General features: G+C 65.9%; 54 protein-coding genes, 3 pseudogenes and 1 riboswitch (2 of these 58 running past the window's edge). Of the genes and pseudogenes, 37 read left to right on the top strand and 20 right to left on the bottom strand.

Annotation, left to right across the window (positions count from 1 at the left end):
• Window positions 1-430, bottom strand: partial view of a peptidylprolyl isomerase gene (locus tag ACFWCF_RS04865; RefSeq protein ID WP_378557878.1) — the 5' end (the start) only. Its footprint begins 443 nt before the window's first position; the window shows 430 of its 873 coding nt (coding positions 1-430); it begins with the start codon at window positions 428-430; its stop codon lies beyond the left edge, outside the window.
• A gap of 149 nt (window positions 431-579) precedes the next feature.
• On the opposite strand from ACFWCF_RS04865, the gene ACFWCF_RS04870 reads away from it, so the two are divergent.
• The 3 genes from ACFWCF_RS04870 to ACFWCF_RS04880 are packed head-to-tail and all read left to right on the top strand — an operon-like array spanning window position 580 to window position 3,229.
• Window positions 580-1,263 carry an MBL fold metallo-hydrolase gene (locus ACFWCF_RS04870; RefSeq protein ID WP_378558635.1) on the top strand — a complete coding sequence of 228 codons (684 nt, stop codon included), beginning with the start codon at window positions 580-582 and terminating at the stop codon, window positions 1,261-1,263.
• A 51-nt stretch (window positions 1,264-1,314) separates the two neighbouring features.
• Complete coding sequence (hisS, locus tag ACFWCF_RS04875; RefSeq protein ID WP_378557881.1) at window positions 1,315-2,589, top strand: histidine--tRNA ligase; 1,275 nt, start codon at window positions 1,315-1,317, stop codon at window positions 2,587-2,589.
• Window positions 2,576-3,229 (top strand): hypothetical protein, encoded by a 654-nt coding sequence (locus ACFWCF_RS04880; protein ID WP_378557884.1) that lies wholly within the window; start codon window positions 2,576-2,578, stop codon window positions 3,227-3,229. The genes hisS and ACFWCF_RS04880 overlap by 14 nt, the downstream gene beginning before the upstream one ends.
• An 81-nt stretch (window positions 3,230-3,310) precedes the next feature.
• On the opposite strand, the gene ACFWCF_RS04885 is transcribed toward ACFWCF_RS04880, so the two are convergent.
• On the bottom strand, window positions 3,311-4,549 hold the full coding sequence (locus ACFWCF_RS04885) for a hypothetical protein (protein ID WP_378557887.1): 1,239 nt from the start codon (window positions 4,547-4,549) through the stop codon (window positions 3,311-3,313).
• Entirely contained in the window at window positions 4,546-4,881 is a 336-nt protein-coding gene (locus tag ACFWCF_RS04890) for a type VII secretion target (protein WP_378557890.1), read from the bottom strand. The genes ACFWCF_RS04885 and ACFWCF_RS04890 overlap by 4 nt, the downstream gene beginning before the upstream one ends.
• A gap of 152 nt (window positions 4,882-5,033) precedes the next feature.
• Between ACFWCF_RS04890 and ACFWCF_RS04895 the strand changes: the two genes are divergently transcribed.
• Together ACFWCF_RS04895 and ACFWCF_RS04900 are read left to right on the top strand one after the other, a co-directional pair.
• Window positions 5,034-6,053 (top strand): Rv2578c family radical SAM protein, encoded by a 1,020-nt coding sequence (locus ACFWCF_RS04895; RefSeq protein WP_378557893.1) that lies wholly within the window; start codon window positions 5,034-5,036, stop codon window positions 6,051-6,053.
• A gap of 121 nt (window positions 6,054-6,174) precedes the next feature.
• Window positions 6,175-8,766 carry a multicopper oxidase domain-containing protein gene (locus tag ACFWCF_RS04900; RefSeq protein WP_378557896.1) on the top strand — a complete coding sequence of 864 codons (2,592 nt, stop codon included), beginning with the start codon at window positions 6,175-6,177 and terminating at the stop codon, window positions 8,764-8,766.
• Between the two features lie 2 nt (window positions 8,767-8,768).
• Here the strand turns inward: ACFWCF_RS04900 and mqo are convergent, their stop codons facing one another.
• The gene (mqo, locus tag ACFWCF_RS04905) at window positions 8,769-10,172 is read right to left on the bottom strand and encodes a malate dehydrogenase (quinone) (protein ID WP_378557899.1); all 1,404 of its coding nucleotides are present in this window, start codon (window positions 10,170-10,172) and stop codon (window positions 8,769-8,771) included.
• Window positions 10,173-10,263: 91 nt separating this feature from the next.
• Here mqo and ACFWCF_RS04910 point away from each other — a divergent pair, with 91 nt between their 5' ends.
• Complete coding sequence (locus tag ACFWCF_RS04910; protein WP_378557902.1) at window positions 10,264-11,199, top strand: LysR substrate-binding domain-containing protein; 936 nt, start codon at window positions 10,264-10,266, stop codon at window positions 11,197-11,199.
• A 13-nt stretch (window positions 11,200-11,212) separates the two neighbouring features.
• Here ACFWCF_RS04910 and ACFWCF_RS04915 read toward each other — a convergent pair whose 3' ends face one another.
• Complete coding sequence (locus tag ACFWCF_RS04915) at window positions 11,213-11,653, bottom strand: acyl-CoA thioesterase (protein ID WP_378557905.1); 441 nt, start codon at window positions 11,651-11,653, stop codon at window positions 11,213-11,215.
• A gap of 83 nt (window positions 11,654-11,736) precedes the next feature.
• A complete protein-coding gene (locus ACFWCF_RS04920) occupies window positions 11,737-12,156 on the bottom strand; it encodes a glutaredoxin domain-containing protein (protein WP_378557908.1) in 420 nt (139 codons plus the stop codon).
• Between the two features lie 127 nt (window positions 12,157-12,283).
• Between ACFWCF_RS04920 and ACFWCF_RS04925 the strand changes: the two genes are divergently transcribed.
• A complete protein-coding gene (locus tag ACFWCF_RS04925) occupies window positions 12,284-12,934 on the top strand; it encodes a phosphatase PAP2 family protein (RefSeq protein ID WP_378557911.1) in 651 nt (216 codons plus the stop codon).
• Here the strand turns inward: ACFWCF_RS04925 and ACFWCF_RS04930 are convergent.
• The 3 genes from ACFWCF_RS04930 to ACFWCF_RS04940 all read right to left on the bottom strand — a co-directional run bounded on the left by ACFWCF_RS04930 (window position 12,894) and on the right by ACFWCF_RS04940 (window position 14,246).
• Complete coding sequence (locus ACFWCF_RS04930) at window positions 12,894-13,367, bottom strand: carboxymuconolactone decarboxylase family protein (RefSeq protein ID WP_378493071.1); 474 nt, start codon at window positions 13,365-13,367, stop codon at window positions 12,894-12,896. The genes ACFWCF_RS04925 and ACFWCF_RS04930 overlap by 41 nt on opposite strands.
• Window positions 13,364-13,693, bottom strand: a complete 330-nt coding sequence (locus tag ACFWCF_RS04935; protein WP_378557914.1) for a GNAT family N-acetyltransferase — start codon at window positions 13,691-13,693, stop codon at window positions 13,364-13,366. The genes ACFWCF_RS04930 and ACFWCF_RS04935 overlap by 4 nt, the downstream gene beginning before the upstream one ends.
• Window positions 13,694-13,775: 82 nt before the next feature.
• Window positions 13,776-14,246, bottom strand: a complete 471-nt coding sequence (locus tag ACFWCF_RS04940; protein WP_378557917.1) for a MarR family winged helix-turn-helix transcriptional regulator — start codon at window positions 14,244-14,246, stop codon at window positions 13,776-13,778.
• A 79-nt stretch (window positions 14,247-14,325) separates the two neighbouring features.
• Here ACFWCF_RS04940 and ACFWCF_RS04945 point away from each other — a divergent pair, with 79 nt between their 5' ends.
• The 6 genes from ACFWCF_RS04945 (at window position 14,326) to ACFWCF_RS04970 (ending at window position 21,185) form a co-directional block, all read left to right on the top strand.
• Entirely contained in the window at window positions 14,326-14,862 is a 537-nt protein-coding gene (locus ACFWCF_RS04945) for a VOC family protein (RefSeq protein ID WP_378557920.1), read from the top strand.
• Between the two features lie 49 nt (window positions 14,863-14,911).
• Entirely contained in the window at window positions 14,912-15,919 is a 1,008-nt protein-coding gene (locus tag ACFWCF_RS04950) for a pirin family protein (RefSeq protein ID WP_378557923.1), read from the top strand.
• An 18-nt stretch (window positions 15,920-15,937) separates the two neighbouring features.
• Window positions 15,938-16,723, top strand: a complete 786-nt coding sequence (locus ACFWCF_RS04955) for a pirin family protein (RefSeq protein ID WP_378557926.1) — start codon at window positions 15,938-15,940, stop codon at window positions 16,721-16,723.
• 72 nt (window positions 16,724-16,795) lie between these two features.
• A complete protein-coding gene (locus ACFWCF_RS04960) occupies window positions 16,796-17,419 on the top strand; it encodes an IS607 family transposase (RefSeq protein ID WP_378557929.1) in 624 nt (207 codons plus the stop codon).
• Entirely contained in the window at window positions 17,416-19,278 is a 1,863-nt protein-coding gene (locus tag ACFWCF_RS04965) for a zinc ribbon domain-containing protein (protein WP_378557932.1), read from the top strand. The genes ACFWCF_RS04960 and ACFWCF_RS04965 overlap by 4 nt, the downstream gene beginning before the upstream one ends.
• Before the next feature lie 38 nt (window positions 19,279-19,316).
• Window positions 19,317-21,185, top strand: coding sequence for an SEC-C metal-binding domain-containing protein (locus ACFWCF_RS04970; RefSeq protein WP_378557935.1), 1,869 nt, complete (start codon window positions 19,317-19,319; stop codon window positions 21,183-21,185).
• Between the two features lie 13 nt (window positions 21,186-21,198).
• Here ACFWCF_RS04970 and ACFWCF_RS04975 read toward each other — a convergent pair whose 3' ends face one another.
• A complete protein-coding gene (locus ACFWCF_RS04975) occupies window positions 21,199-22,212 on the bottom strand; it encodes a hemolysin family protein (protein ID WP_378557938.1) in 1,014 nt (337 codons plus the stop codon).
• Complete coding sequence (locus ACFWCF_RS04980; RefSeq protein ID WP_378557941.1) at window positions 22,205-23,590, bottom strand: hemolysin family protein; 1,386 nt, start codon at window positions 23,588-23,590, stop codon at window positions 22,205-22,207. Before ACFWCF_RS04980 ends, ACFWCF_RS04975 begins: the two co-directional genes overlap by 8 nt.
• Before the next feature lie 841 nt (window positions 23,591-24,431).
• Here ACFWCF_RS04980 and ACFWCF_RS04985 point away from each other — a divergent pair.
• On the top strand, window positions 24,432-24,890 hold the full coding sequence (locus ACFWCF_RS04985; protein WP_378493163.1) for a PPOX class F420-dependent oxidoreductase: 459 nt from the start codon (window positions 24,432-24,434) through the stop codon (window positions 24,888-24,890).
• Between the two features lie 57 nt (window positions 24,891-24,947).
• On the top strand, window positions 24,948-26,132 hold the full coding sequence (locus ACFWCF_RS04990) for a winged helix DNA-binding domain-containing protein (protein ID WP_378557944.1): 1,185 nt from the start codon (window positions 24,948-24,950) through the stop codon (window positions 26,130-26,132).
• A gap of 1 nt (window position 26,133) precedes the next feature.
• On the opposite strand, the gene ACFWCF_RS04995 is transcribed toward ACFWCF_RS04990, so the two are convergent.
• Both ACFWCF_RS04995 and ACFWCF_RS05000 read right to left on the bottom strand, forming a co-directional pair.
• On the bottom strand, window positions 26,134-26,739 hold the full coding sequence (locus ACFWCF_RS04995; protein WP_378557947.1) for a uridine kinase: 606 nt from the start codon (window positions 26,737-26,739) through the stop codon (window positions 26,134-26,136).
• A 169-nt stretch (window positions 26,740-26,908) separates the two neighbouring features.
• Window positions 26,909-27,760, bottom strand: a complete 852-nt coding sequence (locus tag ACFWCF_RS05000) for a formate/nitrite transporter family protein (protein WP_378557950.1) — start codon at window positions 27,758-27,760, stop codon at window positions 26,909-26,911.
• Window positions 27,761-27,905: 145 nt separating this feature from the next.
• Window positions 27,906-28,018, top strand: a riboswitch (SAM riboswitch).
• A gap of 27 nt (window positions 28,019-28,045) precedes the next feature.
• Between ACFWCF_RS05000 and ACFWCF_RS05005 the strand changes: the two genes are divergently transcribed.
• A complete protein-coding gene (locus ACFWCF_RS05005; RefSeq protein WP_378557953.1) occupies window positions 28,046-28,456 on the top strand; it encodes a hypothetical protein in 411 nt (136 codons plus the stop codon).
• A gap of 11 nt (window positions 28,457-28,467) precedes the next feature.
• On the opposite strand, the gene ACFWCF_RS05010 is transcribed toward ACFWCF_RS05005, so the two are convergent.
• Window positions 28,468-29,505 (bottom strand): alpha/beta fold hydrolase, encoded by a 1,038-nt coding sequence (locus tag ACFWCF_RS05010; RefSeq protein ID WP_378557956.1) that lies wholly within the window; start codon window positions 29,503-29,505, stop codon window positions 28,468-28,470.
• Window positions 29,506-29,570: 65 nt separating this feature from the next.
• Here ACFWCF_RS05010 and ACFWCF_RS05015 point away from each other — a divergent pair, with 65 nt between their 5' ends.
• The 3 genes from ACFWCF_RS05015 (at window position 29,571) to ACFWCF_RS05025 (ending at window position 31,549) form a co-directional block, all read left to right on the top strand.
• Window positions 29,571-30,152: a TetR/AcrR family transcriptional regulator gene (locus tag ACFWCF_RS05015; RefSeq protein WP_378557959.1), complete on the top strand. Its 582-nt coding sequence runs from the start codon at window positions 29,571-29,573 to the stop codon at window positions 30,150-30,152.
• Window positions 30,153-30,218: 66 nt separating this feature from the next.
• Complete coding sequence (locus ACFWCF_RS05020; protein ID WP_378557962.1) at window positions 30,219-30,575, top strand: VOC family protein; 357 nt, start codon at window positions 30,219-30,221, stop codon at window positions 30,573-30,575.
• A gap of 44 nt (window positions 30,576-30,619) precedes the next feature.
• On the top strand, window positions 30,620-31,549 hold the full coding sequence (locus ACFWCF_RS05025; RefSeq protein WP_378557965.1) for a hypothetical protein: 930 nt from the start codon (window positions 30,620-30,622) through the stop codon (window positions 31,547-31,549).
• A gap of 22 nt (window positions 31,550-31,571) precedes the next feature.
• Here the strand turns inward: ACFWCF_RS05025 and idi are convergent, their stop codons facing one another.
• Complete coding sequence (idi, locus tag ACFWCF_RS05030; RefSeq protein ID WP_378557967.1) at window positions 31,572-32,129, bottom strand: isopentenyl-diphosphate Delta-isomerase; 558 nt, start codon at window positions 32,127-32,129, stop codon at window positions 31,572-31,574.
• A 335-nt stretch (window positions 32,130-32,464) separates the two neighbouring features.
• Here idi and ACFWCF_RS05035 point away from each other — a divergent pair, with 335 nt between their 5' ends.
• Both ACFWCF_RS05035 and ACFWCF_RS05040 read left to right on the top strand, forming a co-directional pair.
• Window positions 32,465-32,908: a GNAT family N-acetyltransferase gene (locus ACFWCF_RS05035; protein ID WP_378557970.1), complete on the top strand. Its 444-nt coding sequence runs from the start codon at window positions 32,465-32,467 to the stop codon at window positions 32,906-32,908.
• 282 nt (window positions 32,909-33,190) lie between these two features.
• Window positions 33,191-33,532: a hypothetical protein gene (locus ACFWCF_RS05040; protein WP_378557973.1), complete on the top strand. Its 342-nt coding sequence runs from the start codon at window positions 33,191-33,193 to the stop codon at window positions 33,530-33,532.
• 46 nt (window positions 33,533-33,578) lie between these two features.
• Here ACFWCF_RS05040 and ACFWCF_RS05045 read toward each other — a convergent pair whose 3' ends face one another.
• Window positions 33,579-34,760, bottom strand: a complete 1,182-nt coding sequence (locus tag ACFWCF_RS05045; RefSeq protein WP_378557976.1) for a trans-sulfuration enzyme family protein — start codon at window positions 34,758-34,760, stop codon at window positions 33,579-33,581.
• Between the two features lie 269 nt (window positions 34,761-35,029).
• Between ACFWCF_RS05045 and ACFWCF_RS05050 the strand changes: the two genes are divergently transcribed.
• Complete coding sequence (locus ACFWCF_RS05050) at window positions 35,030-37,828, top strand: aconitate hydratase (RefSeq protein ID WP_378557979.1); 2,799 nt, start codon at window positions 35,030-35,032, stop codon at window positions 37,826-37,828.
• A 25-nt stretch (window positions 37,829-37,853) separates the two neighbouring features.
• Here the strand turns inward: ACFWCF_RS05050 and ACFWCF_RS05055 are convergent, their stop codons facing one another.
• Entirely contained in the window at window positions 37,854-39,266 is a 1,413-nt protein-coding gene (locus ACFWCF_RS05055; RefSeq protein ID WP_378557982.1) for an MFS transporter, read from the bottom strand.
• A gap of 371 nt (window positions 39,267-39,637) precedes the next feature.
• On the opposite strand from ACFWCF_RS05055, the gene ACFWCF_RS05060 reads away from it, so the two are divergent.
• Window positions 39,638-40,738, top strand: coding sequence for an MsnO8 family LLM class oxidoreductase (locus ACFWCF_RS05060; protein ID WP_378557986.1), 1,101 nt, complete (start codon window positions 39,638-39,640; stop codon window positions 40,736-40,738).
• Between the two features lie 70 nt (window positions 40,739-40,808).
• On the opposite strand, the pseudogene ACFWCF_RS05065 reads toward ACFWCF_RS05060, so the two are convergent.
• Both ACFWCF_RS05065 and ACFWCF_RS05070 read right to left on the bottom strand, forming a co-directional pair.
• Window positions 40,809-41,059 (bottom strand): annotated as a pseudogene (locus ACFWCF_RS05065) (alpha/beta-hydrolase family protein); the annotation flags it as partial.
• Window positions 41,060-41,160: 101 nt separating this feature from the next.
• Window positions 41,161-41,271, bottom strand: a pseudogene (locus ACFWCF_RS05070) (hypothetical protein); the annotation flags it as partial.
• A 159-nt stretch (window positions 41,272-41,430) separates the two neighbouring features.
• Here ACFWCF_RS05070 and ACFWCF_RS05075 point away from each other — a divergent pair.
• From ACFWCF_RS05075 to ACFWCF_RS05090, 4 genes are all read left to right on the top strand, one after another.
• Window positions 41,431-42,294, top strand: a complete 864-nt coding sequence (locus ACFWCF_RS05075) for a TIGR03620 family F420-dependent LLM class oxidoreductase (protein ID WP_378558638.1) — start codon at window positions 41,431-41,433, stop codon at window positions 42,292-42,294.
• A gap of 408 nt (window positions 42,295-42,702) precedes the next feature.
• Entirely contained in the window at window positions 42,703-43,002 is a 300-nt protein-coding gene (locus ACFWCF_RS05080; protein WP_378557989.1) for a protease inhibitor I42 family protein, read from the top strand.
• Between the two features lie 10 nt (window positions 43,003-43,012).
• Window positions 43,013-43,483 carry a nucleoside deaminase gene (locus ACFWCF_RS05085; RefSeq protein ID WP_378557992.1) on the top strand — a complete coding sequence of 157 codons (471 nt, stop codon included), beginning with the start codon at window positions 43,013-43,015 and terminating at the stop codon, window positions 43,481-43,483.
• 36 nt (window positions 43,484-43,519) lie between these two features.
• The gene (locus tag ACFWCF_RS05090; RefSeq protein ID WP_378557995.1) at window positions 43,520-44,287 is read left to right on the top strand and encodes a hypothetical protein; all 768 of its coding nucleotides are present in this window, start codon (window positions 43,520-43,522) and stop codon (window positions 44,285-44,287) included.
• 45 nt (window positions 44,288-44,332) lie between these two features.
• Here ACFWCF_RS05090 and ACFWCF_RS05095 read toward each other — a convergent pair whose 3' ends face one another.
• Window positions 44,333-45,244 carry a neutral zinc metallopeptidase gene (locus tag ACFWCF_RS05095; protein WP_378557998.1) on the bottom strand — a complete coding sequence of 304 codons (912 nt, stop codon included), beginning with the start codon at window positions 45,242-45,244 and terminating at the stop codon, window positions 44,333-44,335.
• 139 nt (window positions 45,245-45,383) lie between these two features.
• Here ACFWCF_RS05095 and aspS point away from each other — a divergent pair, with 139 nt between their 5' ends.
• The 10 genes and pseudogenes from aspS to ACFWCF_RS05145 form a co-directional block, all read left to right on the top strand.
• Window positions 45,384-47,174, top strand: a complete 1,791-nt coding sequence (gene aspS, locus ACFWCF_RS05100; protein ID WP_378492976.1) for an aspartate--tRNA ligase — start codon at window positions 45,384-45,386, stop codon at window positions 47,172-47,174.
• Between the two features lie 354 nt (window positions 47,175-47,528).
• Window positions 47,529-48,695 (top strand): kinase, encoded by a 1,167-nt coding sequence (locus tag ACFWCF_RS05105; protein WP_378558001.1) that lies wholly within the window; start codon window positions 47,529-47,531, stop codon window positions 48,693-48,695.
• Between the two features lie 73 nt (window positions 48,696-48,768).
• Window positions 48,769-50,181 (top strand): replication-associated recombination protein A, encoded by a 1,413-nt coding sequence (locus tag ACFWCF_RS05110; protein ID WP_378491708.1) that lies wholly within the window; start codon window positions 48,769-48,771, stop codon window positions 50,179-50,181.
• 191 nt (window positions 50,182-50,372) lie between these two features.
• On the top strand, window positions 50,373-53,039 hold the full coding sequence (alaS, locus tag ACFWCF_RS05115) for an alanine--tRNA ligase (protein ID WP_378558004.1): 2,667 nt from the start codon (window positions 50,373-50,375) through the stop codon (window positions 53,037-53,039).
• Window positions 53,039-53,560: a Holliday junction resolvase RuvX gene (ruvX, locus tag ACFWCF_RS05120; RefSeq protein WP_378558641.1), complete on the top strand. Its 522-nt coding sequence runs from the start codon at window positions 53,039-53,041 to the stop codon at window positions 53,558-53,560. Before alaS ends, ruvX begins: the two co-directional genes overlap by 1 nt.
• Window positions 53,557-55,251 (top strand): endolytic transglycosylase MltG, encoded by a 1,695-nt coding sequence (locus ACFWCF_RS05125; protein WP_378558007.1) that lies wholly within the window; start codon window positions 53,557-53,559, stop codon window positions 55,249-55,251. Before ruvX ends, ACFWCF_RS05125 begins: the two co-directional genes overlap by 4 nt.
• Complete coding sequence (locus ACFWCF_RS05130) at window positions 55,241-56,092, top strand: shikimate dehydrogenase (RefSeq protein ID WP_378558010.1); 852 nt, start codon at window positions 55,241-55,243, stop codon at window positions 56,090-56,092. Before ACFWCF_RS05125 ends, ACFWCF_RS05130 begins: the two co-directional genes overlap by 11 nt.
• Before the next feature lie 115 nt (window positions 56,093-56,207).
• Window positions 56,208-56,561 (top strand): YciI family protein, encoded by a 354-nt coding sequence (locus tag ACFWCF_RS05135; protein WP_378558013.1) that lies wholly within the window; start codon window positions 56,208-56,210, stop codon window positions 56,559-56,561.
• 93 nt (window positions 56,562-56,654) lie between these two features.
• Window positions 56,655-56,738: pseudogene (locus ACFWCF_RS05140) on the top strand (hypothetical protein); the annotation flags it as partial.
• Window positions 56,739-56,863: 125 nt separating this feature from the next.
• Window positions 56,864-57,033, top strand: the 5' portion of a protein-coding gene (locus tag ACFWCF_RS05145; protein ID WP_378558016.1) for a hypothetical protein. Its footprint extends 142 nt past the window's final position; the window shows 170 of its 312 coding nt (coding positions 1-170); the start codon lies at window positions 56,864-56,866; its stop codon lies off the right edge, out of view.

Consider the following 57,033-nt stretch of genomic DNA (forward strand, 5'->3'; position numbering starts at 1 on the left):
GCGAATCGTCGTTGTGCAGGATCAGCCCGATGTTGCCCTGCGACGTCTCGACGCTGACGCTGATGTCGGTGTTGGCGTCACCGGACGTGAGGATTCCGTCGGTGCGCGGGGGCTCCACCGGCTTCGACGGTTCGCGGCCGTCGGCCGGGTACTCGCAGCTCACCGACTCGGGGAGGGGCTCGGCGCGGGCCGCGGGCACCGCCGGGTACTCGGGCTCCGCGATGTCGGTGCCTGCGGCGTCGGTCGCTGTGTCCTCGGAGTCCCCGTTCATCGACCACAGGGCGGCGGCCGCGCCGACCACCACGACGACCCCGAGTGCCGATAGTCCGATAGTCAGACGACGCCGTTGACGCTCGCGTTCTGCTCGGCGTTCGAGCTGACGCTCGAGTTTGCGTTTCGCGGCCTGGCGCCGCTGTGCATTGCTCGGCACTGCAGTTGTCCTCCCGTGAACCGATCGTTGTGCTGGTGCCCGCGTTCAGGCCGAGTCGAGTTTGCCACCCCAACCTGAGAACGGGCCGCCTGGGCACAGCGCATAGTGTGTACGAGACCACGAATGCCCACACCGTAGGAGCGATGCTCGTGCTCGTTACCGGATTTCCCGCAGGAATGTTCCAGACGAATTGCTACATCCTTGCGCAGGACAACGCGAAAGAGTGCGTCGTCGTCGACCCAGGCCAGGACGCCGCGGAGCCCCTGGTCGAGTTCCTCACCGGCTCCGACATGACGCCGCGGGCCGTGTTGCTCACGCACGGTCACCTCGACCACGTCTGGTCCGCTCAGGCCGTTGCCGATCGGTTCTCGATTCCCACCTACATCCATCCGGACGATCGCCACATGCTCAGCGATCCCGGTGTCGGATTGGGATCGAGCCTCGCTCCGATGCTCGAAGGAACCACGTTCACCGAGCCGCACGAGGTGATCGAGCTCGCGGACGGCGACAAGATCTCGCATGCGGGCATCGAGTTCGTCGTCGATCACACCCCCGGCCACACCCAGGGCTCCGTTGTGCTGCGCACTCGCACCACGAACCCGGACGGCACCGAATTCGAGGTCGCACTGACCGGCGACACGCTGTTCCAGGGATCGATCGGTCGTTCCGACCTTCCCGGTGGTAACCACGAACAGCTGCTCGCGTCGATCGCCGAGAAGTTGCTCGTGCTCGACGACACCACCGCGATCCTGCCCGGGCACGGCGGCTCCAGCACCATCGGGCAGGAGCGGGCCTCGAACCCGTTCCTGGTCGGTCTCACCGGTTCCCGCTGACAGCGGCTCTGCCCGGCACCACGAACCTTCCGACGAGAGAAAGCAGCGACAGTGAGTAAGGCCTCCACGTTCTCGGCTCCCAAGGGCGTGCCCGATTACGTTCCCCCTCGATCCGCCGAGTTCGTGGCGGTCCGCGACGGTTTGACCCGAGCCGCGCGCATGGCGGGATACGGGCACATCGAGCTGCCGATCTTCGAGGACACCGGACTGTTCGCGCGTGGCGTCGGTGAGTCGACCGACGTCGTGTCCAAGGAGATGTACACCTTCGCCGATCGCGGTGACCGATCGGTGACGTTGCGACCGGAGGGCACCGCCGGTGTCATGCGTGCGGTGATCGAGCACGGCCTCGACCGCGGGCAGCTGCCGGTCAAGGTGTCGTACTCGGGTCCGTTCTTCCGCTACGAGCGCCCCCAGGCGGGGCGCTATCGGCAGTTGCAGCAGGTCGGCGTCGAAGCCATCGGCATCGACGATCCGGCTCTCGACGCAGAGGTCATCGCCATCGCGGATGCGGGCTTCCGTGGCCTGGGGCTCGAGGGTTTTCGTCTCGAGCTCACCTCGCTGGGCGACGACACCTGCCGGCCACAGTATCGGGAACGGTTGCAGGAGTTCTTGTTCGGACTTCCCCTCGACGAGGAGACGCGTCGTCGTGCGGAGATCAATCCGCTGCGCGTGCTCGACGACAAGCGTCCCGAGGTTCGGGAGATGACCGTCGACGCGCCCTTGATGCTCGACCATCTGTCCGACACTGCGCAGGCGCACTTCGACGAGGTCCGCGCACACCTCGACGCGCTCGGTGTGCCTTACGTGGTCAACCCCCGCATGGTGCGCGGTCTCGATTACTACACGAAGACCACGTTCGAGTTCGTGCACGACGGACTCGGCGCTCAGTCCGGCATCGGCGGTGGCGGCCGGTACGACGGACTCATGGAACAGCTGGGCGGACAACCGTTGTCCGGAATCGGATTCGGGCTCGGTGTCGATCGCACAATTCTCGCGCTCGCCGCGGAGGGCAGGACGGCGGCCACTCCTGCCCGGTGCGAGGTGTACGGAATTCCGATGGGCGACGCGGCGAAGGCGGCATTGGTGCCGATCGCGCATCGCGTGCGGGCCGCGGGGATCCGTGTCGACCTCGCCTACGGTGGTCGCGGGCTCAAGGGAGCGATGAAGGCAGCCGACAAGTCGGGAGCCGTCCTCGCTCTGGTCCTCGGCGACCGGGAACTCGAAGCGGGGGAGATCGTCGTCAAGGATCTCCGCAACGGCGAACAGGAAACGGTGCCGCTCGCCGACGTCGTTGCACGCGTGGGTGAGGCCGTTGACCGCGCCTGACGGCAGGAAAGGGTCGCGGCCGGACCCGGTGGCACTCGATCTGATTCCGGCGCAGCTGCTGGCGCCGCGCGCCCGGAAGCTCGCGACACTGGCGGTTCTCGCGGGTGCGCTCGTCGGCACGGTCGTGTGGCTCGTCGCACCGTGGTGGGTCGCGATCCTCGTTGCGGCCGTTGTCGCACTACCGCCTGCACTCGGCGTGTTCGCTGCGACGAAGCGTCATATCCGGCTCGACGGAACAGTGATCACGGCAAGTGGATTGTTCCGATCTCGCAGTGTCGAACTCGAGCACCTGGCAGGGGTCGAACTTCTCGTGCGTACGGCCCGAGTGTCGCAGGTCATCGCCCGGGTCAACGATGGAAGCCACGGGCTGATCATGATCCCGCTCGCGTTGTACAGCGGTGAAGGCGGCCGCGAGCTGGACATCCTCGCGCTACGGAAGCTGGCAGACGCCTTCGCCTCGAGTGAACTTGCTTCCGCGGCCGCGATCTCCTCGGTGCTGGTCGAACAACTGCGCGCGGAAGCGCGCGGTGCCGGCTTGGGTGAACGCCCCTTGTATCGCGCGGTCGAATTGGCGCGTACCGCGGGGCGGGTGCCGCAGACGACATTGACCGATCATGAGGTGGCATCGCTCGTCGAGTAAGACCGTCCGGATCCTCTCGAGATCCGGACGGTCCTACTCCGAGTGGTGGTAGCGACCGGTCTGGTCGCCGACGAAAGCCGATCACCACTCGTCGTCGACGGCTCCGATCACCGCGGGAGTCACGAACGGAAGCTCGCCGACCACTTCGGTGCTCGTCCCGGAGGTGACGAGGATGCCCTGACTGCGGCGGTGTTCGGTGTCGTCGCCACGGTTCGCTGCGGCCATCGGTGCGCCACCGAGGACAGGCCCTCGGGCGGCATGTGCTCCCGCGGTACCGGCCGCGCTCGCACCGCTGGAGGTCGGAGCCATGGGGAAGGGCGCGCCTGCCGGCGACATTGCTGTCGCACCGGCATTCGCCGGGCCGTAGCTGCCGACCGCGCTGCCGAATCCGGCCCCCATGCCCCCGGCGCCCATGCCTGCGCCGCCGACACCCGACGTGACCGAGGTCGCCGTAGTAGCGGCCGCGCCGGTGGGAGCGGTGGAGGTCGGGACGGTCGAGGCGGGCTCGCCGGTCGCGCCGGTCGCGCCGGAGAAGACCTCACCGATTTTCGGTACTGCGCCCGCAGCTGCGCTCGCAATCCCGCTCGGATCGAGAGGCATCGAGGTCAACGCCGGTGGCGGTACCGGGATCGGGGGAGTCAACGCATTCATCGCCACGGTATGGCCGGTGAGTTCTCCGCGAGTGCGTGCAACGACCGCGAGTGCAGAACTGACGTGCTCGACCGCGGAGGCGATCAGCGCCGCCTGACCGGGCGGAGTCATCGCCACCGGCGCGGTCGCCACAGCGGACGCGATGAAAGACTGTGCGATGCCGGTCAGCTCGATGTTCCCGCGCTCCACGGTGGCGGTGGCTGCGCGGGTCACCTGACCGATGAGGTCGCCGCGCTCACTCAACTCGTACGACGCGAGCTGCGCTCTGGTCGAGTGATCGGCCGCCGTATCGGCAGCCGTGCCCTCCCACGAATCAGGCAGGGCGGCAAGGGCAGATCGGCCGATCGAGGCAGCCCCGTCGAGCAGGCGTGATCCCTGTTGCAGGATGGTCGAAGGGTCGAGTGCCTCGCAGATGCCGGTGCCGAACATGTTTCCGAGTTCGACGATCGGTCGGAGCAGTTCGTCGATCTCCGGAAGTGTGGGAACCGGAATCGACTGCAGCAGTTCAGCAATCGAATCCGGTCCGGGTGCTACCGGCGCCGCGAATGCGGGTAGCTCCGGTGTCGGTGGAAGAGGCATGTCGAGTACGGGTGCCACCGGCGACGCGCGCAGGGCGTCGAGCACGGTCGGGGAGGCCTCAGGTGCCTGGATCGGCGCGACGGTGTTCATGCCTTCCCGCCGGAACGGGCGAGCGCGATGGACGTCGCGGCGTCGGTTCCGTCATATGCGGCAGCAGCCTCATGGGCGGCAACGCCATTGGACGCGTACGCGAGTGTCAGTTGCCCGACCGCGCGTGTGTGCTCGCTCTGCGCGGCCACGAAGGCTGCCAGAAAATCGGCTCCGATCAATCCCATGGCCGGACTCAGCGACGCCACATTCGCCCCAAGATCCATCGATCCTGCTTGGGCGACATGTTCTGCTGCTTGAATATTGGTACTTCCGTACAGTCGGACGCCATCGGGAACCACCCGGATTCCGGCACCGGGAAACAAACCGCTCATCGAACCCCCCTCGATATCAACGTGAGGAGCACTTTAGCTCGAGGCGTCGGGTGGTGCGACCGGGCCTTGGCCGCCGAACGGGTTGCTAGGTCGGTCGAACACTGATTCGACGTCCCGGTTGACAGATAATCGTACAAATGTTCGACTGTGGTATGCGGTGGGCGACGCAGGCGGTGGATGCAGACGACGGTGCATTACCCGGGCTCGCGCGCTCCGGCCTCGTACGTCGTGTGCAGACACCCGAATTCGACGGCATCACCTTCCACGAAGTGTTGTGCAAGAGTGCGCTGAACAAGATTCCCGAGGCATCACGCCTGCCGTTCGGATACACGGTCAACACCTTCCGCGGCTGTAGCCATGCGTGCCGCTACTGCTTTGCGCGCCCGACCCACGAGTACCTCGACCTCGATGCAGGCCACGACTTCGATACCCAGCTGGTGGTCAAGACCAACGTCGCAGCCGTTCTGCGTCGAGAGCTCGCCCGCAAGTCCTGGGAGCGCGAACACGTGGCGCTCGGCACCAACACCGATCCGTACCAGCGCGCCGAAGGCCGGTACCGATTGATGCCGGGCGTCATCGGTGCGCTCGCGGAATCAGGCACACCGTTCTCAATTCTGACGAAGGGAACGCTGCTGCGGCGCGACCTGCCGTTGCTCACCCTCGCGTCTCGCCAGGTCGACGTCCGTGTCTCCGTATCGCTGGCGATCGGCGATCACGAGCTGCAACAGCAGATCGAGCCCGGCACGCCGTCCCCGAAGGCCCGACTCGACCTCATCCGCGCTATCACTGATGCGGGGTTGTCGTGTCACGTGATGGTCGCTCCTGCGATCCCCTATCTCACCGATTCGCTACAGCACCTCGATGGACTCTTCGCCGATCTTGCGGATGCGGGTGCGTCCGGTGTCACCGTGATCCCGATGCACTTGCGTGGATCCACGCGAGGATGGTTCCTGTCGTGGTTGAGTTCGGAACATCCCGCCCTGCTGCCGCGGTACCGGCGGCTCTACGGCCGGGGTGCATACGTATCGGAGGAATACACCCGCTGGCTCGGTGCCCGCGTCGATCCGCTCGTGGAACAGTACGGCTTCGGAGGCCGACGACCGGCGCATCGAAGCGTTGAGGTGCCTGCCTTCCCGGAGTCCGAATCGGTCGTTCCTCCCACGCTCTTCTGAAGCGCGAAGACTCTTGGCATAGGGGATTTGGTCGGGTGTCTCCGAGGGACGAGGTCACTCGCCCGGTAGGTTCTACGACACTGGGTAGTATTCGCCGGCGAGGCGGTCCTACCATCGAGTCGTGACCACCACACAGCCGGTGAAGCGACCCAAGAGTTGGCATCAGCGAGCCGGTATGCCCGTGCGGGTGTGGCTCGTTCTGCTGATTCTCGCCGGGCTCACACACCCGGTTCTTCCAGAGTCGCGCTGGCTGCTCGTGCATCTGTTCACTCTCGGCGCCGTCACCAACTCGATCGTGGTGTGGTCGCAGGCTCTTGCCGAACGATTTCTGGGATATCACCTCCCCGAAACCGAACGGGCGCCTCAGCTCGTCAAGATCTACCTGCTCAACGCGGGAATCGTCGTCACGATCATCGGTGTCGTCGGCGGGTGGTTCCCCGTCACCCTCGTCGGGGCGGTGCTCGTCGGAGCGATGGTGGCCTGGCATGCGATCTCGCTGTTGCTGCTTCTCCGGCGGGCGCAGCGGTCGAGAGTCCAGGCGGGGGACGGCCCGGCCGAGCACGCGCAGAGCGTGTGGTTCCTCGTTGTCTCGTCGGCGATGTTGCCGTTCGGCGCCGGATTCGGCGCAGTGTTGGCCTATGGGGCAACCGCAGACACAGAAGCCGGAGTCCTTCTCGCGCACCAGGCCATGAACCTCCTCGGGTTCCTGGGCTTGGCCGCTGCAGGAGTGCTCACCGTGATGTACCCGAATCTGATCGGGACGGAGAAGACCGGGGCGCGGCGGCGTCCTCTTGCTCTGGTCATCCTGCTCGTCGGTATTGCGGTGTTCACGGTCGGCGCGTTGACCGGGCATCCGCTCGTGGCGGCGGCCGGCTGCACGGTCTACCTTGTCGGGTGGATCGTCGTGGCCGGTCCGCTGCTGCGCGGTGCCCTCACACATCCGCCCGCCGGATACGCTGCCGCATCTGTCACAGCAGCGATGCTGTGGCTGCTCGGGTCGCTTGCGAGCCTGGCGATCGTGCTCGCGACCGGCCCGATGGACCCCGACGGGGCGACGCTGATGACCGTGCCCTTCCTGGCCGGATTCGCGGCGCAACTGCTGTTCGGCGTCATGAGTCATCTGTTGCCCACTCTGATGGGCGGGGGACCCGCCGTCGTGGGTGGTGGCGTAGACAAGATGAACCGGTGGTGGGTATGGCGGATCGTGGTTATCAACGTCGGTTTGCTGCTGTTCCTGCTGCCTCTCGCGAGCTGGATGCGGGTCGGGGTCACCGCGCTGGTCATGCTTGCCTTCGTGATGTTCCTGCCGATCATGATCATCAGCGCCAAGGCGTCGGTGGCGGGTCGCCGGGCCGTGATGTCGGGACAGGCCGTACCCGACCGTGTCCCCGCCACCCATCAGCGTGGTCTTCAGGCGACGTCCGCGTTGGCCTGCCTGGCACTCGTCGCCGCCGTCACCTCGGGCATCGGTAGCGGGGGTATCGGCGGTCAGGATGCGTCGGCCGGTGTCACCCCGACCGGGAACACCACCGAAGTCCACGTCGAGGCGCTCGGGATGCGCTTCACCCCCGAGACCGTCACCGTGCAGGCGGGCGACCGGGTGGTCCTCACCGTCACCAACTCCGACGATCAGGTGCATGACCTGGTTCTGGCCACCGGGCACGACACCGGCCGGCTTGCACCGGGGGAGTCGGCGAACATCGACGTGGGCGTGGTCGGCACCGATATCGAAGGATGGTGTTCGATCGTCGGTCACCGGCAGCAGGGCATGGTGTTCCACATCGTCGCGGAGGGCGGCGACGGTGCGCTGGCGAGCCACGACCACGGCTCGGCTACTGAAGCGCCGATGGTCGACCTCGATGCGGAGCCCGCCGAGGATTTCGTGGCCCGCGACCCGATGCTCACGCCCGCACCCGAGGGAACGACGCATCGTTTTGCCTTCGAGATCACCGAAGTGCCGGGTGAGTACGCCGTGGGTGCACCGCAGACGATGTGGACCTACAACGGGCAACCGATGGGCCCAACCCTGCGCGGTCGAGTCGGCGACGTTTTCGAGATCACGATGATCAATCACGGCAGCATGGGGCACTCCATCGACTTCCACGCAGGCATGGTCGGACCCGACGAACCGATGCGCACGATCAACCCGGGTGAGAAGCTGATCTATCGCTTCCGTGCCGAACACAGCGGGATTTGGCTGTACCACTGCGCGACCGCGCCGATGGCAGTGCACATTGCTGCGGGGATGTTCGGCGCGGTCGTCATCGACCCGCCGAGTCTCGGACCCGTCGACGCCGAATATCTCCTGGTGCAGTCGGACGCGTATCTCGGCGACGGCGCGGTCGACGCCGACAAAGTTGCCGCCGGCACGCCGGATCTGGTGATGTTCAACGGGTTCGCCAACCAGTACCTCCATCGCCCATTGCGCGCGGAGGTCGGTGACCGCCTGCGGATCTGGGTCCTCGATGCAGGCCCCAACGAGAGCGCCGGGCTCCACGTCGTCGGAAGTCAATTCGACACCGTCTACAAGGAGGGTGCGTACATGCTGCGCGCCGGCGACCCCGACAGTGGAGGCGCGCAGGTCCTCGATCTGGCGGTCGCGCAGGGCGGGTTCGTCGAACTGCAGTTCCTCGAGCCCGGCACCTACACGTTCCTCAACCATCGGATGTTCGACGCCGACCGCGGCGCCAGGGGCAAAATCGTCGTCGAATGACGTCAGACAGCGTCGTGCGACAGATCCGACATCAGATCGTGGAGCGCGGATGCCCACGAGTCCTGCCTGTCCGGGAAACACCGTTCGAGTAGTTCGACCATGATGGCAGGTGCGATCGATGCCCCCGGCGACGCGCCGAGCAGCCCCGCGATCGTTCCGCCCGCGCTCGTCACCAGTTCGGTTCCGAACATGAGCACACCGCGGCCGTGTTCATCCGGCTTGATCAGCTGTGCCCGCTGCCCGGCCTGGACGAGAGACCAATCGGTGGGATCCGCTCCCGGATAGAACCGGCGGAGCTGCGCGAACTTTCGCTTCTTCGATGAGGTGAGCTGCCCGGCGAGGTACCGCAGGAGCGTCAGGTTTCGCAGGCCTGCGGTGACCATCACGGCGGCGTTGCGCAGGCGAATCGTGCGGAACAGGTCGGACATCCGGCCGTGTCGGAGTAGACGGGTGCTGAATGTTGCGTACGGCCCGAACATCAACGACGGTGTCCCGTTCACCATGCGCCGGTCGAGGTGCGGCACGGACATCGGCGGCGCCCCGACGTCGGCCTGGCCATAGACCTTCGCGTCGTGCCGCGCGACGACCACCGGGTTGTCGGTGCGGAGGAACTGCGCTCCGACGGGGAACACGGCGTATCCCCGCACCTCGTCGACGTGTGCTTTCTGGAGCAGCGTCAGTGCGTAGCCGCCCGCGCCCACGAAGACGAACCGCGAGCGCAGATGGAAGCGTTTCCCGCTGCTCCGGTCGCGGCCGGTGATCACCCACAGTCCGTCTTCGCGGTGGTTCAGACCTGTGACCTCGTGGTGCAGGCGCACGTCGGTGCCGCGGGCTGCGATGTCGTCGACGAGCCATGTGGTCAGCGCACCGAAATCGATGTCGGTGCCGGAGTGGTGGCGTGAGGCGGCAATCGCACCGGTGTGTGTGCGGCCCTCGACCAATAGTGGGGCCCACTCGCGGATGATCTCGGAATCCTCGGTGTACTCCATCTCCGAGAACACCGGTGATGACCGCAGGGTAGTGACCCGAGTGCGCAGGTACTCGACGTCCCGCTCCCCGAAGACGACGTTCATGTGCGGTGCGGGAGTGAGGAACTCCGGCATGGGGTCGGTGGCGGCCAGGGACGCCCAGAATTGTCGGGAGAGGCGGAACCGTCGCGCGATGTCCTGCGCTGTCGTTCCATCGGTGGCATCGGGCATGTAGTTGAGTTCCGCGTATCCGGAATGTCCGGTACCCGCGTTGTTCCATGCGCCGGAACTCTCCCCGGCGATCTGGTCGAGGCGTTCGAGGAGGACGATCGAGGCGTCGGGTTCGAGGCGGGACATCATGGCACCGAGGGTGGCGGACATGATGCCGCCGCCGATCAGGACGACATCGTGGATGGTGTCGGATGTGTTGTCGCTCATGGGGAAACACTCCTTCTGTTGCTGGTGCCCCGAGCCTCCTCCGCTGGTACCGATTCGTCCAATGACAGATTCGATCCTTTATCATTCGAATATGGATCAGTTTGTCTCCGCCGAGGTGGCCGAGATGGTGCCCCTGCTCGCCGCGTTCGACGCTGCCGCGGTGGAGGGACATATCACTCACGCGGCAGCCGCGCTCAGGGTGCCGCAGTCATCATTGAGCAGGAGACTGAAGATGCTCGAGCAGATCCTCGGGGTGGCGCTGTTCCAGCCGGCCGGGCGGGGTGTCGCATTGACCGCGGCGGGTCGGGATCTGCACGAGCGCACCCACGGAGCGATCCGAGAGCTCGACGACGCGGTGAACGTCGTACGCAGCAACGCCGATCCCGAGAGCGGATCGGTCCGGTTCGGATTTCCCCTCACTCTCGGTCCGGTGAGCGTTCCCTCGCTCCTCGCCGAATTCCATGAGACCGCACCGCGTATCCGGTTCGGTCTCGTCCAGGCCCACGGCGAAGCGCTGTGCGCGATGGTCCGGGAAGGTCGTCTCGACCTCGCTGTCGTGATCCCGCCCCCGGACGATCTGCCCGTAGCCCACCTCGGAACTCAACGCATCCTCTTGTACGTCGCGCCGTCGCACCCGCTGGCGGAGCGAACGCACATCGACCTCGCCGAGCTCGCCGCCGAGCGTTTCATCGCGAACCCGCCCGTGTATCACCTGCGTCGACTGCTCGACACCTGGTGCAAGGAAGCGGGTTTCGTACCGCGCGTGGCGTTCGAGATCGGTGAGTTCGAGACAGCACGTGCCCTCGTCGCCCAGGGGTTGGGCGTTGCCCTGCTACCGGCCTCCGAGCGCAGCGCCGCCGCCGGCAGCGACATGTCCTGCGACGACCTCGTCGGGATTCCGTTGACGGGACACCGTGATCGCGACATCGGTCTGATCAGGGGGAATCACCGCCCGACACCGGCCGTTGCGCGGCTGCACGACCACATCGTGCGCAGGGCAGGCGCGTTCGTTCCCGGATGGCGGTGAGCACCGGAGACGGTCAGGCCGGCAGGTCGAGCAGATACTTGTCGAGAACGACGCGCACCTCGTCGGAGATCGGTGCCGCACCACCTTCCGGCTGCGTACCGACATCCACCGAAGTTGCGAGCGCGACGCATCTGCCGTGCTGGAACAGTGCCGAGCCGAGAATCATCGACGACGTGCCCACCTTCAACACCCCGGTGGAGATCATGACCTCGTGCGGGTAGAACACCTCGGCGAGATAGTCGATCTCGATCCGGGCGAGTACCGCGCGTTCGAAGGCCGGGCCGCCCAGCACAGAGGTGAGTTCCTCCATCACGAGGACGCGTGCCTGTTCGAAGTATCGGGCGATCGCCACGTTGTTGACATGCCCCAGTGAGTCGACGTCACCGAACAATGGGATGACTGCGCGGCGCAGTGGGTACAGCTCCTGCGACAGGCGTCGCGGATCGTGGCGCATCAGGGGACCGGCCTCTCGGGTACAGGTGCACTCGCTGATCCAACATACTCACGGCCGAATGAGGACGGCGCCGTCGATCTCGCTCAGCGGAGCTGCGCGCGCATCCACTCAGAGTCGGGATTGGTGTGCGCCCTCTCCCCGACGAACACCGTGGGCACCGTCTCGTTGCCGTCGTTGACGTCGCGCACCCGTGCCGCCGCTGCGGGATCCCGCCAGATGTTCACCCAGATCGCACGATCGGCGCGACGGAACAGGGATGCCCGCAGGCGCATGCAGAACATGCACCCGGGGCGCCAGTAGACGACGGGGGTGTTCGTGCCGGCGGCCTCGATACGGGCGGTCGCATCGTCGAGGTGACGCGGGAAGATCAGCGGGGATCCGATCCAGGCGAGGACGAACAGGGCGACCGCGATGGCGATCGAGACCGGGTCGAGAGCTCCGGTCACCACTACGACCGCAGCGACCGCAGCGATCGCCAGCGACGGCACCCAGGTTCTCCACACGAGTCACAGCGTACTGCCGTCGCCCTCGGACGAGCCGAACTCCGAGCGGGTGGGCCGTCCGCTAGCGTTGTCGATCATGGTCGTCACCGAGCGTTCACCGCGCGTTTCCTCGCGGTTGGTCCAGTCGATGCTGTTACCTGCTATGCCGACAGCCGTCGTCCTGGCGCTGCTTGCTGTGGCAGCAGTGCCCGTCCGCGACGAGCTCTATCTTGCGATCGCGCAGACATTCGAGGCGTCGTTCCTCGGGTCGGCAGCCGGGATCGTCGCCGACAAGGGACTGCTCGTCCTCGTGGCCACCGCGGGTGTACTCGCGGTGTGGTCCTGGCTCCGGGATCGACGGGCTTTCCGGACTCTCGTAGTGGCGGGAGTCGGGGTGATCGCCGCATATCTGCTCAGCGAAGTCATCAAGCTGGTGGTGACCGAACCGCGGCCCTGCCGGACATTGGGTATCGCGACCGTCCTGGAGTGCCCGGAGATCGGTGACTGGTCGTGGCCGTCGAACCATTCCGTGATCGCAGCGTCGTTTGCCACCGCGTGTGTGCTTGCCGTCCCCCGGATGCTCTGGTTCGTTGCCCCGCTTGCCGTGGTGCTCGGTCTTTCCCGTGTCGCCGTCGGCGTGCACTACGTCCACGATGTGTTTTCCGGTATGGCGTGGGGCGTCCTGGTGGTGTCGCTGGCGACGGCAACCCTTCTCCCGGTCGTGGCCCGAATCGGTGCCCGTTCGGGACCCGATCCGGTCAGGACTTCCAGTCGGCCGGCCGGACCTGGTGGCGGCTGAGGATCGAGATGCGATTGAACGAGTTCATGGCAATCGCGACCCAGATGATCGCGGAGAGCTGCTCGTCGTTCAGTGCCTTCCGCGCCTCCGCGTAGCGGCAGTCCTGTTCGTACGACGACGGAAGGTCGGTCACCAGCTCCCCGATGGTCAGCGCGGCGCGTTCCGCGTCGGTGAACAGGTCGGTGTCGCGCCATGCGGGCAGCACGGCGAGGCGCTGTGCCCGCTCGCCTGCTTTCAGTGCGTCACGAATGTGCACGTCGAGGCAATAGGCACACCCGTTGATCTGCGACACCCGGATATTGACGAGTTCGGTGAGCTTCCGGTCGAGGCCTGCTTTGCTCACGGCGTCTCGGACTGCCACCGCAACGGCCACCTGCGCGCGATATACCGGGCGGGTCTGCTTGTCGATGGAGATGCGCTCGGCGTGGTTCATGCGGGTCCTCCGGGCCGGTCCACGATGCTGTCGTAGTCGTGGTGCTTGGTCACGTACTTCGCGACGTACGGGCATACCGGCACGATGCGGCCGCCATGCGCGGCGACGTCGTCGAGCGCGAACTTCACGAGGCGGCCTGCGAGACCGGCTCCGCCGTAGTTCTCGTCCACCTCGGTGTGGACGAACACGCGCTGGGTGCCTTCACCGGCGCGGTAGTCGGTGTGCCCGATGATGGTGTCGCCGTCGTGGATCTCGTAGCGGTTGCGCTGGGGATTGTGGGAGACGGCGATATCGGCGAGGCGGGGGTCCGGGGTGTCCGTGGGCATGTCTGCATCCTTCCGGTAGTGCGGCCGGCTTCGAGCGTAGCCGCGAAGCGTCGAGGGATCGGCCGTGTGCGTGGCCCGGTCCTCAGGTGGTGCTCCTGCGTTCCTGCATTCGGTCGCGGATGGCGGTGAAGGCGCCGGCCATCACAGTGATGTCGTCGGGGGAGAGGGCGTCGAATACGGCCGAGCGTACTGCGGTGACATGCCCGGGGGCTGCGTCGGCGAGGGTCGCGGCGCCTTTGTCGGTCAATTCGGCCCACGCACCTCGCTTGTCGGATTCGCATTCGACACGTCGAACCCAGCCTGCGGTCTCCATTCGGGTGATCGCGCGGGTGATGCCGCTGCGCGTCGTGGTGCTCGCGTCGGAGAGTTCTCGCATCCGTAGTCTGCGGTCTTCCGCTTCGGAGAGTAGGACGAGGATCTCGTAATCGGCGAACGAGATGCCGGAGTCGCGCACCAACTGCTTGTCGAGGTCCTGGAAGAGCATGCGGGTGGCATCGAGGTACGAACGCCACAGCCGGTGTTCGTCGTGTGTCAGCCATTTCGTCGGTTCCATACCTCGACCCTAACAGATAGTTGACGACGCAACTATTATTTGTCATGATGATTGAGAGATCAACTAGTCCGGCAGTGGAATGCCCACCGTCGATGACCGGAGGAGGACCGATATGACCGCCACCGCGCAGGTCGACGATTCATTCGCGCAGCGACGCGACGAGATCCGTGACCGGTACCTGCTACCCGAAGGGTCACGTCCCGAGTCGTCGGCGCGCGGATTGCACCACACTGCGATTGTGAGCAGCGACGTCGAGCGCACCGTGAAGTTCTATCAGGAACTGCTCGAATTTCCCCTCGTCGAACTCATCGAGAACCGTGACTATCCCGGGTCGTCGCACTTCTTCTTCGACATCGGAAACGGAAACCTGTTGGCATTCTTCGACTTCCCCGGCCTCGGCGTCGGCCCCTATCGGGAGGTCCTCGGCGGACTGCATCACATCGCCATCAGTATGGAACTCTCCAGATGGGAGCACCTGCGCGAGAAGCTGACCGCTGCCGGCGTCGAACTCGCCGAACACAGCGAGGTCTCACTGTACTTCCAAGGCCCCGACGGCGAACGGCTCGAGCTCATCGCCGATCCGCTCGGAGAAATGTACGGCTCGATGATCCTGTAGCGCAGACTGTCCTATGAGATCCGCACCAGACCGGAAGGCCACGATCGAGATGAGCAACACGGACACCACCCCCACCGAGATCCGCTGCCAGACCGAGAACCATCGGGTCGAGGACACCCGGAACCCACGTGTCGAGATCATCACCTCGCGTGAAGTGCCCCTCGGTGGTCCACGCGCCATGCCGGTTCGGCGAACCCTGCCCCAACGACAGCGCTCACTCATCGGCGCGTGGTGCTTCGTCGACCATTACGGACCCGACGACGTCTCCGTCACCGGCGGTATGGACATCGCACCCCACCCGCACACCGGCCTGCAGACCGTGAGCTGGCTGTTCACCGGAGAGATCGAACATCGGGACAGCCACGGCGCCCATGCCATGGTGTTGCCGGGCGAGATGAACCTGATGACCGGCGGACACGGCATCTGCCACTCGGAGGTCTCGACGCCGTCGACCACCACACTCCACGGAGTCCAACTGTGGGTGGCGTTGCCCGACTCGGATCGCGACGCCCCACGTGATTTCCAGCATCATGTTCCCGAACCCGTCGATCTCGGCGGAGGCACCGGCAAGGTGTTCCTCGGCACCCTCGCCGGCAACACCTCGCCGGTACACACCTTCACACCGCTGCTCGGAGTCGAGATCGTCGTCGACCCCGACGCCACCATCACGCTCGACGTCGATCCCGAGTTCGAACACGGAGTCCTCGTCGACACCGGAGAGGTGACACTCTTCGACACCGTGCTGCAGCGGGCGGCGCTCGGCTACGTCGGCACGGGCGTACCCCGGCTCGCCCTGACCAATCTCACCGATGAACCTGCACGCCTGATCCTGCTGGGCGGCACGCCGTTCGGCGAGGAGATCGTGATGTGGTGGAATTTTCTCGGTCGCTCCCACGACGAGATCGCCGCCTACCGCGACGCCTGGCAGAGCGAATCGGACCGGTTCGGACGTGTCGAAGGCTACGTCGGCGACGTCGCACGTCTTCCCGCCCCGAGCCTGCCGAACGCCCAGATCCGCCCCCGCCGTAACCCGCCCACCGCAGATCCGAACTGCTGACCCGGAGAACCGATCATCATGAGCACCACCGTGAACGAACCGCGCCTCGATGTCCGCCGCGCCGATGACCGGCTGAAGACCAAGATCGGCTGGCTCGATTCGAAGCATTCCTTCTCCTTCGGTCACCACTACGACCCCGCGAACACCCACCACGGTGTGCTGATGGTGAACAACGACGACATCGTCTCCCCAGGCCAGGGCTTCGACACACATCCCCATCAGGACATGGAGATCGTCACCTGGGTACTGCAGGGTTCCCTCGTCCACCAGGATTCGACCGGCCACTCCGGCGTCATCTACCCGGGTCTGGCCCAGCGCATGACCGCAGGCTCCGGCATCCTGCACTCGGAGAAGAACGACTCGTGGCGCTTCGACGGTGCCACCGGTCTGCACGCCGAGCAGCACGACACCCCCGTGCACTTCGTCCAGATGTGGGTGCTGCCCGATGAGGCCGGAGTGGCCCCGGGCTACGAGCAGCTCGAGATCGACCACGAATTGCTTTCGGGCGGGCTCGTTCCCGTTGCCTCCGGAATGAAGAACCACGCCGACCACGCGGCGATCCGCATCCGGAATCAGTACACAGCGCTGCATGTGTCGCGGATGCGGCCCGGCCGCCCGGTCTCCCTGCCGGATGCGCCCTACCTGCACGTGTTCGTCGCGCGGGGCAGCGTTGCGCTCGAAGGAGTCGGACTGCTCGCCGAAGGCGACGCGGTGCGAATCAGCGGAGGCGGTGGCCAGCAGCTCACCGCCGACTCCGGAGCCGAGGTCCTCGTGTGGGAGATGCACGCCTCCGTCGGCGGCTGACCCGGTCGGCGCCGCCGTAGGCTGACGACAGTGGACGAAGTACCTGACACTTCCTGATAACTATCCGAACCCGTGCGCATCGAAGAGGCCGCCGAATACCTGAACATGTCAGTCGTGGGGGTACGTAAGGCAGCATCGGAAGGCCGGTTACCCTCTCGCCGCACAGGTTCCGGTCAACGCATTTTCGAGCAAGCAGACCTCGACGTGTATCTCGGCCGGCCCGCAACAGTGAAGACGCCGCCGGCCAGGATCGAAGCGTTCTACTGCCGTGTGTCGGGCTCGACAGGACAGGAATCGTCGCTCACCAACCAAGAGACGATGCTGCGCGAGAGCGCCACCGGTGCCGTGTACCGGGTGTACAAGGACCGTGGATCTGGGCTGCGGGAGACGCGGGCCGGATTGGATCGGCTACTCGACGATGCCGCCAGCGGGCATTTCACGGTGGTACGGGTGGTGTGGCGGGATCGACTGGCGCGGTTCGGGGTGGTGTGGATCGAACGGTACCTGTCGGTGGTCGGAGTTACCGTCGAGGTGCTGCGTGAGCAGGGCGAGATATCGCTGGCGGAGGAACTGATGGACGACTTCATGGCACTGCTGGCGTCGTTTTCGGGTCGGTTCTACCGGTTGCGGTCGAAGCAGAATCAACGCCGACTTCTCGAGGATGCGGGGGCACGGTTCGGCAGCGATGAGCAATGACCGACCTCACCGACCGCCGTCAGTTCGCGTTCACCACCCGACCGTATCTCGCGGTCGACACCGCCACCGGCGACCCGATCGGACTCGACGACCTCGACATCCGCATCCGGTGGCTGCTCGACCTGATCACCGCCGCCGAAACCGGCCTGCTCACCCGGCTGTGGCACCCCGCCACCTTCGATGTGCTTGCCGCCGGCCGAGACAGCCAGGGCCGGGCCCTGCCGAAACACGGACACGTCGCGGCCGCCCGCCTCGGCTGGACCCCCAGCTACCCCGACGGGTGCTACATACCGTCGCGGGTCACGCGGGTGGTCACCGCCCACGCTACCGCGACACTGCGGGCCTTGACCTACCGCGATACTGCGATCGCGTCGCTCTCAGCCCGGTTCGATCCGGCCACCGGACATATCGCCCCGCCGGCGGGCGGGGAGGTGTATGTGCCGTCCGCGTTCGCCCGCGGTGTGCGACGGCAGTTGGTCGCGTGTGCCGGCCGGGTCGACGACACGGCCTCGGGTGCAAAGATTTCAGGCCCTGCAACCACGGGCGCGGCGACCCCAGACGATGTCACCTCAGGCGCTGCGACCTCGGACGCAGCGCAGCCCGAACGGCTGCGGATCACCGACATCCAGACCCCACCACAGGTCAGCGCCATGGCCCGCCTCGCCGCCGCCGACAAACAACTCGCGGAGCTCACCGTCACCGGCAACACGATGGTGTTGACGGTGAAACTGCCCACCGCAGCCGTCCCCACCGGGCGAGCGCAGTGGAGGGCGGTCCGGTTGACCGCCGTGCTCCCGCCGCACCTGCATGGCCGGGCGGTCACCGCCTGGCATCTACCGACCCTGCTCCTCGACGGGCGGGGACTGCTGCTGCAGTGCGCGGCCACCGAAGCCGTCCCCACCAGCGAACTGAGTACCGCGACCGTGGCGGTGGGAGTGGACTGGTCCCCGTCGACCCTCGGTGCCGCGGCCATCGCCTCCGAAAGTCCCGAGGGATTGGTATCGGATTTTCAGGGTTACACCTACGACGACCGCGGCCTCGGCATCAAACTCGCCCGGTTGCAACAGGAAGGGCAACAGCTGCACCGCAAATCGGCTCGGCTGCGCCGGCTCGCTGAGAACGCACCGCCGAAGCTCCGGATGGAGCTGGACGCGAAGATCGCGGTCCTCGACGCGAACCGCACCGCCATCGGTGCCAAACGCGGCAAGATCAACCGGGAACTCGCGTTCCATTTCGCCCGTCAAGTCACCGACTACGCCACCGCCGCCGACGCGACGGTGATCGCCGTCGAGGACCTGTCGGCCCTCGAACCGCGTGGGCGTGGCCGGGTGAACAATAATCGGGCGGCGCAGTCCGCACGCCGCAAAGCTGCCGATGCGCTGGCCCATACCGCCGCGGGGGTGGGTGTGGCGGTGGTGACGGTACCGGCGCGGGGATCGTCGGCCTTGTGTCCGGGGTGTGACGCGCCACTGTCCCGCCCGGGTGGCTATCACGATGCGTGGTGTGAGTCCTGCCGCCTCGGTGGGAATCGTGATCATGTGGCGGGGGTGAACCTCGCCAAACGCGCTCTCCTCGGCCGGGGTGCTGCGGTCCGCACTCGTGCTGGGGGTGTGGAGATCCGGTCCACTGTGCATGCGCCGGTGCGTAAGTGTCGGGACAAGACCGGCCCGACCCCGGCGAGGCCGCGGCATCGGCGGGTCCGCCGTAGTGTTCCCGGATCGACCTCCGCTGAGGGGGTGAACAAGTCGAAGTCTGTTCCTGCACTTCAAGCGTCGGTGTGGGACACGGTCGAGCCTGCGGCATCGCGAGATGTCTCGGGTAGCCGTGAGGAACGTGGATCTGGACCGCCTGGCACGTAGGTGGCAGGAAGTATCAGGTTTACGCAGACGCTCGGGTCGTGGATTCTTCACCGACCGACCTCTCTGCCACCGCGACAGCGCTGCTCCGCGACGGCGGCCCGCACACCCTGCCGGCGCTCGCCGCCGCGCTCGCCGCCCAGGGTTTCCGCGACCCCGCGCAGATCGAGGCCGCGATCGAACTCGGTGATGCCCTCGTAGACCCCGTGATCACCGAGCTGCGCGACGGGCGCTTCATCGCACTCGACGCAGCGCTCGAGGGGCGCGTCTTCACCCATCGGCTCACCGCGGAAGAGATCGAGGCGAATGCCCTCGAGATGTTCGACGTGTTGCTACCAGCCCTGATTGTGCCGAACGACCCACCGATCAGCGTGGGTGTTCCCGGATTCCACGACGAGATTCTCGCTTCTCGTTCACTGTCCGGCAAGGGCTGGGCGAAATTCGGCGTGGTGGTCCTGCCCGAGGGTTTCCTGGCGTCGCGCAGGGTCGGCGACCTCGTCGCACTCACTGTCCGAAACGGAGAGGTCACCGTCGACCATGTCGGAGACGAACCGGCACCGGGCACGCTCGGCGAGTGGATCTCGGCGATGTCGGAGCGCGAATCCGATCTCTACATCGAACTGGATCTGCTCGAAGCGCTCGTCGCCGACCCGCAGCTGGCTCGCGACACGTGCACACCGCTGAGCGACCAACTCGCGGACGCAGGATTCGAACGTGCGGGCAACAAGCTGATCCGGACGGGTACCGTACCCGCTGCCGGTCCGGTCGAACAGGAAAGCGCCGCATCCGAGTGGTTCGGCAAGGCGTTCGGTCTGGACGCCGACTCTGCGCGCGCCGCCACGCGTTTCCTGGCACTCCTGACGTCGTGGTCACTCGAGGAAGACGACGTCGAGTTCTCGCTCGATGCCTACCTGGAGGAGTGCTTCGACGATCCCGAGACACTGACACCACTCGCGGACCCTGCTGTCGCACAATTGGTGTCGGACGAGGCCCTGTTCCGGCTCGGTATCGAACCGCATGTGATGGTGCAGGCCACCGAACAGCTGCTCCGCCGCGGACCCCGCACCACCAGGGCGGGCGCACACTGGATGATCGGACGAGCCGAACTGGCACGTGACGACGCGCCGGAGGCCGAACGGCGCTACCGGCTCGCAACCTCGGAGGATCCCGGCTTCTCACCGGCGCTGAACGATCTCGCGACCTTCGCAGCGATGCGAGGCGATACGACCGCGGGTCTGCTGTTGCTCGAACGCGCCGAGGCCGGAACGCAGCACCCGATGTATCCGTTCCTGCAGCATTTCAAGCCGGCCGAGCATCCGGAACTGGGCCGCAACGACCGCTGCTGGTGCGGTTCCGCCCGCAAGTACAAGGTGTGCCACCTCGGTAAGAGCGACGCCTCGCTCGAGCACTGCGCCGTGTGGTTGTACGCGAAGGCAGGTCTGATCATCGACCAACCGCGCTGGCAACGGCTCTTCGCCGAGGTCGACCAGGCCCACCACGACGTGCGGGTGGTGTCGGACGTCGTACTGTTCGACGGGGGAGCGTTCGACCATTTCGTCGAGCACTGGGCCACACTGCTTCCCGCCGACGAACGCGACCTCGCACAGCGGTGGCACGGTGCGCCGCTCGTCATGGGTGTACTCGACGAGGTGCGTCCCGTCGACGGATTCACCGTTCGCGACGTGCACAGCGGAGAGAGCATACGGGTGATGGACCGGACTGTGGGTGACGACGTGAGCGTCGGTGCGACCGTCGTCGTCCGGCCACTCCCGGTCGGCGACGAGTGGCACAACTACATCGGTGTCCACCCGGTCGCCGACGGTCGTCACGAGGAGATGCGTGCACTCCTCGACGCACCGGAGCTGTCCCTGCAGGCCCTCGGGCATGTGCTCGGGGACAGCGACCGGTGACGTCGAAGGAGCCTCAGGCGGCGTCGTGCTCCGAGGGGAGCAACCGTGCCAGAACGTCGGTGAGGGTGATCAGCCCGACCACCTGACCATCGTCGGTCACCGTCGCGAGATGATTCCTGGTCTCGCGCATCGTGCCCAGCGCCTCGTACACCGGAATCGCCGCGTCGAGAGTGAGCGCAGGCCGCATCAGATCTCGGGCCGTCACGCCGTCGCCTGCCTGCAGGCTGTCGCGCACATGGACGACGCCGTCGATGCGTCCGTTGCCGCGCACCAGGAGTCGCAGGTGCCCTGTCCGGCGGACCATGTCCTGGATCTCCGCAGCGGTTGCCTCGGGCCGCACACTGCTCGGACGTGCCTTGGGAGTGACGATGTCGCCCACGGTGAGCGCCTCGAGTTCGAGTGCACTGCTCAGATGACCGTGGTACCGCTCGTCGAGTGTCCCGACGGTGGCGGAATGCTCGACGAGGTGACGCAACGCATCGGGATCCTGACCCGATGCGACCTGATCCACCGCTTCCACTCCGACCTTGCGCAGAATCCAGTTCGCCATGTGGTTGAGCCGCACGATGACCGGACGGGTGCACCACATGAAGGCGCGCATCGGAAGAGCGAGCAGTGTCGCCGACTTCTCCGGATGGGCGATGGCCCACGACTTGGGCGCCATCTCACCGACGACGAGGTGCAGGAACGTGACGATGATCAACGCCAACACGAATCCGGCGACGTCGGCCAACCACAACGGCGCACCCCAACTCTCGAACACCGGTGTGAGCCAATGGTGGACCGCAGGCTTGGTGATCGCACCGAGCGCCAGCGTGCACACCGTGATGCCGAGCTGCGACCCTGCAAGCAACACCGACAGTTCCGACGCGCTGCGCAATGCAGCACGAGCCGAACGACTTTCCGGCGCAGCATCTTCGAGCCGGTGACGCCGCGCGGCGATCAAGGCGAATTCGACTGCGACGAAGAATGCGCTCGCCGCGATCAGCATCACGGTCGCGACTGCAACCACCCAGGGGTTACTCATGGCCCTTCACCTCGTCGTCCTTCACTTCGTCGTCGCCGCGCAGTGTCGCGAACACCGAGGACGGAACGTGCTTGTCGACTGCCCGAACCTCGACGACGAGGTGCTTCGAACGGGGGGCCGACTCGCGCACGAGATCGGCCGGATCGGGATCGACGGCAATGGTGACCGTGTCGCCCACCTCGGGGAGCCCGCCGAACTCAGCGATCACCAGGCCCGCGAGAGTTTCGTAGTCGCCCTCGGGAAGCTCGGCATCGAGCGTGCGGATCACCTCGTCGAGGTGTACGTCGCCGCGAATGAGCCAACCGTCGCCGGATCGGGTGATCACCTGGGTCTCGAGTGCGGGGTCGTGTTCGTCCGCGATCTCACCGACCAGTTCCTCGGCAATGTCCTCGACGGTGACAACTCCGGCGAATCCGCCGTATTCGTCGATCACCAGCGCCATCTCCTCGCCTTCGGCGTTCAGCTGCGCCAGCACCTCGGGTAGCGACAAAGTCGTCGGCACGATCACCGCGGGCCGGCACACGTCGCCGACGGTGCCCGTCGGATTCTCGATCCCCAGCAGGTCGTGCAGATGCACGACGCCCCGAACATCGTCGGACGATGTGCCGGCAACCGGGTAGCGGGTATGACCGGTGCCCATCTTCTCCAGGACGCTGGCAACGGGTTCGTCGATGTCGACGAAGTCCACGCGCGCCCGGGGGATCATGGCGTGCTCGGCGGTGCGGGTCGGGAAATCGAGGATCCGGTCGAGTAGCTTCGACAGCTCGGGATGCAGCTCACCGGTGTCGCGGGATTCCGCAACGATGTGTTCGAGGTCGCGGGGGGTCGCCGAATGCTCCACATCGTGGACCGGCTCGATCCGCAACGCCTTCAGCAGCAGGTTCGACGAGGCGTCGAACAGACGGATCAGCCACCCGAAGATCTTCAGATACACCGTCGTGGACAGCGCGAGCCACCGGGCGACCGGTTCGGGCCGGGCGATCGCGAGGTTCTTCGGGACAAGCTCACCGAACACCATCTGGACCACGGTGGAGAACAACACCGCCAGAACGGTGCCGACAGCGACTCCGACGGCGGTGGGTACACCCACGCCTCCGAGCGCCACGCCGAGACCGCTACCGATCAGAGGTTCGGCGACGTAGCCGACGAGCAGGCCTGTGACCGTGATGCCGAGCTGTGCGCCGGAGAGCATGAAGGAGGTGCGGCGTGTGACCGACAGGACGCGTGAAGCTGATTTGTCTCCGCTTTCGGCGCGGGCCTTCATCCGCGAGCGGTCGACCGCCATGTAGGCGAATTCCTGGGCCACGAAGTAACCGGTCAGAGCGGTGATGGCCAGGACGACGAAGATTCCGAAGGCGATGCCGAGCGCGGTCAGCATCCGGGATTCCGGCTTCCGGGAACGAAGCGGGGTTCAGGGACGGGGTGGTCGTCGACGGACGGGGCGGGTCTTCGCGGTTTGCGCTTGGCGCGTCTCATGGTTCTCTCTGTGTGTAATCGCGGACAGATACCCACCCAGGATAAGGGGACATACCTGGGTGAGGAGGACCGACGCCCTCGGGTCGGTGTGCTTCTCGCACCGGTGCAGCGCCGTCGTGAGATCGGCGGGCCCTCGATGAACGCCGGGTGACGGTGTGAAGAACCCTCGGGTGCAGCGTGTCGTCAGCGAATGAGCATCGAATTGGTGGATTGTTTCGGTTTGTCCGATGTGTCGAATCCCGCCGGTGTGAAAGCTGCTCGGTGGTGTGTAATTTCGCTTCTTCTCGACATTGTCCGAGATCAATGTCGAGGTGGGGCGGAATCCTGCCCCGAATGGGCCGTACTTCGCAGGATTGGGCGTCTCAGCTGGGGAAATGGAGATTGTTTCGCGGTTGTGATCGATTCGTGATTTGCTCCGTACGAGTTGTATGTGATGTGGAACTCAGTCGCCTGGCGCTGCGAGATTCGAATTTTCTGGTAACAATTGATTTGCGTTCGTTACCGCGATCGCACCGCTGTTGATTCTCCACAGATGGGATTTACACCATGCTCGCTGATCTGGCCGAATTCTTCGTCAACGCTGCCGACCTCTTCGGTGCACTCGACTTCTTCAGCGGTTCCGCTGAGGGAATCAGCAGCGCCAACCAGTAAGGCTGTCGACGAGCGGACCCGCAGGCTACTGCCTGCGGGTCCGCGGCGTTTCCCAGCTCCGAGCCGGGCGCATGCCGCCTATCGTGGGTGTCATGGCAATCGCAACGGCTGACCACGTCTCACGCGAGGACTTGCTCGAGTTCCTCCGACCCCGTCACCGCGGAGTGCTGATCGCGTGGCGAGAATCCGGCGCGCCACAGGTCTCGCCCGTCACCCTCGGCGTGGACGACGATGGCAGAGTCGTCATCGCGACCTACCCGCAGCGGGCCAAGTCGGTGAATCTGCGCCGCAACCCACGCGCGACCGTGTGCGTCCTGTCCGACGAGTTCAATGGTGCGTACGTGCAGGTCGACGGCACCGCTGAGGTGCTCGACATGCCCGACGCGGTCGAACCGCTGGTGGACTACTTCCGATGCATCTCCGGTGAGCACCCGAACTGGGATGAATACCGCGATGCGATGCGCGCGCAGAACAAGTCGCTCATCCGAATCACCATCGATTCGTGGGGTCCTGTCGCAACCGGTGGATTCCCGCCGGAGCTGAGACGCTGACAGCGCACTCGCACCGACACTCACGACTGGGTCGACACTCCCATCTAGTATGGCGGAATGGTGCTTCGGACTGTCGACGTCGGGGAACGCAGAGCACGCCTTGCGGCCCGCCACCGCATTGCCCCGGCCCATCGTGCGCCCGACCCGGTCGAGGCCGCAAAGAGCATGGTGTGCCTGCACGGCACCGACCCGGCCACCGTGTACCTCTCGGCGTGGGCGCGTGTCGCCGATCTCTCCGTGGCCGAACTCGACGACGCGCTCTACGTGGACAGATCCCTGGTCAAGCACCTCGCGATGCGTCGCACCGTCTTCGTGTTTCCGCGCGCGGCGCTCCCGGCGGCACAGGCCGGCGCAAGCAACCGGGTCGCGCAGGCCCAGCGCCGCAGCGTGATCAAAGACATCGAACGCGCTGAATTGCATGAGGACGGCGCGCGTTGGCTCGATGAGGCCACCACGAAGGTACTCCATGCCCTGGCCGGAGGCCGGGAAGCAACCTCGTCCGAATTACGTTCCGAAATACCGATTCTCGACGCATCGACCGACTACGGCATCGGGAAATCATGGGGAGGGAAGGTTCCGTTCGCGCCGCGCGTGATGACCGTTCTGTCCGCATCGGGCCACGTGGTCCGCGCCTCCAACAACGGGCACTGGCGAATCTCGCGTCCGAACTGGGCGCGCACCGGGGCGTGGCTGGGGGAGGAGATCGAACCGCGTAGCGAATCGGAAGGGCTTCGCGAACTCGTCGAGATGTGGCTACGCGCATTCGGTCCCGGCACCGAAGCCGACATCAAGTGGTGGCTCGGCTCGACAGTGAAAGGCGTGCGGGCGGCACTGGCCGACCTGGCGGCAGTGGAGGTGGATCTCGACGGGCGTACGGGATATCTCCTTCCCGAGGACGTAGACCCTGCTCCACCCGTCGAGCCGTGGGGTGCCCTGTTGCCGTCGCTCGATCCCACGACGATGGGCTGGTTCGAACGCGACTGGTATCTCGGTCCGTACAAGCAACAACTCTTCGACACCAGCGGAAACGCCGGGCCGACCGCGTGGTGGGACGGCAGGATCGTCGGCACCTGGTGGCAGACCGACGACGGTGCCGTCCGCCTCTACATGCTCGAAGACGCGGGGGCCGACGCAGAAGCCTTTCTTTCCGATGAGGCAGCTCGGCTCGACGAATGGCTCGGCGGGGTGAGGGTGATGCCCAGATTCCCCTCGCCGCTCGCCAAATCTCTAGCGGCGCAGTAGTTCAAGAATTTCGCACCGCGGGTCGGTCGGGATGGTCGAAGCGCACGACGATGTCGGCATCGACGTCGGAGTCGTGCGCGAGCAACGGTGCGATGGTCCAGTGTTCGTCATCGGCGGTCAGCCGCACGAGTGCGCCCTCCGACATCCTCAGCTGAACGGTCGTATCGAACGCGAGCCCGCGACCGAGGAGCATCGGACCTGCCACGAGCACCACGTGGTTGCCTGCAGCGTCGACCCGGCGAACACGCGCGGACCGGTCGGTGGTCTCGTCCCACAGTCGCGGCAGAAAGCGGTGCTGCTCCTTCAGCGACGAGACCACCTCGCGGTCCAGTGCGTCGTAGTCGAACCAGCTCGACCGGTAACTCTCTTGGTCGGCGTGCCCGTGTTCGAGACGCAGCGATGCCTGCCGCACGAAGTCGTGCAGAGACACGGCGTGTGCGGGACGTCCTGAGGTCCGCAGATGCTCGACCACCCGGTTCGCCAGACCCATCGGATCGGCGGCGTCGGCGGCCGAGATTGCCACGGCGACCCGGCCCGGTTGTGCGCGCACACGCTCGGCGAGCAGCTCGGCCAGCGCAGTCGGAGAGATCGGTGTGAACGACGCCATCCGACCAGGTTAGCGTCGGCGGTATCTCGACCGAACTCGCGTTCGTACCAGCGGTAGTCGAGGACATTGCCGTCGAACGTCACCACAACCCGATCACCGTCCGGATGCGGGCTACGCGATCAGTGCTGCGGCCTCGTGCGTGGGAAGGATGGGAGTCCGGTATGTCCTCTCACACGGTTTCGGGTGTCGTGCCGGCCATCATCGCGGTGTCCGGGACGGGGCGCTTCGGCCTCGTGCGCACGTGGGTGATGTAGAGGGCGAGCCCCACGAACACGACACCGCCGACCAGATTGCCCAGCACCGTCGGGATCTCGTTCCAGATCAGGTAGTCGCTGAGCGTGAAATCACCGCCGAGCAGTAGACCGGACGGGAACAGGAACATGTTGACGACCGAGTGCTCGAATCCCATGTAGAAGAACAGCATGACGGGCATCCACATGACGAGAACCTTGCCGGACACGCTCTTCGACATCATCGCCGCGACGACGCCGGTCGAGACCATCCAGTTGCACAGCACGCCGCGCAGGAACAGCGTCATCATGCCTGCGGCGCCGTGTTCGGCGTAGCCGAGTGTGCGGGCCTCACCGATTTCGCCGAGACGTTCACCGACCGCGTCCGGCGGGATCGAGTAGCCGTAGGTGAGGACGAAGGTGATCAGCAGCGCCACTGTGAAAGCGCCCAGGAAGTTTCCCACGAACACCAGACCCCAGTTCCGGAGCATCGACCTGAGCGTCACCCCCGGACGTTTGTCGAGGTACGCGATGGGAACCATCGTGAACACGCCGGTGAGAAGATCGAAACCCAGCAGATAGAGCAGGCAGAATCCCACCGGAAAGAGCACGGCTCCGAGGAGTGCGTTGCCGGTCTGCACGGTGACGTTGATCGCGAACGCCGCCCCGAGGGCGAGGATGGCTCCAGCCATGTACGCCCTGATGAGGGTGTCTCGGGTGGACATGAGGACCTTGCTCTGACCGGCGTCGACCATTGCGCGGGCCAGTTCGGCGGGTGGAACGTAGGACACGGAAACCTCCTGGTGCGAACAGTGCGCGACCAGTGTCGGCAGTGCCCATGTCCGGGGGGTTGCGGAGCAGTAAGGAAGCGTTGCGTACTTCTCCGCGGACGGACGCCGGGGTTGTGAGGCCGCTGCGTCATGTAGAGTGGCGGTGCTTCACGAGATGCCGTCGCCAAGCTCCGACTTGACGGCACGCCAACCCCACGCTCGCGGGTGGCTCGGATGACGAAGCGGCTCGCGGCCGACCGGCCCGGGCACGAGCGCCCCGCCCCGGGGCCGACCCGGAGGAACATCATGACAGATCACTTCGACCACGCTGATCACATCCGGAATGCCGATCGCACAGATGTGCACGGGTGCGCCTCATTCGGTGACGGGCACCATGTCCATCACATCCGCGCCCGCAAGGCCTTCCATGATTCCGATCTCAGCGTCGGTGCACTGGTGCACGTACTGAGCGAGACACACGTCGAATTATCTTGGGATGGAGTACGACTCGTGTTCCGCCACCACGACACTGCCGCGATCATCCGTGCGGTCGACGCGGCTGGGGAGATCGCGACCTGGGTGCCGCAGTGGCGGGTCCTGATCCTGCCGGGCTCCGACCCGCACGTGCCCGCGACCTTCACCCTCGCGGCTCCTGATCACTGGAAGGACTGCGTGCCGGGGCACGTCCCCGTGCTGGCGTATGTGCCGGGCTTGTGAGCGTGTTCGGATCAAACTTTCTCGGCGTCGATCCAGAACTCGGGAAGTTCTACTGCGAGAAGATCTTTCGCCTGCATGGGAAGTGAATGGGTTGTATCGGGGAAGATGGCGACCGTCGCCTTCGGGAGTTGCCGAGCCCGATCGGCGGCGTTCGTGCCGCCGGCGATCGAATCATGTTCTGCGATAGCGACGTAGGTGGGAACGGTCAAGGAATCCCTCTCGCTGTCGTTGATGGGTGAGGGGGTCGGCAGCGCCGCCGAATAGTGTTCCGAACCTGCGGCGATCATCTTCGCCATGTCGTCGTTCGGGTCGAATTCGGCACCGCCGACCTTGCCGAGTGCGGTGGTGTGCCAGCTCTCGGGAAGAAACGGAAGGCTCGACACCATCGTCCACGCCATCATGCGCGCGGGCGGATACGCGAAGGTGAATACGGGTTCGAGGAGCGTCAGCGATCGGACGCGCTCGGGGAACTGTAGTGCGTACGTCGTTGCGATCGCGCCGCCGAACGAATGGCCGACGATGTGTGCGCCGTCGGCGGCGAGTTCGTCGAGTACGTCGGCCATCCATATCGCCTGGTCGTCGAACGAGGTCAGCGGAACGCTTTGTGTCGACAGGCCGGCGTCGCCGAGTGCGTCGAATGCGAGGACGCGCCGGTGTGGCAAGAAGTCGGCGAGGTTTTCGGCCCACATCGGGACACCCGACGCGCGTCCGGGGACCAAGACGACGGGAGCGGTGTCCTCGGTTTCCGGTGAGCTCCACTCGTAGACGCGGACCGTCCCGAAACGGGTCGTGACGTCGAGGGTTGTCGTGGATGGAGGGAGGGCGGACATCGCCTGCTCATAGGCCTCGACATAGGCGCGCCGGCCCTCCGCGTCGCGGAAGTGGCCGACGCCCGGAACTCCGAAGAAGAACTGTTGGATGCTCACTGCGCCCAGTGCTGCAAGTGCGGCGACCACCACGATTCCGCTGCGGCGCAGCCATCGGCGGTGTCGGCGGGCGGGTGGTGGACGGTCGGTCCGGGAATCTGTGTCCGTGGTGGGTTCGCTCATGTGGGTTTCCCTCGAAGTCAGCGATTCGTACTGTTTGCAGTATAAGCATATTGTAAAATTCTGACATGCCTAAAGTGGTCGACCATGCCGAACGTCGCAGAGAGATCGTGTGGGCACTGTGGGCGGTAATCCACAAACGAGGAATCGACGGGGTGACGTTCCAGGCGGTCGCGGCCGAATCCGGTGTTTCGATCGGCAGAATCCAGCACTACTTCGAATCGAAGCAGCACCTGATCCGATCCGGGGCGCAGGAGATGGTTGCCGGTGCCGAACAGATGTACCGCCGACGAGAATCTTCCGAAGATCCGAAAGCAGCCCTCGTGGCCTTGCTCAGCCAGCCCGTTCCCACGGACGCATCCTCCCGTGTAGGTGCTTCGGTCTGGTACGCCTACCTCGCCAAAGCGACGAACGACCCGTGGATCAGGTCGTTTCTTGCCGAAGCGTCGCGGGGAACCGTCAGCGAGGCCGAGAGGCTCCTCTGTCGCGCCGGTCTTTCGGAGCACGCGGCTCACGACGAGGCCGAGAGGTTGGTTGCACTCAGTAATGGTGCGACGCAATCGGTATTGGTGATGGCGATGGATGCCGACGCTGCAACAGATCTCGTCAGCCACGAGATCGACAGGAGTATCGAGGGTCGCATCGGGTAGTCGGACTGCCCGAGACCATCGCCGGCTTCGGCGGTCCATGTCGGTGGGTAGGTGCACCATGGCCTTATGGGACACACTCATCACGCATTCGACTACATCGAACTCGGCGCGACCGACCTCCCCGCGACACGTGGCTTCTACGAATCCGCATTCGGCTGGAGATTCAACGACTACGGGCCCGCGTATACCGGCATTCGCTCTGTCGACGGGGACGGAGAGGTCGGCGGACTGACGACTCTGCGCGCACCGGGCACCGCCGGGCTTCTGGTGCTGCTGTACTCCGATGACCTCGACGCCTCCGTCGGTGCGGTCGAGCGCGCAGGAGGCACGATTTCGTCGGGGCCGTACGACTTTCCCGGCGGACGCCGATTCACCTTTCTCGATCCGAGCGGGAACGAACTGGGCGTGTGGTCCGAAACCTGACGGTGCTTCACCCGACCGTAAGGTGAGGCCCGAAAGGAGGTGTCGTGCGCGTTGCTGCGGGATGGTGTGTTGCGGTCGCAGCGGTGTCGGTGTTGTCGGGCTGCGGGCAGCCCGATCGGCAGGAGGAGGCCGACGCCCTCGAGCGCGCTGTCGCAGCGATGTCCGGTGTCGAGGACGTCGACGTGCTGTACTCCAACAACTTCACCCAGGGTTCGAAACTCGACATCGATGTCATCGCGACCGAAGCCGATATCGCACAGGTCGCCGACATCGCTGCACGCATCGAAGAGATCAAGGACGATCATTTCGACGGATACGACCAATCTGCGACCTTCGTCGTCGCCGACGGAGTGGTCCTCGAACGGCACGGCACGCTCGAGCCCGATCCGATTGAGGACGACACTCGTGCCGCACGGAACATCGCCGACGACATCCCCGGCTCGGAGGTGTTCTGGACGCAGCAAGAAAGCGGCGGTCACGACACGGTGCGGTTCGAAAACGCACCCGCTGCGGCCGCGTTGGACGCGGTGCGCTCGTACATACCCGCAGACGATGTGCTCGTCACCGTCCGGAAATTCGAGGGCGAACCGCAGTGGAGAGTATCGATGCCCCTCGGGGAAGACGAAGCACGGACGATCCGAGACTCGCTCGCAGGATCGCCGCTGAACACGCTGGCGGTATCCGTCACGCGAGGGCACGTGTCCGGCCTGACGGTTGCCGTCGAGGACGAAGCGCACGCCTCAGTGCATCTCGAAGCAGTCCTCGCGTTGTTCGAGCCGACGGAAGACCATCCGCTGATGTTGGAGTGGAAGGGGGCAGGCGGGGGAGCCGACCGGAAGTTCAGTGGCAGCGTCCACGTCGCAGGGTGTACATATGCGCCGAATCTGGCGGAGTCCGAACCCGAGCGTTTCTACACAACAGAGGCCTTGGCACTCCGCGATCGCTTGCGGGAACAGTACGACACATGTGAGTAAGCGTCGGACAGTATGAGTAGCGTCAGGCAGTGGGCCCGACCCACCGCGCGATGCCGGCTTTCGACAGTTGCGGAATCTGTTCGGCGGACCAAGGGCTGATCAGCCACGGTACGGTCGCCGCGGTCTCGAGGTCGGTCCACGAGACCCACTCCCACTCCATCACCTCGGACGGATCGGGATCCAGATCGGATGCGGCGCGCGCGCAGAACACGGGACAAACCTCGTTCTCGACAGTCCCGTCGGCGGCCGTCGCGCGGTACCGGAATCGTGGCAGCACACACGTGACGTCGTCGACGACCAGTCCCAGCTCTTGCTCGACGCGACGACGCACGGCGTCTTCGGGAGTTTCGTCCGGGCCGGGATGACCGCAGCACGCATTGGTCCACACTCCGGGCCACGTGATCTTGCTCAAGGCTCGTCGCGTGGTGAGGACTCGGCCCGCGCCATCGAACACATAGCAGGAGAACGCCAGGTGGAGCGGCGTGTCTGCGTGATGGACGGTAGCTTTCGGGGCTGTACCGATGGGTCGCTCGTGCTCGTCGAGTAGAACCACGAGTTCCTCGTGGGCAAGCGCTGTCATCTGGTGGATCTCCGTCATGCTGCTCGGGGTGCCGTGCGGTGTCCGGCACTCGCCGGATCGAGCCTACCCGTGTGCCGTGATCCGCCACTTCTGCGATGTGTCCGACCGGGCCGATCGGCCTATCTGGTCCCGGCACCGGACGGTCAGGTACATCACCGCACTCCGGGCGGTCCGCCTGGCGGCCGGGTACAGCCGGTGCTTCTGGCTCGTCGACCTGTACGCCGCTCGGGGGCACAGTCGACGCGGGTTCGCTGCATCGGTATCTTGCGTCCGCCGGGCTGCTCCCGGAAACCGAATCCGACGCGGTGTCATCCCGCATTTCACTGAGGAGAACCATGGCTGTGGAAGTCCAGCAGGTTGGCGAAGTCACCGAGGAGATCGTTGCCGCCTTCGCGCGTCTCGTTCCCCAACTGTCCCGCTCCGCCGCACCGGTGACGGTCGAGACGCTCAGCACCGTCGTCAGTTGCCCGACGAACACGCTCTTCGTTGCCCGGCTGGACGGCCGCGTCGTCGGCACTCTGACCCTGGTTGTCTTCCCCATCCCGACCGGAGTCCGCGCCTGGATCGAGGACGTGGTGGTGGACGCCGAAGCGCGGGGGCAGCAGGCCGGCGCTGCGCTGACGCTCGCCGCGATGGACCGGGCAACCGAACTCGGCGCCCGGACGGTCGACCTGACCTCGCGGGCGTCGCGGGAGGCGGCCAATCGCCTCTACCGCAAGCTCGGCTTCGAGGAGCGAGATTCCAACCTCCTCCGGTACACCCCGAGCGACCGCGTCTGATCACATACCGGGCGGCCTGCTGCCCACCAGGGCGGCGGAATGCAGACCCTCCGAGCCACGGAGTCGGCCCACTTCGATCTCTCGGCGTTCGAGGTGGTGCCGCTCTTGACGGCGCGTTCGGAGGTCTCGTACCCGGGGGCTGGAGGTGTTGTATCTCGCACCGGTTCGGCACTGCGACCGCGCCGAACCAGGTCTACGCTCGGGCATGGTAGCTGCCGCAGATGTCACCCACCGAATCGGTGCCGCACAATGCCACCTCCGACATAGCCGGGACGTGATCTCATGAGCAACACTGCACCGACCGACCAGTCCACACACATCGTGACGGCCCGCTACGAAGGCCGGGACCTCGACGTATCCGGTCCGTACCGGATCTACCCGTCCGGGTTGTGGTACTTCCGCACCGACAACTCCGACCCCGCGCCGACATGGATTCCAGCGGGTCATCTCACGGAGACGGCCAGAAGAGAAACGTGCCCGGCTCGCGGCGACCGAAGTCTGGTCGGTGCCGTCACACATCCGTTGCTCGCCACCGGGTTCGGGTTCGCCATCGCAACAGCGACGTGGCTGATGTCCGTCTTCAAGTCCCACCTCGCCCCTGTGAGCGCTCGACCGTTCAGGTGAAAGTGCCCGCCTCGGTTGTCCCCGAGACGACTCTCCCGACCTGTCATCACACGGTGACGACCTCGAGGGCATGTGTGAGGTCGGCGATGAGATCGTCCGCGTCCTCGAGCCCGACCGACAGGCGGATCATCGACCCGGTGATTCCTCGCCGCTGCCGCTCCTCGGGCGAGAGGTCGTAGTGGGTTGTGGTCACCGGCTGCGTGACCAGGCTTTCGACACCGCCGAGGCTCGGTGCCAACGCGAACACGCCCAATCCGTCGACCACCCGCACCGTCGTCTCCGCGTCGCCTGCGATCTCGATCGTCACGATGCCACCGAAGCCCTTCATCTGCTTCACCGCGAGTGCGTGCCCGGGGAAGCTCGGCAGACCCGGATACAGCACACGCGCGACCCGAGGATCGGCCTCCATCGCTTCCGCGACCGCCTGCGCATTCGCGTTGTGCTGCTTGACGCGGACGATGAGCGTGCGCAGACTGCGCGACAACAACGCCGCTGGCTCCGGTGCGATGCATGACCCGAAACTCTTGCGCCACGGCTTCAACGGTTCGATCAATTCGGCCGCACCGAGCACGAACCCGGCCGTCACATCCGAATGCCCACCGAGATACTTGGTGGCCGAGTACGAGACGAGGTCGGCGCCGAGAGCCAGCGGCCGCTGATTGACGGGCGAGGCAAAGGTGTTGTCGACCGCGACGAGAGCACCGTGGCGGTGTGCGACGTCGGCGATCGCAGCGACGTCGTAGATGCCGAGTGCGGGATTCGTGGGTGTTTCGAAGAACACCAGCTTCGCCCCGCCGCGGAGCGTCTCGTCCAGGCGCTCGACTTCGTCGTCGAGCAGGAACGTGGTGGCGATACCCAATTGGGACAGCTGGTTGGTGAGCAGCTCCATGGTGCCGCCGTACGCGTCGCCGACGCACACGACGCCCTCGCGTCCGTATTGCGCGAAGAGCGAGGTCTCCGCGGCCATACCCGAGCAGAACGCCAATGCACTCTCGGCGCCTTCGATGGACGTCATCGTCTCTTCGAGTGCGAAGATCGTCGGATTGAGCCCGTAACGGGTGTAGAGCGGACCGCTCCGGTGGCCATCGGCAACCTCGAGCAGCGCCGCGGTGTTCTCGAACGCGAAGGTGGTCGTGTTGTAGATCGGAAGGTGCGGCGCGCCGTACGCATCGGTGATGGTGGTGCCATGGATGGCCTGCGTCGACTGACCTGCTGCTTCGTGCTTCACGTCAGAACTCCGTTCACGGGTGCATTCGAGTGGACGTCCCACGAGTATCGCGTGGGCGGCTGTGCCGAGCGAATGCGGCTGTGCCGAGCGAATGCGGCTGTGCCGAGCGAATGCGGCTGTGCCGAGCGAATACCTCGTGCCCGGGCACGCGATCCCCTGACGGACTGCGATCGGTGTCGTAGCGTCGAGGTGACACCGTTTCGGCACGGTGATCGAAGCGCGGGCGGTGCCGGATACGTACTCGAGCTGTGCAGCCCAGGAGGCACGATATGAGTCACGACAGTTTCAGCACACGAGACACACTTACCGTCGGGAACATCGACTACCGGATCAATCGCATCGACAAGGTGCCAGGCTCGGACCGTCTGCCGTACAGCCTCAAGGTGTTGCTCGAGAACCTGCTGCGCACCGAGGACGGCAGGCTGGTCACCCGCGAGCAGATCGAAGCGGTCGCGGAATGGGATCCGGACTCGACGCACAATCCCGAAATCCAGTTCTCGCCGGCGCGCGTACTCATGCAGGATTTCACCGGGGTGCCGTGCGTCGTGGACCTCGTCGCGATGCGCGATGCCATGACCACCCGCGGCGGTGACGCCACCCGCATCAATCCGTTGATCCCCACAGAACTCGTCATCGACCACTCGGTGATCGCCGACGTATTCGGCACCGAAGACGCATTTCGCATCAATACCGACCTCGAATTCTCACGCAACCGCGAACGCTACGAACTGTTGCGGTGGGCGCAGGAGGCATTCGACGACTTCAAGGTGGTCCCGCCCGGCACCGGCATCTGCCACCAGGTCAATCTGGAATATCTCGGCCGGGTCGTCTTCACCCGCGAGACCGAGGACGGGGAGACGCTGGCCTACCCGGATTCGCTGGTCGGAACAGATTCCCACACCCCGATGATCAACGGTATCGGTGTCGTCGGGTGGGGCGTCGGGGGAATCGAAGCCGAGGCAGCGATGCTCGGTCAGCCCGCCTCGATGCTGATCCCGCAGGTTGTGGGATTCAAGCTCAGCGGAGAACTGAAGGAGGGCACCACCGCCACCGACCTCGTGCTCACCGTCGCCGAGATGCTGCGCAAGACCGGGGTAGTGGGAAAATTCGTCGAATTCTTCGGACCCGGTGTGGCGAACGTGCCGCTCGCCAACCGCGCCACGATCGGCAATATGAGTCCCGAATACGGCTCGACCATCTCCATCTTCCCGATCGACGACATCACCCTCGACTACATGCGTCTCACCGGACGTTCCGACGATCAGGTGCGTCTCGTCGAGGCGTACGCCAAGGCACAGGGGCTGTGGCACGATCCCGACCGCGAACCCGCCTACAGCCAGGTCGTCGAACTCGACCTGTCGACGGTGCGTCCGTCGATCGCCGGACCCAAACGGCCACAGGATCGCATTCCGGTGGCACTCGCCCCGCAGGCAGTCGGAGCGCTGCTCTCGGGTGCTGATGTTCCCGGTGTCGTCGCTCAGGTGCAAGAGGGGGGCCTCGACGAGGGGTCGATGGAGTCGTTCCCCGCGAGCGACCCCGTCGCGATCTTCGGGAAGGACACGAGCGCGCCTCCGCGTAACCCCCTACCCGACGATCTTGCGGCAGCCGATCCGCCGTCGCACAGGGTTCCCGTGCGTGTCGGCGACGGGCCCGAGTTCGAACTCGACCACGGCCACGTCGTCATCGCCGCGATCACCTCGTGCACCAACACGTCGAACCCATCGGTGATGATCGGTGCGGGCCTACTTGCGAAGAACGCCGTCGAGAAGGGTTTGCGCAGCAAACCGTGGGTGAAGACGACTCTCGCACCCGGATCGAGGATCGTCACCGACTACTACGAACGAGCCGGACTGACGCCGTACCTCGAAAAGCTCGGTTTCAACCTCGTGGGATACGGCTGCACCACGTGCATCGGCAACTCCGGCCCTCTGCTCGACGAGATAGCAACAGCCGTCGACGAAGAGGACCTCAATGTGTCTGCGGTGTTGTCGGGCAACCGTAACTTCGAAGGCCGCATCCATCCGCAGACGAAGATGAACTTCCTCGCCTCGCCGCCGCTGGTGATCACCTATGCGCTGGCAGGGTCGATGCTCGTCGATGTATTCGAGGATGAACTCGGCACCGACACCGAGGGCAATCCGGTGTTCCTGCGCGATATCTGGCCGTCCACCGAGGAGATCCAGGCCGTCATCGACGAGTGCGTGCGTTCGGAGATGTTCGAATCCGGATACGCCGACGTCTATCACGGCGACGACACGTGGCGGAATCTCGACGTCCCCACCGGTGAGGTGTTCGAGTGGAATGACGATTCGACCTATGTGCGGCGCCCACCGTACTTCGACGGGATGACAGCGGAACCCGAGCCACTGCGCGACATCGCAGGCGCACGGGCGCTGGCTCTCCTCGGCGACTCGGTCACCACCGATCACATCTCCCCGGCCGGGTCGATCCGCCGTGACAGCCCCGCCGGACGCTATCTGGAGGAACACGGCGTCGATCCGGCGGACTTCAACTCGTACGGGTCGCGGCGCGGCAACCACGAGGTGATGATCCGTGGCACCTTCGCCAATATTCGGCTGCGCAACCAACTCGTTCCCGACGTCGAAGGAGGAGCCACCCGGTACCTTCCCACCGGGGAACAGATGGACATCTACGACGCCGCGCAGAAATACGCGCACGACGGCACGCCTCTGGTCGTGCTGGCCGGTGCCGAATACGGGTCGGGGTCGTCGCGTGACTGGGCGGCCAAGGGCACTCTGCTGTTGGGAGTGCGCGCGGTGATCGCGCAGTCGTACGAACGCATCCACCGGTCCAACCTCATCGGAATGGGTGTGCTGCCACTGCAATTCCCCGACGGTGCATCGGCCGAGAGCCTGGGGTTGACGGGGGAGGAGGAGTACGCGATCACCGGGCTTGCCGACGCCGACTCGGTACCCGAGACCGTGCACGTGCGCGCCGGGGACATCGAGTTCGATGCGAAGGTGCGAATCGATACCCCGGCAGAGGCGGAGTACTTCCGACACGGAGGGATCCTGAAGTACGTGCTCCGGCAGCTCGCCGGTGCCTGAGCTGATCGACTCGGATACGAGACGATCAGGCCGCTGCTTGGATCGGCATCGTGATACGCATGGCGATCACACCCGCGCAGATCAGTCCCGCGACGGCAAGAGTACTGCTGATCAGGAACGGGTCTGCTCCCGCAAGAGCCGCAGAGAAGCCGACGCCGATATAGATGGTGATGCCCGTCGACCCGCCGAGCTGGTCTGCCGCGCGCTGGACTCCGGAAGCAGTACCGGCGTCCTCCTCGGTCACCCCGGTGACCGCCGCGTACTGGAGTCCGACAAGGCCGAAGGCCATCCCGGCGGCGATGAGGACCATGGCTGGGACCACCGCCGGAGCACGTGCCTCGAGCTGAGCTGAGATCGCGATCGCGACCATCGCGAGAGCGGTGAAGCCGATCCCCGCGACTGCGCAGAACCGCGCACCCCATCGCCCGAGGAACTGCGGAACAAACGTCACCGCCGCAACCAGCGCGACCGCCAGCGGCACGAGTGTCAAGCCCGTGATCAGCGGACTCAGCCCCAGCCGGTTCTGCAGATAGAACGTGAACAGCAGGAACGACGTGGACAACGCAGCGCTGAGCAGAGCAGTCGCAAGATTGGCCATCACCCGTGACCGATTGCGGAAGAACTTCAGCGGCACCAACGGATTCGCAGCACGCCGCTCGACTGCGACGAACAAGAAGGCTGCGACCACAGACCCGACCAACACCGCCACGGCCGCCCACCGGGGAATGCCGTCGACCTCTCCCAGCTCGACGATGCCGAAGACGAACAGGAGCGGTGCCGCGGTCAGCAACAGCGAGCCCGGGAGATCGAGCGTGATGCGCTTTCTCGGGCGGTCGGCCGGCACGAGAATGCTCGTGGCGATGAGCACGAACACGATGAACGGCACCGATACGAGGAAGATCCAGCGCCACCCCAGCAACTCGGTGATGACTCCGGAGAGGATGAATCCGAGCACTAGGCCGCAGCTGGCCACGGCCGCCCACACGCTCAGCGCCCGTGAGCGGCCATGGCCTTCGGGGAACGAAAGCACGATAACGGCCATCGCGGCCGGCAGCGCGAGTGCCTCTCCGGCGCCTTGGAGCAGCCGTGCTGCCACCAGGAGGTGGAATGTCGGGGCGAGCCCTGCCAGCAGTGAGGCCAGGCCGAACACTGTTGTACCGGTAAGCAGGAGCCGTCGCTGACCGAGCATGTCGCCGAGCCGGCCACCGAGCATCAGCAGTCCGCCACCGGTGATCGTGTACCCCACGACGACCCATGTGAGTTGCCGGGCGTCAGCCCCGAACTCGGCTCCGATGGACGGCAGGGCGACGTTGACCACGGTCACGTCGACCGCGATCAGGAATTGCAGCATGGACAGGCAGGCCAGAGTGACCCATGCTCGTCCCGGCGCGTTGACGCGCCGGGAAGGGATAGTGGTGGGAAACAAGTCGTGCTCCATCGCTCGGAAGTGGAACTCCGGGCAGCACCTCTAGCCGCTCCGGACTGGCCGTGGAGCGACGAAGCATCAGAAGGGTGAAGAGACGAGTGCTCCGCCGCTAGCGGAGCGTCTTCGTCACGGCGGCCGCAGCCGCTGCAGAAGCAGACATGGACATCACGGTACCCGATCTGTCGCGGTGTCAGCGCATCGCCGAGCGCGTCCGGGCCAGGGGTTGGCTCAATGTCTGTGCGAGGAGTCCAGCGTTGTGAGCCTTCCGCTTCTGCCGAGCGAGTACCGCTTCGAAGCATGTCTCAGCACGTGCTCCGCCAACGCGCCTCATAGCCGTATCCGCTAGCGTCGGGGAACATCCCGTCGCATGAGGAGTGGTGTCCGTGAAGTTGTCTGTCGTCGACCTCGGAACCCTCGCGCCCGGCACCACCGAGACCGATGCCCTCGCCGACTCGCTGGCCACCGCGTGTCATGCCGATGCCCGCGGGTTCCACCGAATCTGGTTCGCAGAACACCATCTGAGCCGTAGCGGCGCCTCCCACCATCCCGAATTACTCATTGCCGCAGCGATACCGCAGACCCGCGGTATCCGCCTGGGATCGGGCGCGGTGCTCATGAACCACTACAGTCCGTTCAAGGTCGCGGAGATGTTCAAGCAGCTCGAGGCGATGGCCCCCGGTCGGATCGACCTGGGAATGGGGCGAGCGACGGCCGGACCGGTGATAGATCTTGCGTTGCAACGAGACCGGAGTCGCCGCATCCAAGCAGACCATGGGCAGCAGATCTCCGAGACCCTGGCGTGGTTGTACGACGCGTTTCCCGACGACCATCCGTTCGCCGGGCATCGACTGATGCCGGGTGTTCCGGAGGTGCCGCAGACCTGGCTGCTGGGGTCGAGCCCGAACGGCTCGGTCCTCGCAGCCGGTCTCGGGATCGGATACACGTTCGCCGGTTTCATCAATCCACCGGCAGCTGCGCCGGCGTTACGTCACTACCGCGAAACGTTCCGCCCGCAGGGATTCGGGCTCGACGCACCACGGGGGATCCTCGCGGTCAACGTGACGGTCGGCGACACGAGGGACGAGGGCCTGCATCTGGTGAACTCCGCGAAGGGTTTCTACGCACGACTCGGTCGTGCGGGACGCGGAGCCGGTCAGGTCACCGTGCCCTCACCCGACGAAGCGGCACGGGAGATGACCGACGACCAGCGGAACGAGCCGACAGCGATCGTCGACGGGAGCTGGCCGCGCTTCGTCGCAGGCGGTCCGGACGACGTGCGCGCGACACTGGAACGCATGCTCGAGGAAAGCGGCGCCGACGAGTTGATGGTGCAGGATCTGATCGCTGATCCCGGCTCGCGGCGGCATTCTCATCGTTTGCTGGCCGAGATGTTCGGATTGTCGCCGAGGTCTGTCGACGTCGACTTGCAGAACTCGAACCGGACGGAGCCCGGGCCGGTCGCTCCTCGAGGTGTATGTCGGTGAGTGCCTCCACGACTCGCTGGGTGTCGGCGTCCGTCGACCCGTCCGGTGCCGTGAATGCCGCCCACCCGTGCGGGATGAGATCCTCGTAGTTGTGCCAGTGTCCGACCGGAGGTGGGGTGCCGACCATGATGTCGGCCGCCACCTGCCGGAACGTGACGATCGGATGCCACCGCATCGACGGCACTCGATCGGTATCTGGTGGCTCGGCGAGCCGATACGCGCCTCGAGACCGTCGTGGTACACGGGCAGCGCCTCCTGCGAGCCAGGATTGCGGTGGGCGATGATGCTCCGCCACAACGAATTCGAATTCGGTGGGCCCACGAACAGTGCGCCCTCTGCATCACCGCGAAGATTGACGCGGTCGTCGAATGCCGCATGCCCGAGCGCTCCGGTTCCTGCGGCCGGGTGACGCCCGGGCCGGTGCCTCTGTTGTCGGACGCGAACACGAATCGCGCGGCGACCGAGGTGCCCGCAAGGATCACCTGATCGACGAACACCACCGCTGCAACCGCGAGCACCGCCGGTGCGATCACGTACGCCGCCGGAACCGGAATGTGCAGCCGTGCGGTGAGGAACGACGCGACCCAGGGTGCGACCGCCGTGCCGACCGCCGCGGCGTCACGTGTCGGCGGTGATCATCCGGCGACGGTATCCCGATGCGAGCAGATAGTCTCGGGAACATGACACGACGCGTGAGTGTGTGGGGCGGCGGATTCTGGCTGAGCGGGAAGACCAGGGAGGCCGCACTCGATGCGGCGCGAGAACTCGACGAGCTGGGCTACTCGAGGTTGTGGACCTCGGGTGGATTCGGTGACGGGGTGCCTCCTATCTACGGCGAGGTGCTCGCCGCGACACCGAGGCTGGGTGTCGCGAGTGGAATCGTCAGTATCTGGCACGCGGAGCCGGCCGACGCGGCGAAGACCGTCGACCGATTCGAGCGGGAGTATCCAGGCCGATTCGTCCTCGGCCTCGGCGCGAGCCACGCACCGGTCGTCGACGCGGCCGAATCAGGCCGGTACACCAAGCCCTACAGCCGCATGGTCGAGTACCTCGACGCGTTGGATGCGACCGACACCCCGGTCCCCGCGGAGCGTCTCGCGCTGGCGGCGCTCGGCCCCCGCATGCTGACTCTGTCGGCCGAGCGGACCGCGGGCGCGCATCCGTATTTCGTTCCTGCCGAACACACCGCCCAGGCCCGGGAAATCCTCGGTGACGGTCCGCTTCTTGCGCCCGAAGTCGCCGTGGTGCTCGACGAGGACGAAGACGCCGCCCGCGGAATCGCTCAGGAATACATGCGGGGGTACCTGTCGCTTCCGAACTACTCCAACAATCTCCTGCGTCTCGGCTACACCGAGGACGATGTCGCAGGAGCGGGCAGCGACCGGTTGCGCGAGGCGCTGATTCCGTCGGGCAAGATCGAACGCGTCGTCGCAGGGATCGAACGGCACTACGAAGCCGGTGCCGACGAGGTCCCCATCCAGGTGCTGACGGCCGACCAGACGACTTTCCCCGCGGAGGCATACCGAAAACTCGCGGAGGCACTCATCGGCCGATGAGAGGTATCGCCGACGGAAACCGGCACTCGGTCACCCTCACAGAGTTGTACGGCTGCCAGGAGGGTTGGGGGTCTGCCGAGTGCCGCCGACCAGGACGAGATCACTCGCATCATGACGGTGCCCGGCGGTCAGGGACCGGTAGAACTCACGAGATACTGACGACTCAGGTTCGGGCACGTCGACCACTACACCGATACGGGTTCCGGCCCCCGGTCCAGGAATGGCACGAACAGGTCGGGAGTGCGGATTCGATGAACGCCAAGCCGTCGGATACGTCGACGTCGATGATCGGGTAGGCGCCGGACCCTGCGGCGGTGGCCACCACGATCGTGATCAGGCCGACGCGACGAAGGGGACGACCGAAGTTGCACAGTGGTGCAAATCACAGTTCCCTCGTACTCTGAGTTCATGAAGCACATCACCACTGGTCCACGCGATTTGACGGTCGATGTGGGGGACACCATCGAACTGCACCTGCCGGAGAACACCTCGCGCGATTACTGCTGGTCGACGACGCGGATCGGAAAGGGACTCAACCTGCGCGACATCAGGTTCGTCCCCTCGAACAATCCGTTGCCCGGCGCCGCCAGCGAACGTGTGTTCTACCTCCGCGCGAAGCGGTCGGGGACGTGGCCGCTGTCGCTGCGGATGCGTCGGCACCTGGACCTGTCCGCGGCGTTCGCGGACATGACTGTCACGGTGACCTGAGACTTCGCACATGGCGGTCGACGCACACGCCCTCCTCGACGTAGCGCTCGCCGAGGCCGAGGCAGGACTCTCCGAAGGCGGCATACCGATCGGAGCCGCACTGTTTGCCGCCGACGGCACGCTTCTCGGCCGGGGGCGCAACAGGCGTGTCCAGGACGACGATCCGACAATCCACGCAGAGACAGCCGCGTTCCGGGCGGCCGGTCGCCGCCGTGACTACACGTCGACGATCATGGTGACCACCTTGTCTCCGTGCTGGTACTGCAGCGGCCTCGTCCGCCAGTTCGGCATCGGGTCCGTCATCATCGGGGAGGCGGTCACGTTCTACGGTGGCCACGATTGGCTCGCCGACAACGGGGCGTCGGTAACGGTGCTCGACGACCCACGATGTGTCGCGCTGATGACCCGGTTCATCGACGATTCACCACAACTGTGGGATGAGGATATCGGCATCGCGCCGGCAACCGATCACCTACGCTGAACCCGAGACAACGTGGCTGGGGGAGTTTTGTCGTCGGTGAATCGACCGCGTGACACCGTGTGGGTGAGTGTTGCGGCACTCGTGTTGGTCTCCTGCGGCACACCGAGTGAGCGCACAGACCATCTGCCGGCCGACCGGCTGGTGTTGAGTGTCGGTTCCAGTGGCCACGGGTGGTCACCGTTCGCAGTCCAGGCGATTCACTCACCGGTGATCTCGGTCTACGGCGACGGCCGTGTGGTCTTCGCCGAGAGAACCGAACCAGACACGATGGCCCCGCCGGAATACCTTGTGGTACAGGCGGATCCTGACGATGTCGCCCGATTTGCAGACGAAGTCGAGCAGCGACACCTCATCGATCTGGGCACCGATGTCGGAAGTCCCGGTGTGACCGATCAGGCGACGACCACCGTCACCTTCCACGGACGTGGCGATGCCTCCGAATTGCGTGTCTACGCGTTCGGCACGCGGTTCGAGCAGGATCTACCGACGATCGCACTCGAGAATCGTGGAGCATTGCGCGAGGTGATCTCGGACGCCTGGGATCTGGCCGAGGGCGACGCCGAACCTTTAGTGCCGGATGCCGTGCACATCTATGAACTGACGGCCGGTGCCGCCCCGGACGACGATGTTCCGTTGTGGCCTGGCCCCGATCCCGCGACGTTCACGACGGACGATCCCGGGTCGCCCGGGGTGATCACCGGGGACGCCGCCGCCCTCGTCTACACCGCAGCGCGAGAGAATCCGGACGCGCGATGGCTCGTCGACGACGACGTGATGTTGCTCGTCGTCGACCCCGTCCCGTGACGATCGCCCGGTCGGAAGGCCCTGGAGCCAGCAAGAACCCCGGAGTCAGCGCAACGCGGCCGGAGCGTCCAGATCGGGAGCCGAGTACGTGTCGCATGCGTCGACCTGTCCGGTGTTGTATCCCGCGATGAACCATTTCTGCCGCTGCTCGGACGAGCCGTGGGTCCACGCTTCCGGATTGACGCGTCCGGTGGCGGCAGACTGGATCCGGTCGTCGCCTACAGCCGACGCGGCGGAGAGCGCGTCGCGGATATCGGTCTCGCTCAGCGGCGCAAGGAACGGCACGCCGGTGTTCGGGTCGGGCAACGTGTCCGCATAGTGCGCCCATACTCCGGCGTAACAATCGGCCTGGAGTTCGGTGCGTACCGCTCCCGACTCGGGTCCGTGGGGATCGGACTGCGCGCGGCCGAGGTCACCGAGCTGGTTCTGCAGGTGGTGACCCACCTCGTGCGCAACCACGTATTCCTGGGCGAGGGGCCCGGCGCTCGAACCGAACCGGGTTACGAGCTGCTCGAAGAAACTGGTGTCGAAATATGCGGTCTGATCCGCGGGGCAGTAGAAGGGGCCGATGTCACTGGTCGCGTTGCCGCAGCCGGTCGCCGTCGAGGAGACGAAGACGTCGACGCCTGGCTGTACGTACGCCACGCCGGTCTGCGCAGCGAGCTGCTGCTCCCACACGCTGTCGAGCGAGCCGACCGTATAGAGCACACGGCAGTCGACATCGGCGTTGGCCTCCGCGCCGGTCGCGCAGTGGTCGAGCCCTCCGGTGCCTGCCTGCTCGGAGGCATCGGGCACTCCCGACCCGAGCAGTGACGACGGATCTCCGCCGAACAGAAGGACCAGGATCAGCACGACAATGCCACCGGCGCCGCCTCCCAGTGCGATTTTGCCGCCTCGGCCACCTCCTCCGGTGCGGACCCGGTTCGGATCCATCCGCGCGCCCTCGTTGAACGTCATCGCATCCGCCTAGTCGTCGAGTCGATCGAGCCGGACAAGTTTGGCACGGCCGATTCGGCACGTGTGTGCTCGGGCAGTTCGTGTCTTTCGTAGGATTGCAGCGACGAACCCCGTCGATGATCGTTTCGAAAGGAATTCCGTGCTGCGCACCCATCTCGCCGGCTCGTTGCGAGCCGAGCACGCCGAGCAGACCGTCACCCTCACCGGTTGGGTTGCCCGGCGCCGCGACCACGGCGGGGTCATCTTCATCGACCTGCGCGACGCCTCCGGCGTGTCCCAGGTGGTGTTCCGTGACGCAGAGGTGCTCGAGCAGGCGCACAAGCTGCGCGCCGAATACTGTGTGAAGGTCACCGGCGCCGTCGAGGTCCGGCCCGAAGGCAATCAGAACTTCGAGATCCCGACCGGGGCCGTCGAGGTCAACGCGACCGAGCTCGAGGTGCTGGGCGAGGCGGCGCCGCTGCCGTTCCAGCTCGACGACCAGGCAGGCGAAGAGGCTCGGCTGAAGTACCGCTACCTGGACCTGCGACGGGAAGGGCCGGGCAAGGCCATCCGGCTTCGCAGCAAGGTCAACGCCGCGGCGCGCTCGGTGCTCGCTCATCACGAGTTCGTCGAGGTCGAGACTCCGACGCTGACTCGTTCGACTCCCGAGGGCGCTCGCGACTTCCTGGTGCCTGCCCGTCTGCAGCCCGGCAACTTCTATGCGCTGCCGCAGTCGCCGCAGCTGTTCAAGCAGTTGCTCATGGCAGGCGGTATCGAGCGGTACTACCAGATCGCGCGTTGCTACCGCGACGAGGATTTCCGCGCCGATCGGCAGCCGGAGTTCACCCAGCTCGACATCGAGATGGCGTTCGTGAACCAGGACGATGTGATCCTGCTCGCCGAAGAGGTGCTGCATTCGCTGTGGCGCCTGGTCGGATACGAGCTCGAGACGCCGATCCCGCGCATGACATATGCCGACGCCATGCGACGTTTCGGCAGCGACAAGCCCGACCTGCGCTTCGACATCGAACTCGTCGAGTGCAAGGACTTCTTCAAGGACACCACCTTCCGCGTCTTCCAGGCGGAGTACGTCGGCGCGGTCGTCATGCCCGGTGGCGGCTCGCAGCCGCGTCGCCAGCTCGACGCTTGGCAGGAATGGGCCAAGCAGCGCGGCGCCAAGGGCCTCGCATACGTGCTGGTGGGGGAGGACGGCGAGCTCACCGGTCCCGTCGCGAAGAACCTCACCGACACCGAGCGGGCCGGGTTGGCCGCGCATGTGGGAGCCGAGCCCGGCGACTGCATCTTCTTCGCTGCAGGTGCGACGAAGCCGATGCGTGCCCTGCTGGGTGCAGCGCGCGGCGAGATCGCCCGCAAGCTCGACCTCATCGACCCGAATGCGTGGGCGTTCGTGTGGATCGTCGACGCCCCGATGTTCGAGCCTGCTGCCGATGCGACCGCGTCCGGCGACGTGGCTCTCGGTTCGTCGGCGTGGACGGCTGTGCACCATGCGTTCACCTCGCCCAAGCCCGAGTTCCTCGACACGTTCGACACCGATCCGGGCTCTGCGCTGGCCTATGCCTACGACATCGTCTGCAACGGCAACGAGATCGGTGGCGGCTCGATCCGTATCCACCGGCCCGATCTTCAGGAACGTGTGTTCAAGGTGATGGGCATTCCTGCGGACGAAGCGAACGAGAAGTTCGGCTTCCTGCTCGAGGCATTCAAGTATGGTGCGCCGCCGCACGGCGGTATCGCGTTCGGCTGGGACCGGATCACCGCGTTGCTCGCGGGTGTCGACTCGATCCGCGAGGTCATTGCATTCCCCAAGTCGGGTGGGGGAGTCGACCCGCTCACCGACGCGCCCGGCCCGATCAGCGAGGCGCAGCGGAAGGAGTCCGGCATGGACTTCGAGCCCGAGGACGTGAAGGACGTGGCGCCGGCCGCGCAGTAGGTCCAATACCACCGGCGGGGCGCGTTCACCTCAGTGAGCGCGCCCCGCCGGTCATTCGAAGTCTGAAATTTCGGACTCGACGGAATTGCGCGATATGCCGAATCGACGCGTGACGACGGGCGCGAATGACTCGAAAGGGTTTCTCGGTTCGCGCTTCCGAGAAGAACTTTCAGCGAGGGCGCGTGGGTTCCGTGCAGATTGTCCGTTTCTGCGAAACACGTCGATGATCAGGCGAAACCCGGAATTGTCAGGCAGATCGCCGTAGCCGATCCGGTGGCGGCGGACCTTGGTCCCGTGTCGATGGGGGATTCCGTACGCCCTGCCGGTGACCGCGACGATGTAGATTGTTCGGTGATGACCGCAACATTGGCAGACCCCGTTTCGAAGGTAGTGCAGGCAGCCGAGAAGCTGCTCACTCGTCGTACCGGCGCCCCGGTCACCCTCGCAGATCCTGTGGATCTCGGTGGCAGTGGCCGATCGGTGGTGCTCCGCGTCCGAGTTGCTGCCAACCCCTTCTCGTTGCCGCGCACCCTCGTTCTGAAGCAGGTGCCGCCGGCCCGTGGTGCCGGCCATGTCGACCTGCGCGGCGCGGCAACGGACGAAGAGGTTGCCTTCCTTCGCGAAGCCGTCTCGTACCAGTTCGCAACAGCGCTCGCCAAAGACCACCGGCCAGGTGCCGAGCTGCTCGCCTACGACTTCGAGACCCGACTTCTGGTGCTCAGCGACCTCGGCGACGCCACCCCGCTGGCGACATTGCTGCGGAGTGGCGACACCGACACCGTCGGAAACACGCTCATGGCGCTCGCGCAGGCGCTCGGCCGCATGCATGCCGCGACTGTCGGCCGTGAGGAAGATTTCTCGGCTCTGCTCCGCCGGGCCGGCGTCGCGTCCGTCAGCGATGCCGTTGCCGAACAGGCCATCGACGCGGTCCGGGGTGTACCCGAACTGCTCGCAGCCGATTTCGGACTCGCCGTTCCCCAGTCGGTGCTCGACCGCGCGGAACGCGCCGCGAAGCTGTTCACCGGAGGCCGCTTCCGCGCCTTCAGCCCGTCGGATCTCTGCCCCGACAATGTCGTCGTCGGCGACGACGGGGTGCAGTTCCTCGATTACGAATGGGGTGGATTCCGCGACGCGACGCTCGACATCGCGTACGCGCTCACCTCGTTCCCGCTGTGCCTGTGCGCGGCACCCCTGACCTCCGATCGGGTACGGGACATGGCCGATGCATGGCGCGCCGAGGTGGTGGGCATGTGGCCGCAGCTCGCCTACGACGAAGTTCTCGCCGAGCGTCTCCTCGACGCCCAACTTGCCTGCGTCTGGTTGAGTACGCACCTGTTCCTGCCCGAGGATCACGCCCGTATCGCATCGGTGCGCGCCCACGAACTGTCCATGGCGCGACTCCCAGCGCTGAGTTCTCGGTGGTCACTGCTGGCGGATTTCGCGACCGGCGCCGGCCACGACGACGTTGCAGCACACGCGCGGGCGGTCCTCGAACGCCTGGACCAGCGCGTCGCGGGTTGATGTCTCTGCTGCACGCCCGGCCGGTGAACGGCACATTCGCTCAGAAGGTGGTGGCGCTTGTAGCGTCGACGGAGTGAGTGATCTTTTCGGGGCAAACGACCCGTCGTCCGAACCGGACGCCCTGTTCGAGGCGCCGCGCGAGCCCGAGCCGGACCCCGAACCGTCGATCCGCCGTGCCCCCGTCGGCCCGACCGGGCCGAACGCACCGCTGGCGGCACGGATGCGTCCGGCGAACCTGGACGAGGTCCTCGGCCAGCAGCACCTGCTCGAGCCGGGCGCTCCGCTGCGGCGACTCGTCGAAGGGTCCGGCGCCGCCTCCGTCGTCCTCTATGGGCCTCCGGGCACCGGCAAGACCACCCTCGCGTCGCTCATCTCCGGGGCCACCGGTCGGCGCTTCGAGGCCCTCTCCGCGTTGTCTGCAGGTGTCAAAGACGTCCGTGCCGTCATCGACCTGGCACGCCGCCGGCTGACTCAGGGTGAGCAGACCGTGTTGTTCATCGACGAAGTCCATCGGTTCTCCAAGACCCAGCAGGACGCGCTGCTCGCGGCGGTCGAGAACCGGATCGTGCTGCTCGTCGCTGCGACCACCGAAAACCCGTCCTTCTCCGTCGTCGCACCGTTGCTGTCGCGTTCTCTGGTGCTGCAGTTGCAGCCACTCGGGCCGGACGACATCCGTGCACTGCTCGACCGCGCCCGCACGGATCCGCGGGGTCTCGGCGGGACGGTCACGCTGACCGATGAAGCACTCGATCACCTCGTGCGACTCGCAGGTGGCGACGCCCGCCGGGCGCTGACGGCGTTGGAGGCCTCCTCGGAGACCGCATTGGACCGTGCCGGTGACACCGATGCGGTCATCGACCTCCGGACCGTCGAGTCCAGTATCGACAAGGCGGCGGTCCGGTACGACCGCGACGGAGATCAGCATTACGACGTCGCCAGTGCCTTCATCAAGTCGCTGCGAGGCTCCGACGTCGATGCAGCATTGCACTACCTCGCCCGGATGATCGTCGCGGGGGAGGATCCGAGATTCATCGCGCGGCGTCTGATGATCCAGGCCAGTGAAGAGGTCGGTATGGCCGATCCCACCGCGCTCCAGGCGGCCGTGGCCGCTGCCCAGGTGGTCCAGCAGGTCGGCATGCCCGAGGCGCAATTAGCACTCGCGCAGGCCACCATCCACATCGCGACGGCGCCGAAGTCCGGGTCGGTGACCGCCGCGCTCTTCGCTGCGATCGGCGATGTGAAGGCAGGTAAGGCCGGGGCCGTCCCGAGTCACTTGCGTGACGGTCACTACCAGGGTGCGCAGAAGCTCGGCAATGCCATCGGCTACCGGTATCCGCACGACCACCCGGACGGAGTCCTCGCACAGCAGTACCCGCCCGACGAGCTGGTGGGCGTCGACTATTACGAGCCGACAGGCCACGGTGTCGAGCGTGAATTGTCGTCACGAGTACCGAAGCTCCGTCGGATCGTGCGCGGCGAGCGGTAGCGAGTCCGCCGCCCCATCCGAGCGAACGGCACACCCGATCGATCTGAGGAGACGAACGGCACTTTCGCTCGGATAGGAGCGGAGCGACGAGGACTAGAGGGGGCGCGATAAGGTGATATATGGCCGATTCGCGTGATCGGTAGCCCATGCCGGGCAGCTCCGCAACCGCCAGACCACAAAGGACCATCGACGTGCAGACCCACGAGATCCGCAGGCGCTTTCTCGACCACTTCGTGAAGGCCGGCCACACCGAAGTGCCGAGTGCCTCGCTGATCCTGGCCGACCCGAACCTGCTGTTCGTCAACGCAGGCATGGTCCCGTTCGTGCCGTTCTTCCTCGGGCAGCAGACCCCGCCCTACTCGCGGGCGACCTCGGTGCAGAAGTGTGTGCGCACCCTCGACATCGAAGAGGTGGGCATCACCACCCGGCACAACACCTTCTTCCAGATGGCAGGCAACTTCTCGTTCGGTGACTACTTCAAGGAAGAGGCCATCACGCACGCGTGGTCGCTGCTCACCGACTCCGCCGACGAGGGTGGATACGGGATTGACCCCGAAAAGCTTTGGGCGACGGTCTATCTCGATGACGACGAGGCCTACTCGATCTGGCGTGACAAGATCGGTCTCCCGGCCGAGCGGATCCAGCGCCGCGGTATGAAGGACAACTACTGGTCGATGGGCATCCCCGGCCCGTGCGGCCCGTGCTCGGAGATCTTCTACGACCGCGGTCCCGACTACGGCGTCGAAGGTGGCCCCGAGGCCGACGAGGACCGCTACATCGAGATCTGGAATCTCGTGTTCATGCAGAACGAGCGTGGCGAGGGCACCAGCAAGGACGACTTCGAGATCCTCGGCCCGCTGCCGAAGAAGAACATCGACACCGGCATGGGTGTCGAGCGTGTCGCGTTCCTGCTGCAGGGCGTCGAAAACGTCTACGAGACGGACCTGCTGCGCCCGGTCATCGACCAGGCACAGGAACTGACCGGCAGCCGCTACGGCGCCGACCACAGTTCCGACGTGCGTTTCCGGGTGATCGCCGACCATGCGCGCACCGCCGCGATGCTCATCGTCGACGGCGTCAACCCCGGTAACGACGGCCGCGGCTACGTGTTGCGCCGCCTGCTACGCCGCATCGTCCGATCGGCACGCCTGCTCGGCGCGGATCGGCCGGTCATGGCCGAGTTCATGGCCGTCGTCCGCGACACCATGGCCCCGTCGTACCCCGAACTCGCCACCGACTTCTCGCGCATCGAGACCGTTTCCGTGGGTGAGGAGACGGCGTTTCTCAAGACCCTCGGCACCGGAAGCAAGCTGTTCGAAGGTGCTGTCGAGTCGGCGAAGGCGCAGGGCAGGGCTGTACTCGGCGGTGCCGAGGCCTTCGCGCTGCACGACACCTACGGGTTCCCGATCGACCTGACCCTCGAGATGGCGTCCGAGGCCGGACTGACGGTCGACGAGGACGGCTTCCGCTCGCTGATGGCCGAGCAGCGGCAGCGCGCCAAGGACGACGCCCGCGCGCGCAAGCACGCGCACGCCGACCTGACCGTCTACAAGGAACTGCTCGACCGCGGCCCCACCGAGTTCACCGGCTTCAACGAACTCGTCTCGGAGGCGCACGTACTGGCCGTCATCACCGGTGGTGAGCGCCTGCATGCGGCGAGCGCCGGACAGGACGTCGAGCTGATCCTCGACCGGAGCCCGCTGTATGCGGAGGCCGGCGGTCAGATCGCCGACCTCGGCACCATCACCGCGACCGGTCTGCGCGTGAAGGTCAACGACGTGCAGAAGATCGCCAAGCAACTGTGGGTGCACAAGGTCACGGTGCTCGAAGGTCAGGTCGTCGAAGGTGACGCCGTCCTCGTGCAGGTCGATCCGGAATGGCGTAAGGGCGCCACGCAGGGACACTCGGGCACTCACCTGGTGCATGCCGCGCTGCGCGAGGTCCTCGGCCCGAACGCGGTGCAGGCGGGCTCGCTCAACAAGCCCGGCTACCTGCGTTTCGATTTCTCGTGGCCCGGTGCGTTGTCGGAACAGCAGAAGCAGGACATCGAAACCGTCACCAACGAAGCCGTCGCCGCGAACTACGCGGTGAATACCTTCGTCACCGACCTGGACAAGGCCAAGAAGATGGGCGCGATGGCGCTCTTCGGCGAGAACTACGGCGACGAAGTGCGCGTCGTGGAGATCGGCGGGCCGTTCTCGATGGAACTGTGCGGCGGCACTCACGTCCAGCACTCGTCGCACGTCGGCACCGTCACTCTGCTCGGCGAGCAGTCGGTCGGATCGGGTGTCCGCCGCGTGGAGGCCTACGTCGGCCTGGACTCCTATCGGCACCTGGCGAAGGAGCGCGCGTTGCTCGCGGGTCTGTCGTCGACCCTCAAGGTGCCCTCGGACGAGGTTCCGGGGCGAGTCGACTCGCTGCTCGAGCGGCTCAAGGTTGCCGAGAAGGAACTCGAGAAGACGCGCGCCGCGAACGTCGCTGCTGCGGCCGGTTCGTTCGCCGACAAGGCCGAGCGCATCGGCGAGTTCCTCGTCGTCGCCGGTCGGGCACCCGAAGGCGTGTCGGGTAATGCCCTGCGCACCTTGGTGTCCGACGTTCGTGGGCGTCTCGGCAGCGACCCGGTCGTGGTGCTGCTCCTCGGCAGTGCCGACGAAAAGGTACCGTTCGTCGTGGCGACCAACGACGCTGCTCGGGCCGCGGGCATCAAGGCCGGCGACCTCGTGTCGAGCTTCGGACCGGCGATCGGTGGTCGCGGCGGCGGCAAGCCCGACATGGCCCAGGGACAGGGGACCGATGCCTCGGGGATCGATGCGGCGCTCGACGCGTTCCGTAGCCGGCTGCGCGAGCTGGCCGGCTGATCGTGGCAGAGCTACCCGGCCCCGATCGTCCCGGTTCGGATGATCCGGGCCGGGGACGTCGTATCGGCATCGATGTCGGCAGTGTGCGCATCGGGGTGGCCTCCTGCGACCCCGACTGCATCCTCGCTACCCCGGTCGAGACTGTGCCTCGGTCCAAGGACCGCGGCCCCGACGCGCCCGATATCCGGCGCATTGTCCAGATCGTTATGGAATACGAGGCGGTTGAGGTTATCGTCGGGCTGCCGCAGACCCTGCGCGGTGAGCCGGGCAAAGCCGCGAAACTGGCGAGCGAATTCGCGCGTCGACTTCGTCGGCAGATCCCCGAGGTTCCCGTTCGGATGGCCGACGAACGTTTCACCACGGTCACTGCGGCGCGTGCGCTTCGCGACAGTGGAGTCAGCGCGCGCGGTGCGCGGCCGGTGATCGACCAGGCCGCGGCCGTCGCCATCTTGCAAGGTTGGTTGGACGAGCGGAGTGCAACATTGAACGTGGCAGACGGGGACCAGGGGAGCGGCCGGTGACCCGAGACGGACGGTACGGCGGCGACGACACTCCCGATGCTCGGCAGGGCGGAATGTTCAGCGATCCCTACGCCGGCAACTACGACACCGCCGGTCGCTACACCCCCCCGCCCCCGGCCGCGGCGCCGCCGCGCGACCAGTACGGCGAGGCCCGATCTGCCGGTGGTCGGCATCCGGGCGACGATCCCACCAACGTGCTGCATTTCGAGGAGGGCGTGTTCGACGGTCCGCCGCCGCAGGAGCCTCGGGCCGAAGATGGTCCCCGGCAACCGAGCAGCGACGACGAATACGTCGGTGGTTACTCGTATGCCCAGCGTCGAAAGGACGACTACGGCGACGGTCACTACGACGGGGCAGGCTACGACGGGGCAGGCTACGACGGTGCAGGCTACGGCGAGTCCGGTGTGTTCGATCGGACCGAGACCATCGCCGCGGTACCTGCCGACGACGAAGCAGATGACCAGTCGTGGGACGACGAGCGCGCTGCCCCGGCCGCGGTAGGGGCTACGGCGGCACAGCGAGCCGAGACCACGGCGTCGTCGAAGCGCCGGAAACGAGGCAAGGTCGTCGGTTCGCTGGCGGCGGTGCTGTTGCTCATCGTGGTGGTCGGTGGTGGCTACTTCGCCTACGACCGGTTCATGGGGCCCGGACTGCCGCCCGATTTCACCGGCCCCGCCGGTCCGGTGGCCATCGTGCAGGTCAATTCGGGCGAGACCGCAACCGAGATCGGCCGTGAGGCCGCTGACAAGGGTGTGGTCGCCAGTGCCGACGCGTTCTACAACGCCGCGGTGCAGAATGCCGGCATGAACGCCGTGCATCCCGGCTTCTACGCAATCCCCACCAACGTCTCCGGAGTCGATGCGGTCAGCGCACTCGTGGCCCCGGAGAGCCGGGTGGGCGCGCTCGTCGTCTCGGAGGGACGTCAGCTCCACGACATCCGCGACGTCAACACCGGGGCTGTCCGCAAGGGCATCTACACCCTCATCGCGGAATCGAGTTGCTACGACGATGTCGGTGCGACGCAGTGTCTGACCTACGAGGAACTCGCTGCGGCCGGGGCCACCACCGATCTCGATGCGCTCGGGGTGCCGGTGTGGGCCCGCGACGCCGTGGCGCAGGTCCCGGATCGGGAGCGTCAACTCGAAGGCCTCATCGCGGCGGGTAGCTGGGATTTCGACCCGTCGGACGAACCCGTCGAGGTGCTGCGCACGCTCGTGACCGGAAGCGCTGCCCGGTACGACGAGACGGGGATCGTAGAGGCCGCACCGACAGTGGGTCTGACACCGTACGAGATGCTCGTCGCCGCGTCACTGGTCGAGCGTGAAGCCCTGCCGGACGATTTCGCGAGGGTCGCGCGGGTGATCCTCAACCGACTCGAGATCGACCAGATGCTGCAGTTCGACTCCACGGTCAACTACGCGCTCGACGAGACCGAACTCGCGACCACCGACGCGGACCGCGCCCGCGTCACCCCGTGGAACACCTACGCGAGCGTCGGTCTGCCTGCCACCCCGATCTCATCACCGAGCATCGGTGCTCTGCAGGCAGTGGAGAACCCGGAAACGGGTGACTGGACGTACTTCGTGACGATCGACGACCAGGGCACCACCCTGTTCGCCGATACCTACGACGAACACCTCGTCAACACTCGACTGGCTCTCGAAAGCGGAATCCTCGACAGTGGTAGATGACAGCACGAACACATCTCGCACGACCGCGCCTCGAAAAGCAGCGGTACTCGGTAGCCCGATCAGACATTCGAAGTCTCCACTGCTCCATCTCGCCGCGTATCGTGCACTCGGACTGACCGACTGGACCTACGAGCGCATCGAATGCTCGGGTGAGCAGCTGCCGGCACTCGTGTCGGGTCTCGGAGACGAGTGGATCGGCCTGTCCGTCACGATGCCCGGCAAGTTCGCGGCGCTCGAGTTTGCTACCGAACGCACCGCGCGGGCGGTGGCGATCGGCTCGGCGAACACCCTGCTCCGCATCGAGGGTGGCTGGCGTGCCGACTGCACCGACATCGACGGTGTCAGCGGTGCGCTCGGCACCATCGGCGTGACCGATCTGACGGGACGGTCTGCGGTGGTCGTCGGCAACGGCGGCACCTCACGCCCCGCGATCGCCGGCCTCGCAGACCTGGGTGTCCGCGAGGTGACGATCGTGGCGCGCTCGGAACAGCGGGCCGCCGAAACGTTCGACTGCGCCGAGGCCGTGGGCATCACCCCGCGGTGGATGTCGTTCGACGATCCGGGGCTTGGGGAGGTGTGCGCGGCATCCGGAGCGTTGGTCTCGACGGTGCCTGCTGCTGCGGCAGCACCGTATGCGGAGGTGTTGGCGCAAGCTCCGTTCATTCTCGATGCGATCTACGATCCGTGGCCGACCCCGCTGGGTACGGCTGCACAGGCGCGGGGCAGCGTCGTGGTGTCCGGCCTGTTCATGCTGCTGCACCAGGCGTTCGGCCAGGTGGAACAGTTCACGGGCCGCCCCGCACCGAAGGAGGCGATGGCGGCGGCCGTCGGCCTCGGCTAGAGAATCGAGCACATTTCCGGGCCGGTTGTCGAAGCGGATGTCGAATCCGGCACCTACCGTTCGTGTAGTAGGTGAGAGGCCGGGAGCTGCCGGCCGCAACCCGAAGGAGCTCGACATGGCCCAGTACCTGCTCGGTATCTACCAACCGGACGGCGAACCTCCCTCACCCGAATTCCTCGAACCGATCATGCGCGAGGTCGAGGCGTTCGGCGCCGAGCTCCGTGAATCCGGGGCGTGGGTGTTCTCCGGTGGACTGCACCCGCCGAGCACAGCCACGGTGGTGACGGCGAGGAACGATGACATCCTCGTCACCGATGGCCCCTATCTCGAGGGCAAGGAACACCTCGGCGGTTTCAACGTGATAGAGGTGCCGGACCTCGATGCGGCACTCGCGTGGGGACGCAAGCTCGCGAAGGCGACCACCCTGCCGATCGAAGTGCGGCCTCTGCAGTGGGGCTCGTGCAGTTGACGGAGTGAACACCGTGGCCGCACCCTCGATCGAGCAGGTCTTCCGCGAGGAGTACGGGCGGGCGGTGGCCGTCTCACCCGCGACCTCGGCGACATCGACGCCGCCGAGGACGCAGTTCAGGACGCCTTCACCGTTGCCGCCGCTCGCTGGCCCGTCGACGGCACGCCGCCGAGCCCCGCCGGGTGGATCATCACGACCGCGCGGCGGCGCGCGATCGATCGTGCACGGCGAGAGAAGACACGCACGAAGCGGAACTCCTGCGTCCGAACCGGCCCCGATCGAATCGACCGACGTGCTCGACGATGGCGCAGCAGATCACGCGCGCCAAGAGCAAGATCCGCGCCGCGCGGATACCCTTCCGGGTCCCGGCCGAGCACGAGTTGCCCGAACGGATCGACGCGGTGCGCGCTGCGCTGTATCTGATCTACGACCAGCTGTATGCGGTGGCACCCACGCCCGTCGTCGCGCTGCA

The sequence above is a fragment of the Rhodococcus sp. NPDC060090 genome, assembly GCF_042729855.1.
GTDB lineage: Bacteria > Actinomycetota > Actinomycetes > Mycobacteriales > Mycobacteriaceae > Rhodococcus.

Coding starts and splice junctions, on each gene's coding strand:
- ACFWCF_RS04885 (WP_378557887.1), bottom strand. CDS start 4,549: ATGAACACCGTCGCGCCGATCCAGGCACCTGAGGCCTCCCCGACCGTG.
- ACFWCF_RS04890 (WP_378557890.1), bottom strand. CDS start 4,881: ATGAGCGGTTTGTTTCCCGGTGCCGGAATCCGGGTGGTTCCCGATGGC.
- ACFWCF_RS04895 (WP_378557893.1), top strand. CDS start 5,034: ATGCGGTGGGCGACGCAGGCGGTGGATGCAGACGACGGTGCATTACCC.
- mqo (WP_378557899.1), bottom strand. CDS start 10,172: ATGAGCGACAACACATCCGACACCATCCACGATGTCGTCCTGATCGGC.
- ACFWCF_RS04910 (WP_378557902.1), top strand. CDS start 10,264: ATGGATCAGTTTGTCTCCGCCGAGGTGGCCGAGATGGTGCCCCTGCTC.
- ACFWCF_RS04915 (WP_378557905.1), bottom strand. CDS start 11,653: ATGCGCCACGATCCGCGACGCCTGTCGCAGGAGCTGTACCCACTGCGC.
- ACFWCF_RS04925 (WP_378557911.1), top strand. CDS start 12,284: ATGCTGTTACCTGCTATGCCGACAGCCGTCGTCCTGGCGCTGCTTGCT.
- ACFWCF_RS04930 (WP_378493071.1), bottom strand. CDS start 13,367: ATGAACCACGCCGAGCGCATCTCCATCGACAAGCAGACCCGCCCGGTA.
- ACFWCF_RS04935 (WP_378557914.1), bottom strand. CDS start 13,693: ATGCCCACGGACACCCCGGACCCCCGCCTCGCCGATATCGCCGTCTCC.
- ACFWCF_RS04940 (WP_378557917.1), bottom strand. CDS start 14,246: ATGGAACCGACGAAATGGCTGACACACGACGAACACCGGCTGTGGCGT.
- ACFWCF_RS04945 (WP_378557920.1), top strand. CDS start 14,326: ATGCCCACCGTCGATGACCGGAGGAGGACCGATATGACCGCCACCGCG.
- ACFWCF_RS04950 (WP_378557923.1), top strand. CDS start 14,912: ATGAGCAACACGGACACCACCCCCACCGAGATCCGCTGCCAGACCGAG.
- ACFWCF_RS04955 (WP_378557926.1), top strand. CDS start 15,938: ATGAGCACCACCGTGAACGAACCGCGCCTCGATGTCCGCCGCGCCGAT.
- ACFWCF_RS04965 (WP_378557932.1), top strand. CDS start 17,416: ATGACCGACCTCACCGACCGCCGTCAGTTCGCGTTCACCACCCGACCG.
- ACFWCF_RS04975 (WP_378557938.1), bottom strand. CDS start 22,212: ATGAGTAACCCCTGGGTGGTTGCAGTCGCGACCGTGATGCTGATCGCG.
- ACFWCF_RS04980 (WP_378557941.1), bottom strand. CDS start 23,590: ATGCTGACCGCGCTCGGCATCGCCTTCGGAATCTTCGTCGTCCTGGCC.
- ACFWCF_RS04985 (WP_378493163.1), top strand. CDS start 24,432: ATGGCAATCGCAACGGCTGACCACGTCTCACGCGAGGACTTGCTCGAG.
- ACFWCF_RS04990 (WP_378557944.1), top strand. CDS start 24,948: ATGGTGCTTCGGACTGTCGACGTCGGGGAACGCAGAGCACGCCTTGCG.
- ACFWCF_RS04995 (WP_378557947.1), bottom strand. CDS start 26,739: ATGGCGTCGTTCACACCGATCTCTCCGACTGCGCTGGCCGAGCTGCTC.
- ACFWCF_RS05005 (WP_378557953.1), top strand. CDS start 28,046: ATGACAGATCACTTCGACCACGCTGATCACATCCGGAATGCCGATCGC.
- ACFWCF_RS05010 (WP_378557956.1), bottom strand. CDS start 29,505: ATGAGCGAACCCACCACGGACACAGATTCCCGGACCGACCGTCCACCA.
- ACFWCF_RS05015 (WP_378557959.1), top strand. CDS start 29,571: ATGCCTAAAGTGGTCGACCATGCCGAACGTCGCAGAGAGATCGTGTGG.
- ACFWCF_RS05020 (WP_378557962.1), top strand. CDS start 30,219: ATGGGACACACTCATCACGCATTCGACTACATCGAACTCGGCGCGACC.
- idi (WP_378557967.1), bottom strand. CDS start 32,129: ATGACAGCGCTTGCCCACGAGGAACTCGTGGTTCTACTCGACGAGCAC.
- ACFWCF_RS05035 (WP_378557970.1), top strand. CDS start 32,465: ATGGCTGTGGAAGTCCAGCAGGTTGGCGAAGTCACCGAGGAGATCGTT.
- ACFWCF_RS05040 (WP_378557973.1), top strand. CDS start 33,191: ATGAGCAACACTGCACCGACCGACCAGTCCACACACATCGTGACGGCC.
- ACFWCF_RS05050 (WP_378557979.1), top strand. CDS start 35,030: ATGAGTCACGACAGTTTCAGCACACGAGACACACTTACCGTCGGGAAC.
- ACFWCF_RS05055 (WP_378557982.1), bottom strand. CDS start 39,266: ATGGAGCACGACTTGTTTCCCACCACTATCCCTTCCCGGCGCGTCAAC.
- ACFWCF_RS05080 (WP_378557989.1), top strand. CDS start 42,703: ATGAAGCACATCACCACTGGTCCACGCGATTTGACGGTCGATGTGGGG.
- ACFWCF_RS05085 (WP_378557992.1), top strand. CDS start 43,013: ATGGCGGTCGACGCACACGCCCTCCTCGACGTAGCGCTCGCCGAGGCC.
- ACFWCF_RS05095 (WP_378557998.1), bottom strand. CDS start 45,244: ATGACGTTCAACGAGGGCGCGCGGATGGATCCGAACCGGGTCCGCACC.
- ACFWCF_RS05105 (WP_378558001.1), top strand. CDS start 47,529: ATGACCGCAACATTGGCAGACCCCGTTTCGAAGGTAGTGCAGGCAGCC.
- ACFWCF_RS05135 (WP_378558013.1), top strand. CDS start 56,208: ATGGCCCAGTACCTGCTCGGTATCTACCAACCGGACGGCGAACCTCCC.